This is a genomic window from Streptomyces sp. NPDC051105 (assembly GCF_040682795.1).
In the GTDB taxonomy this organism is placed as follows: Bacteria; Actinomycetota; Actinomycetes; order Streptomycetales; family Streptomycetaceae; genus Streptomyces.
The window spans coordinates 331090-387200 of record NZ_JBFBBR010000010.1 but is presented as its reverse complement, the minus strand read 5'-3'; the positions used below and the strand labels follow the sequence as shown (position 1 = coordinate 387200).

Here is a 56111-nt window from a genome sequence, read left to right as displayed (position 1 = left end):
CCGCCCGGGTCAAGCTCTACGACAACTGGAAGGGCTACAAGAAGATCGTCGGCACCGGTGACATCACCGGCGACGGCAAGGCCGACCTCCTGGCCCAGGACACGTCCAACAACGTCTACCGCTACAACGGCAAGGGGGACGGCACGTTCGCGGCCCGCGTCAAGGTGCTGTCGAACTGGGGCGGCTCGTACAACGCGGTCGTCGGGGTCGGCGACATCACGGACGACGGCAGGCCGGACCTGGTCTCCCGCGACACCAGTGGCAAGGTGTGGCGCAACAGCGGGGACGGAAAGGGTTCGTTCGGTCCGCGGGCGCAGCTCGCGAGCGGCTGGAGCGGCTACAAGGCCCTTTCTTAGACGGGGAGTTCGGCCCTCCAAAGGCGCCCGGAGACTTGATGTCTCCGGGCGCCACACGTCGGAGGTGGGAGGTCGTGGCCGGCGTCGGCAGGCCCTGGCCGTGTTCCGGGCCGCCCGCGCCTCGAAAAAGTAGCCCCCGCCTCCCGCAGGGGCGGGCCATCGTGGTCGACGGCGGGGGTGACTGCGGCGCACACGAGAAGGGCAGTCCGCGCGGCGGAGTACTCGGACCACCGTTCCCCACAGGCGCCGGACACCCACCCGCCACCACATCTCGGGAGGAGAAGGCCAAGCCGCCTACGGAGTGGATGCTTGGCTGCGGGACCTCCTGTCAAAGAGGGAGGTCATCAGGCAGGATCCGTTACGTCCTGTGGCGGCCCGAGCGACGTACGGGCCGCGGCAGGATCCGTTACGTCCTGTGGCGGCCCGAGCGACGTACGGGCCGCACGTCCCGTCGGCCGAGGGGGAGAAGACCACGTCGGTGTCCGTTCGCGAGGCGGTCCTGGTCGCCGCGACAGTCCTCATCCCGGCCGACGTCACCATGGCGCTCGCCCGCTTCCTGGAGATCGTGTACCCGTGACAGAACCCAGCAGCGCCCCGCGACCGACCGGACGCCGCCCCGCCTGGCTGACCCGCAACGTCAGGGTGCTGTGCGGGGTGTCCTTTCTCCAGGACGCGGCCAGCGAACTCCTCTATCCCATCCTGCCGATCTTCCTGACCGTGGTGCTCGGCGCCCCACCCGTCGCGGTCGGCGCCATCGAGGGAGCGGCCGAGGGGGCCGCCTCGATCACCAAGGTGGCCGCCGGGCGCCTGGCCGACCGGTTCTCCCGTCGTCCGCTGATCGGTGCGGGATACGGGCTGGCCGCGGTGGGCAAGCTGCTGATCGCGCTCGCGACCGCGTGGCCGCTGGTCCTCGTCGCCAGGGTCACCGACCGGCTCGGCAAGGGCATGCGCGGGGCGCCTCGCGACGCCTTGCTCGTCGAGGGCGTTCCGAACGGACAGCGCGGCAAGGTGTTCGGCCTGCACCGGGCCGCCGACACCGCAGGCGCGGTGGTCGGCCCGCTCGTCGGGCTGGTGCTCTACGAGGCGCTCGACCACCGGCTGCGCCCGCTGTTCTGGATCGCCGTGATCCCCGCCGTCGCGTCGGTCGCGTTGGTCACCGCCGTCCGCGACCCCCGAACCGAGACGGCGGGCGGCTCCTCGACACGGGCCGCCCGCACACCCTGGCGGTCCCTGCCCCGCCCCTACTGGCGGGTTCTCGGGGTGCTGCTCGCCTTCAACCTCGTCAACTTCCCCGACGCGCTGCTGTTGTTGCGTGCGCACGACCTGGGCCTCTCGACGGCCGGGGTGGTGGGCGCGTACGCGGTCTACAACCTCGTATACGCCGCCCTGTCCTACCCCGCGGGGGCGCTGTCCGACCGACTGCCGCGCCCGCTGGTCTTCGCCGCCGGTCTGGTCTTCTTCGCGATCGGCTACCTGGGCCTCGGCCTGATCCACAGCCCCTGGGCGGTGTTCGTGGTGCTGCCGCTCTACGGCGGTTTCGCGGCCTGCACCGACGGCGTCGGCAAGGCCTGGATCTCCACGCTCGTCCCCGACCACCAGCAGGGCACCGCGCAGGGCCTCTACCAGGGCGCCACCGGCGCCGCCGTCCTGCTCGCGGGCGTGTGGGCCGGGCTCGCCTGGGGCACCGACGGCCACCTCCCGCTGCTGGTCTCCGGCGGCATCGCGCTGGCCCTCGCCGGTGTGCTGCCGGTCGTCGCCCGCGGGCGGACCGCGGCCCTCTGACCCGGAGCGGCCGGCGAAGGCGCGGCAGGGCCGGCGAAGGCGCGGCGGCCGCCAAGGCGCGGCGGGCCGGTCGGCTTTCGGCCATCGACAGTGACAGGTTCTGGTCAAGGACTGTCCAAGTGCCGGACTCCTCCTCCCTCGGGTGATCGGGTCGTCCCCGACGGCTGTATCCGTGCCCGTTCGGGAGGACCTGGTGTCAGTACCGACCCGTAAGAGACGTTGGTTCACGATCTGTGCCATCACCGCATCCGCCGCACTCGTGGCGATACCCGCCGGCGCCGCGCCCGGCGGAGCCGGCAGCCCTTTCGGGGCCCGCGCGCTGGCTCAACTGGCCGCCGAACGCGCGCAGTCGGTGGGTACCGTCAGCCCAAAGGCGAAAGCCGGGGACGACGACGGCGGCGGTGACGACGGCAACGAGGCCGACGAGATAGCCGAAGGTGCCGACCAGTACGCCGAGGCCCGCACCTCACCCGGCATCGTCGCACCGGGCGCCTACGGCGCCGCCTGGACGAGTCTGACCAAGCTGCCGAGCACCGGGGGTGGTTGGCGCAACATCACGAACCTGCCGTACAACTCCGACGACCCCCGCTACCGCGACTACGACTCCAACTCCAGCGGCGGCTCGGGCAATGTGACCGGCCGGATGGCCGCGATGGCCGCCGACGACGACGGGTACGTGTACGCGGGCAGCGCGGGCGGCGGAGTGTGGCGGTCCCGGTCCGGGGGTGGGCACTGGAAGCCCATCAGTGACAGGTTGCCCTCCCAGTCCACCGGCGCGCTCGCGCTGGACGGCGCCGGGCGGTTGTGGCTGGGCACCGGCGAGGCGACGACCAACGCGGACGCCTACCTCGGCAGCGGCGTCTACGTCCTGTCGAACCCCCGCCACGGCACGTTCTCCTCCCGCAGCCGGGTCGGCGGCGACGAACTGGAGTCCACCACCATCCACGAGCTGCGCTTCGGCGGCGGCAAGGTGTGGGCGGCGACCAGCGAGGGCGTGTGGAGCCACTCCACGAAGAAGCTGAGCGGCTCCTGGAAGCTGGAGTTCGCACCCAACCCCGACTATCTGCCGGGCGGTTCGCTCGCGAACGACGACTCGGCCGCGTACAAGAACATCGCCAACGACATCGCGATCGACCCGAAGGACCCCTCCAAGGTGGTCCTCGCGGTCGGCTGGCGCAGCGGTGACGACTACAACGGCTTCTACACCAAGGTGAACGGCACCTGGACCCGGATCACCAGTGGCCTCGGCGACCTGCCCGCCGACCCGGACGACGTCGGCAACGTCACCTTCGCCCGCTCCGCCGACGGCTCCCGCTACTACGCCATCGACCAGTCCCCGGAGCAGCTGAACACCAACCCGGACAGCGGTCTGGAGGGCATCTACGTCTCCAGGTCCGGTTCCCCCACCGGCCCGTGGACGAAGATCGCCGACTACCAGGGCCTGGCCGCCGACGGCTCGGCGCTCACCTCCAGCGGTTACATGCCCGGCGTGCAGGCCTGGTACAACCAGTTCCTGACCGTCGACCCGGCGAACGCGGATCACGTCTACGCCGGCCTCGAAGAGGTCTACGAGACCAAGGACGGCGGCAGCACCTGGTCCACGGTCGGCCCGTACTGGAACTTCGGCTTCCCCTGCTGGAGCATCGACCCGGCCAAGCAGACGGGCGACTGCAGCCCGACCACCCACTCCGACCAGCACGGCGTCGCGATCGGCAGCTACCACGGCAAGAGCTTCGTCTACGTCGGCAACGACGGCGGCGTCTACAAGCGCCCACTCAACGGCTCCCAGGACGCCTCCGGGCACGCCACTGACTGGACCTCGCTCAACGACGGCACCATCGACACCCTCCAGTACTACTCGGTGGGCATCGGCAAGGACCTGGCCTACGGCGGGGTCTCCGTCACCGGCGGCCTCCAGGACAACGGCCAGTCCATCCTGCGCGGCAACGACACGGTGATGGGTTCCAACTTCGGCGGCGACGGCGGCGACACCCTCACCGACCCGGCCAACGGCTGCGACATTGCGGAGGAGTACGTCTACCTCGCCATCCAGGTGACGCAGAACTGTGCGGTGAACGACGGGGGTTGGGTCACCGACCCTAGCAAGATCACCTCGTACAACGTCGCCCCCGCCGACAACGCCACCGGCGAGGCCCGCTTCATCGCCCCGATCACGGCCGACGCGAAGAACCCGGCGACCTGGATCGCCGGCGGCCGGCACGTCTGGGTCCAGACCCACGGCTACGCCATCCGCAGCGGCGACGAGTGGACCAACGTGTACGACCTCGGCGCCGGGCGTACCGCCACCGCCGTCGCGGCCTCGGGCGGCAAGGTGTACGCGGCCTGGTGCGGGCCCTGCAACAACCAGGGTTTCGCCCGCGGCATCTCCGTCGGCAACGCGGACGGTACCGGCTGGCACGACATCACCCTCCCGGCCACCGGCGCGGACGGCACCGTACCCAACCGGTATCTCGCCGGCTTCGCCATCGACCCGAAGAACGCCGACCACGTCTACCTCGCGGTCAACGGCTTCTCCCGGCACTGGACCGAGGGTCCCGGCGCCGGTGTGGGCCACGTCTTCGAGTCCACCGACGGCGGCACCACCTGGAAGGACATCTCGAAGAACCTCCCCGACGTGCCGACGAACTCCGCGGTCGTCACACCGAACGGCGGTCTCGCCGTCGCCACCGACCTCGGCGTCGTCTACCGCGCGCCGGGCCGTACGACCTGGGAGCGCGTCGGCAGCCTCCCGGCCGTCGCCGTGCTCCAGCTCAAGCTGAGTCCGGACGGCAGGACGCTGTACGCGGCCACCCACGGACGCGGCATCTACACGATCGACGTGCGCGACTGCCACTGACGCAGCGGCAGTCGGAGGGGTGGTCCCGGGTCGCCGGGGTCACCCCTGCGTCGTGTACGGCACCACGCTCACGTGCAGCGTGAAGACGACCCGCGCCGCACCCGCCACGTCCGGCGCCTTCGCCGACGCGGTGACGTCCGCCGTACCGCCCCTTGCCCCCGCACACCGCAGCGAGGCGTGGGACGTACCGTCCGCGTCCACCCGCCATCCGGACGCCAGCACGAGAGCCGGCGCGGAACTCCGCACGGCCGTCCACCGTTTGTCGTCCGTGCGAGGCCGCAGGACGAGCGACACCACAGTCCCGGGCCGTGCACAGAGCCGCTGTTCGACCGCGTCACCGGGACTGACGGTGACCTCCGTATGCCCAGCGGCACAGCTCCCCGGCGCAGGGGAGGGACCGGTGGCCGACACCGACGGGCTTCCCCCGGTCCGGCTCGCAGACGGCGCTGCCGGTGCGGGCGCCGACGCACTGGCCGACGGCCCCGCCGAGTTGTCGTTCTCCGACGGTCCTGCCACCGATCCGCCGCCTCCCGACGCGTGGCACCCCGCCAGGACGACCACCACGGCGACCATCCATCCCCCGGCCCACCACCGCATCCCAGCACCTCCCGGCCCGCGCATACGCCCGAGATGTTCCGTCAGGCTCGTGTTGGAGCGGGTGTCGGTGCCCAGTCTGTCGTACTGCCGTCCGCTGAAGTGAACGGTCTTCGGATCGGTCGCGGCGAAGGCCGGGGTGGTGGCGGTTCCGGCCGTCTCGGCGGTTCCTTCGGGGTGCATTCCGCGTAGGTGCCGGCAAAGCGGAGAGCCGGCGCGGGGATGGCCTCGTCCTTCGGGGGCATCCGGTAGGGCATGGCTACTGGATCGGCAACGGCACGCGGACGCGGTGAGGCTCGACGTGCCGCGAACAGCAAAGCGGTCGCGGCAGCGGCCCGTGCGGGCTTTGTCGCCCGCGGGGTCATCTACGCGCTGATCGGCGTCCTGTCCCTGCGGATCGCCTTCTCCGGCGGGGGCAAGCAGGCCGACCGGGGCGGCGCGATCGCCGAGATCGCCCAAAAGCCCTTCGGCACCGTGCTGCTGTGGCTGCTCGGGATCGCCCTGGCCGGGATGGCCCTGTGGCGGCTGTCCGAGGCCGCCTTCGGGCAGGCGGGTCCCGACGGCACGAAGCCGAGCAAGAGGGCGATGGCCGCGGGCCGTTCCGTCTTCTACGGATTCGTCGCCTACTCCGTGCTTTCCTACGCGGCCGGGGACAAGAGCAGCGGCAGCGGCAGTTCTGACAAGAACTCCCAGGACGTCACGGCGAAGGCGTTGGAGTGGCCCGGCGGGCAGTGGATCGTCGGCGTCGCGGGTGCCGTGGTGACCGCTGCCGGCATATGGATCGCGGTCCGGGCCGTCAGGCGCAAGTTCGAGAAGCACCTCCGGATGTCGGAGATGTCGCTGAAGGTGCGTAAAGTCGTCGTGTTCTTGGGTGTGTTCGGCGGTACGGCCCGGGGCGTCGTCTTCGCCACCGCAGGCTGCTTCGCCATCGCGGCGGCCGTCCAGCACGAGCCCGGCAAGGCCAAGGGCATGGACGACACCCTGCGGACGTTCGCCGATACCCCGGCGGGCCCCTGGCTGTTGGCGTTGATAGCGGTCGGGCTCATGGCCTTCGGGGTCTTCTCCTGGGCCAACGCGCGCTGGCGCGACGTCTGACAGGCGGTCGCACGCGACACACGTCAAGGGAAGAGGGGGCGCGAGTCCGGTTCCCGTCCCCCGCCCCCGTCCCCCGTTCCAGGTTCCCGAGAGCAACCCCAGGCCGGTGACCTGGGGTTTGTTCGTTCGCGTGATTCCTTCGGGAGTGCCCGGCGCGTGAACTACCAGGAGAGGGCGTCCTCCCAGGCTCTTCTCCTTGGCCCCGCCTTCACCGTCGGGGGAGGACGTCGTGATCCCCGCGTACGCGGACTGGCCGTGCTCGAGTGTTATTACGGCCTGCGGCGTGGTCTGCTCGGCCCACGGCAGGGGGGCCTGGGCGTCGGCGCCGGCCCTCAGGTAGGGGGCGATGTAGGCGTAGCAGGGCTTGGTGCCGGTGTTGGTGGCCTTGAGCAGCAGGTGGTTGATCGGGCGGGACACCTCGGTGACGGTCAGCTTGGTGTTCGCCGTGGTGCAGGTGACGACGGAGGGGGCCTTCTTGGTGGCGGCGGAGGCGGTCTGCCCGGTGGCCTGGAAGCCGATGAGCGCGAGGGCGGCGGCGACGACCAGGGAGGAGGCGGCCGCGCGGGAGACGAGACGAGTGGCGATACGCATGACGCCGGCGTCGACAGCGAGGCCGGCGGCGACAGCGGCATCGGCTTGGGCGGTCAGGAGTTGAGGCCTCGTCCGGAACGGATGACCCGTCGCGCGGCTCAGGACACCGGGACACCGCCGAGGCACATGCGCGGCTCCGTTTCCGTGGCGGCAGGCCCTAGGCTGATCCCCGTGAGGCAGGCAGGCGCTGGGAAGGACGTTCGGCGATGACGCCCCTGAGCACCGGGGACCCGGAGTCCATAGGCGGGTACACCCTTCTCGGTCGGCTCGGGGCGGGCGGCATGGGAGTCGTCTACCTGGGAGTCTCCGCCTCGGGACGGCAGGTCGCGGTCAAGCTCGTACACGGGCCGTACGCTCAGGAAGAGGAGTTCCGCACCCGCTTCCGGCAGGAGATCGCGGCAGCGCGCAGAGTGAGCGGCGCGTTCACCGCGCCGGTCGTGGACGCCGACGCGGACGCCGACCGGCCGTGGATGGCGACGCTCTACGTGCCCGGGTTCAACCTTGCCGAGGTCGTCGAGAAGGACGGCCCGCTGAACCAACGGGAGCTGCGTGCGCTGGGGCTGGGGCTCACCGAGGCGCTGCGCGACATCCACCGGGCCGGCCTGGTGCACCGGGACCTCAAACCGCGCAACGTCCTGATGACCGAGGACGGGCCACGCGTCATCGACTTCGGCATATCGCGTGCTGCTGACAACCAGAACCTCACCACGACCGGGCGGATGATCGGCACTCCGCCCTTCATGTCGCCGGAACAACTGGCCGCTCCCCGAGACGTCACCCCGGCCTCGGACGTGTTCTCGCTGGGGTCGCTGCTCGTGTTCGCGGCCGTCGGCACGGGGCCGTTCGACGCCGACAGCCCGTACATAACCGGCTATCAGGTGGTGCACGGGACCCCGGACCTGGGTGGGGTGCCCGAGGCGCTTGTGGGCGTGGTCGAGCGCTGCCTGGACAAGGACCCGGGTGCCCGGCCGGAACTGACGGACCTGCACCGCATGCTCGAGGCGCTGCCGGAGTCCGACGTCACCGCGTCCCCGACGACGGGACAGCCCGCGAACCCCCGGCCCCGCCCCGCTTCCCGGAGCGCGGCCACCACCTTCGCGGGCGCCGCGACCAACACGGGCACCGGCACCGGAACCGGTGCCGGTGCCGGCCAGCGACGCCGAGTCCGGATGCTGCTCGCCGGCCTCGGCGCGGTGCTGGCCGTCACGGGGCTGTGTGTCGGGGTGGGTGCCTTCGTGTCCGATGCGGACCCCACCGCCACCGCCTCCGACGCCACCGCCACGCCCGCCGCCCGCGCCGCGTCCCTGCCCGACGGCTGGCGGCCGTGGCGCACAGAGCTGCGGGACGACGTGAAGGGTGTCCCTCTCGACTACGACAGCCCCGGATGCGTGGCGCAGGGAAGCGCCCTGTTCTGCGGCGGTACGGGCTTCACGGTCGCCAGGGTCGACGCGGCCTCCGGCCGCATCCTGTGGCGGACCGGCACCCGCCCTCAGGGGGCGCAGCCGATCGGCGTGCGCGACGGGCTGGTCTACGCGTACGAGGATCCGGACGACAGCACCCGGCAGGTGGTGGCCCTCGACGCCACGACCGGGCACCGGCGGTGGCAACGCGACATCAACAAGTCCGAGGCCGCGGTCCTGTATGACGGCGGGTTGCTGACCCTGTCCCCCGACTACTCGTCGTTCGTGGCGTACGGGCCTTCAGGCAAGGAACTGTGGCGGGCGCCCTCGCTGGACGAGTACTGCACTCCGTCGGTGCTGGGGGGCGTCCCCTACGCCCTGTGCTCGGAGGGCGCCGAGCCCGGCCAGGCCCCGGTCGACCTGATGAAGCTGGGGCCCGGCAGCATGACCGAGACCGCCACACTGCCCAAGAAGGCGGAAGCGCTCGGCACGGTCGGCGGGCAACCCCTGTTCCTCGCTCCGCAGACCGCGAAGGACGTGTACGAAGCCGGCTACGAGCGGCCGTACAACGCGCTGCTGCGGGTGTCCTCGGAAACCGGGCAGGTCAGACGGGTGCCGCTGGCTCGTCCGCTGACCGGCGCGGCCACCCTGGTGGACGGCGTCGTCTACTTCGTCCGGTCCGACGGGTCGGTCACCGCGGTGTCGGCGGACAGCGGCAGACGACTCTGGCAGAAGACGACGGACGTGGAGAGCCTGTCCGCGCCCGCGGTGTCGGCGACGTACAAGCGGGTCTACTTCTCCAACCGCTTCGGCCGTCTGCTGGCACTCGACAGTCGCACGGGAGCGGCGGTGTGGCGCACCTCCGCGCTGGACGACCCCGGGGACAAAGCGCAGGGGTACCCGCCGCGGGTGATGCTCGTCAAGGACGCGATCGTGGCGATGGCCGGCGACACGGCCTTCTCCCGGAGCCCGGACGGACCCACCTGACCGACCGGGGCAGTCGCCGCGCGCGGCGTACCCAGAGGCCGGAAGCCGTCCGGGTACCCAGAGGCCGGAAGCCGTCCGGGTACCCAGAGGCCGAGCCGTCCGGCTCCGCATCGCGCGGCCGGGTCCCAGGCTGAGAGAGCCTCAGCAGGGCCGTCCACGCGGCGGATACCTCGTGCCGGGTGAGTCAGGGCACGCGCAGGGGGGGCGAGCCCGGATCATCCGCAGTGTCTACATCGGGTCCATGGTTCCGCTGCCCCTGCCGTTTTCCTGCTCGCTCTTCTTCCGAATATGCAGGGCCTTGTCCGTCAGCCGCCGGCGTTCCGCGGGATCGGTGGCGTGCTGGGCAGCCTGCTCCAGCTCTTCGGCTTTGTCGCGCATGTGCCGGGCCCGCTCGCTCGGCTGGTTCTCGATGCTCATGATCACACCTCGGGTCGGGGGTGTGCGGGGTCCTTCCAAGCCAAGCAGCAGGCGGGGGCACTCGCCACCGAAGGGCGCGCGCCTGTGCCGGGCCGGGGGCGCCGCACCGCAGCCGCCCTGGGCGCTGAAGATGCGAGGGCCTGCGCGTACGCACACCATGGGCGTGACATCGCATGGCGGGTGAGGACGTCGGCCGTGCCCGGGTGTCGCCGCCTGGGCGAGCGCCGGTGCGGACACAGGCAGGCGCTGCCAGTGCCGCCTGACGCGGTTGTGCGACCCGTCGTCCGTCTCCCGTGGAAGGGGCTTTTCCGTGGCCGTCCACCATCAGCTGATCCGGCGTTCCCCGCAGGCGGTATGGGGGGTGCTGGCCGATCCGGCTCGTTACGGGGAGTGGGTGGTGGGGCCCTCCGGTTCGATGCCGCTCGACCAGGCGTGGCCCGCTGTCGGATCCAGGCTCCTCTACACCATGCGGCTGGGTCCCTGGTCGGCGGACGGGGTGACGACGGTCCGCCACCAGGAACCGGGAAGTGAGCTGGAACTGGAGGCTTCGTTCAAGCCGCTGGGCACGGCGAGGATCTTCCTCCAGCTCAGGCCGTGGGGAGAGGAGGAGACTCTCGTCATCTGCGACGAGCACCCCCTGCGCGGGCTGGGAGGCACCCTCCACAACGCGGCGACTGAGGCGCTGTTCCTGGTGCGGCACCGGGGCATGCTGGCCCGTCTGGCCAGGCTGGTGGAACAGGAGTCTGCCGAGCAGGGTCACACCGGGGCCGGTCGTGCCTGACGCGGTGGTGATCGGCGCCGGTCCCAACGGGCTGGTGGCGGCCAATGTGCTGGCCGATGCCGGGTGGAGCGTGGACGTCCTGGAGGCGCAGCAGGAGCCCGGAGGCGCCGTGCGCAGCGATCGCGGGGTCCACCCCGACTACGTCTCCGATGTCTTCAGCGCCTTCTACCCGCTGGCCGCCGTGTCCCCGGTCCTGGCCCGCCTGGACCTCGCCGCGGAGGGACTGCGTTGGAGCCACGCCCCGCGCGTGCTGGCCCACCCGCTGCCGGACGGGAGATGCGCCGTGCTGGAGCGCCGGGTGCAGGACACCGCGGCGGGGCTGGAGGAGTTCGCGTCGGGTGACGGCGACGCCTGGCGGGACCTGTACGAGGCGTGGAGGCGTGTCGGGCAGGACCTCGTGGGGGCCATGTTCACGCCGTTCCCTCCGGTGCGCTCCGGGCTCCGGCTGGCCGCGGGGTTCCGGGCCGCGGGCGGGCTGCGGCTGGCCCGGACCCTGGCCCTGCCGGTGCGCCGCCTGGGCGACGAGGAGTTCCGGGGCGAGGGGGGACGGCTGCTGCTGGCCGGGAACGCCTTGCACGCCGACCTGGCCCCCGAGGCGGTGGGCAGCGGCGGATTCGGCTGGCTGATGTCGATGCTCGGACAGAGCCACGGCTTCCCGGTCCCGGTCGGCGGGGCGGGGGCCCTGACCGCGGCGCTCGTGAGCCGGCTGCGGCACCGCGGCGGCGTGGTGCGGTGCGGGGAGCGGGTCGTGTCCGTCGTCGTACGGGGCGGCAGGGCGGTGGGCGTCAGGACGGCCGGCGGCGAGAGCGTCAGCGCGCGCCGCGCCGTGCTCGCGGACACGTCGGCGCCGGCCCTGTACCGGGAGCTCGTGGGGGAGGAACACCTTCCCTCCCGCCTCCTGCGGGACCTGGAACGCTTCCAGTGGGATTTCGCGACCTTCAAGGTCGACTGGGCGCTGACCGGCCCGGTGCCGTGGACGGCCCCCCAGGCCTCCGGCGCCGGAACGGTCCACGTGGCCGACAGCGTGGACAGCCTGACCCGGTTCGCCTCGCAGATCGCCATGGGACAGGTCCCCGACGAGCCGTTCGCCCTGGTCGGGCAGATGACCACGGCGGATCCCAGCCGCTCACCCGCCGGCACGGAATCGGCCTGGGCCTACACCCATGTCCCGCAGCACATCACCGCCGACGCCGGCCCCGACCGCATCACCGGCCGCTGGGACGCTCGTGAACAGGAAGCCATGGCGGACCGCATCGAGGCCCAGGTGGAACGGTTCGCGCCCGGCTTCCGTACCCGGATCCTCGCCCGCCGGATCCTGGCCCCCACCACCCTGCAGGCCATGAACGAGAACCTCCACAACGGCGCCATCAACAACGGCACCACCGCCCTGCACCAGCAGGCCGTCTTCCGCCCCGTCCCCGGCACCGGCCGACCCGAGACCCCCGTGAGGGGCCTTTACCTCGCCTCCGCGGCCGCCCACCCCGGCGGAGGAGTCCACGGGGCTCCCGGAGCGAACGCCGCCCGGGCCGCGCTACGGGCCCACGGACCGCACAGCCTCCTGCACCGTGCCCAACGGATCTGAACCACCAGGTCGGCCGCGTGTTTGTCCAGTCGCATGCACGGCAGACACGGCGCCTCGGCTCCCCGGACCCGCGTCGAGGCCACTGAAAAAAGGCGCACTCGCACGCGAAGGGCGGGTACCGGCAGAACGCCGGTACCCGCCCCTGTGGACCGCGGAGTGACGGTCAGGCTCGGTGGTCTCCGTAGTAGCCGCCTACCTGCTCGTGGTAGCCGGGGTCACCGACGTGCTTGTCCTTGTCGAACTCGGGGGAGTTCTTGATCTCGTCCTTGGTACGGCCGACGTGGATCGTCCGCTCCGCGACGTCGATGGACGAGATGACACCGGCAGGAAGCAGCACCTGCTTGCCGAAGATCCACACTCCGGTGTCGACGACGATGTACGCGGCTCCGACGTCCTCGGAGTGCTTGTCGACCTTGCCGATCGAGCCGTCGCTCGCCTCGACCTTGAATCCGGTCAGGTCCGTGCCCGTCTGGTAGCCCGACTGAGCCGGGTAACCCCACATGTCCGTCATACAAAACCTCCCCTTGTAGTGCGTGAATACCGAGGAATCCCGTCCGTCATTTCAGTGGGTGTCCCTCGGTGGGTCGAGTGCCCACCGTTTTCCGTCTCACACTGTTTGTTTTCGGTCGGCGAATCCCGGGAGTCATGGAACGGCCACGACGACGGCGTCAGCGGCGGCGCAGCATCATGACGACAGCGACGATGACAATGATGACGACGACGGTACCCAGACCTATGTACACGAGTTTCTCTTTCCTTCGGCAAGCGGCACCGATCCGTGCCGTAGAGAGCCAAGTGCCCCCGTAGAGGCCTTTCAGCCACTCGGTGAGCCTGTTGCCCCGCTCTGACATCGCGCGAGCGCGCGAAGACGCCGTCTGGGAGGGGTCAGCACGGGCAGGAGGCGGTCCTGGTGGCGTGGCCGCGGGTCTCGCGTCCGCCCTCGGAGTCCCAGACCGCCTCCTCGGCCCGGTCGCTCTCGGACACCGTCCGCAGACGTGCCGCCTCCTCCATCAGCCGGCTCGCGGTCGCCCTACCCTGTGGGTCGCTCGCGGCGGCCATCAGCCAGGCGGCCGAGACCGGGTCCGTCGCCGGCGGTATCACCAGCAGGTTCCACCGGCCCACGCGGTAGGAGAGCAGCAGCAGTTCGTGCGGGTCCTGCTCGGCCAGGAACCAGCCCACGTTCACCACATGTCCGGCGACGGGCACCTTGCGTGGAACGACCGGCCAGTGGGTGGGATTCACGGTGACCCGGGTGATCCGCCCCCACAGCGGATCCAGCACGGCGGTCAGTGCGGGGAGTTCCGCTCCGAGATCACGGGAGCGGGGCCACCACGCGCCGTCCAGGAGAGCCGGCACGGCGCCTGCGGGAGCCAGCGACAGGCGCAGTGCGGACGAAAAGCGAGCGGGCGACGGAGACGGAAGGGATGACGACAACCGGTCTTCGAATGTCGGCGAGAAGGAAATGGTCGCAGTCATGACGCGAACCCTGCCCCGGGCCGACCGTAGTCGGCCCGGCCTATTCGATCGCCGAAAACGACACGAGCGTGGAAGCCGGTGCGCGGAATATCCTCGGTGACTTCAGCCTACTCCTCGCCCGAGCCGCACGGACCCTCGTGCCGACGGATGAACCGTCCCCGCGCTTCTTTTCCGGACAGTTCTGATGCCCGAAACGCGTATGAGGCATAGGGTGAAAAGCGGGTCGGCACACTCTCACGTGCGACCGGCCTGGAAGGGCGACCCCGGTGTGTATACGCCGGGGTCGTTGGAGGAGCGCCGACGCGCCATGGCAACGAGCAGTTCGGTCCGGACCACTTCGTCACCGCGCGGATGATGGTTCTGAACATCGCCACAGGGCGGCTGCGTTGGGTCAACGCCGGCCACCCGGCACCGTTCCTGATCCGCAACCGCGCCGTGGTGGACCGGCTGGAGAGCCCGACCACGTTGCCAGTCGGCTTCGGCGGCGAGGAGCCGGTGGTCAGCGCGCGGATGCTGCGCCGCGGGGACCGGCTGCTGTGCTTCACCGACGGCCTGATCGAGGAACACCGGGCCGACGGGGAGCAGTTCGGCGAGGAGCAGCTCGTCGGGGAGCAGTTCGGCGAGGAGCAGCTCGTCGAGTGGACCAACCTGATCCTCCGCGACCGCACCGAGGTACGGGCGGTGGTGCGAGCCCTCTCCCACGCCCTGAAACAGGAACGCGGCGCCACCACGAGCGACGACGCGACCATCTTCCTCATCGAGTGGCGAGGCGGCGACGCCGACCATCTCACCGCCCTCGACTGAGCGGAGCGTGCGAAGAGCCCGCCTCGAACACGAGGCAGGCGCCCCGGACGAATCTGATGCGGCCGCTTCGGGATGACATGGCCACTTCGGGGAACCCGGCAACTACCAGCAGGATTCAGGGAATTCCAGGAGGTAGGAACATGATCGCCGTCGGTATCATTCTGCTCGTCGTCGGGTTCGTCACAGGCATATCGATCCTGTGGACCCTCGGCCTCATCCTGGCCGTGGTCGGTGCCGCCTTCTGGATCTTGGGATCCACGGGACACGCGGTGGCCGGCCGACGCCACTACTGGTAAGGGCCTCCGGCAGTGCCGCGCCCCTCGCGCGAAGACGACCCGCGTGTGGGGACGACCGTCAGGAGGTGAGGACGGAGATGCCGTCCCCGAGCAGTTTCAGCCCGAGGACGAAGAACAGGACCGCCATCACGGCGACGTTGTGCTGAGCCGCCCAGTCCTTCCAGTTGCCGAGCGTGGTCTTGGCGCGCTCTCCGCCGAGCAGAAAGACACCCAGTGGGGCCAGCAGGCCGAGGGTGGCGATCACGACGAAGATCGCCAGCGAGCCGATCTGCTGCCCCACCGGCAGGCCCGCCGAGCCGATCGCGGCCCCCGCGGCGATGGTCAGCGGGGCGTTCTTGGCGTTGAGCGCCGCCAGGGCCACTCCGAGCGCGAAGACCTTGACCGGCGTGAGGCGGTCGATCGCACTCATCCACTTCGGCAGCCTGGCCTGTGAGGGATCCTTCGGACGCCGGTGCCATTGCCGGGCGCCGAAGAGGACCAGGAACACACCGAGGGCGAGTTTGAGGGCGCCCACCCAGGTGGCCGGGTGGTTGTGGGTGGAGGCGCCGGCCGGGGAGGCGATCGCCAGCATCACCGCGCCCAGGGCCGCGAGCCCCAGGATCCAGCCGACGGTGAAGAGGATGCCGTTGAGACGTCCCCGAGGCGTGGCGAGGATGAGGATGACGGCGATGATGGGGAGCGGGCTGACCGCGACGGCGGCCGCGAATCCCAGTACGTCACCGAGAACTGCGCCCATGGTTGCCTCCGCGTGGGGTCAGGGGGGGCGATCCGGCCGAGCAGGGCCTGCTGCGAGAGGGTGCCCGGCCCGCCTCGGCGGGTCGGCGGGTCGGCGTGCGGTCGGCTGCGCCGCCGTCTTCACGGCCGTACGGAAGTGGCCGGCCGACCATGACGACGACGTACGACGTACTCGGCACGTACCACTGGTTCCATCTTCCTGCGCCCGGCCGGGTCTGTCCTCGGGAGCCGCTGGGAGCCGCTGGGAGCCTCTCGGGGCGGGAGGGGGTGGCCCAGGGTCCGCGAGGGGATGCCGGAGTTTCCCCGGAATGCGAGGCGGCGCATCCGTGGTGAGGATTGAGACGTGAGGGCGATGGTGCCTCGTGTTCGGGCACTTGGTGCCCCTCGCACCGATCCGTGGCAGGAGAGTTCCCCGATGACTGCGACGACAGGTGCAACCCAGACTCCGCACCCCGAGCGCCCGGGCAGGTCTGACGGGGTCTGCAGTGAGTTCACCGTCTTCACCGAGATCAAGCCGGGCCACGCGGATGCGCTGCGCAAGGATCTCGCCACGCTCGCCGACGCGGCGGATGACGAGAAGGTCCATGCGGCGGTGCGCCAGATCGGCACCCTGCACGACGCACGGCACGTGATCTTCGACAACGACACCCGGTTCATGTTCGCCAGCGTCTTCGACGGCTCCTGGGACAACTACATCGACGACTTCGCCAAGACGGTGGTCGGGGACCGCTTCGACAGGGTCTTCTCGCACAGCGAAGGTTTCCCCGGCGTCACCGATCCGGGGGTGAAGGACTGGTTCGTCGCTCACCAGGCACCCGCGGGGGTCTTCGTCAGCGCCTATCCCGACCTGACCGTTCAGCAGATCTTCAAGGACCACCGCGTGGACGACGCGTTCCAGGAGGTGCTGGACACCCCCCAGTTCCGGGCGGCGCTGGAGAACCCGGCCAACGCGGAGTTGGTGGCCACGCCGGCGTTCCAGAAGCTGCTGGAAGAAGCCTCGGCCTAGCACCCGGCCACGACCGGCTCTCGGCCAGGACCGGCTCTCGGCCACGACCGGCCCCCGCGCCCACCCGCCATCGGTGGACCAAGTGGGCTGGTGCGGGGCGGACGTTGCGCGGGTGTCCGGGCAGGGATCGATGTGGGAGGCACAAGCGACCATGAACCCAGTGGACAGCGGCAGCGTGCCAGGCGTGCGCGTCGACATCGACGACGTCCAGAGCGGAGCCCTGCGGCCACGGCCCGTGCCCTACGAGGGAAGGTTCGTCTTCCTGCGCGTGGACGAACCCCGGGCCGGCCGCGCGCTGTTGCGCCGACTGCTCCCGGTGACCTCGGGTGGCCTGCCGGACGCGGACCGGAGCCGGGATGCCTGGGTCGCCGTGGCGTTCACCTATCAGGGGCTGGAGGCCCTGGGGGTGCCCCAGGAGTCGCTGGACAGCTTCCCACGGGCGTTCCGCGAGGGCATGGCCGCGCGCGCGGAGCTGATCGGCGACGTCGGCGAGAGCGCCCCGGCCCACTGGGAGGCACCGTTCGGAACGGGCGACGTCCATATCGCGTTGAGCGCCCTCTCCTCCGACGCGGCGCAGCTGGACCAGGAGCTGGAGCGGGCCCGCGCCGCCTACGAGGGCACGCCCGGAGTGCAGGTGATCTGGCGGCAGGCGGTCCAGCAGCTCCCGACCGGACGCACCACCTTCGGCTTCCGCGACGGCATCAGCCATCCGAACATCGAGGGCGTCGGACTGCCCGGGTCCAACCCGCAGGAAGCCCCCATCAAGGCCGGGGAGTTCATCCTCGGCTACCCCGACGAGACCGGTAACCAGGCGCCCATGCCCAGCCCCGACGTGCTGGGGCGCAACGGGACCTATGTGGCCGTGCGGAAGATCCACACCGATGTGGCGGCCTGGCGCCGCTACCTGCGCGCGAACAGCGCCGGCGCCGAGGAGGAGGCACTGCTGGCGGCGAAGATGGTCGGGCGCTGGCCCAGCGGGGCGCCGCTGGCGCTGGCGCCGGAGCACGACGATCCGGAGCTGGCGGCCGATCCGCACCGCGTCAACGACTTCCTCTACCGGGAGAACGACGACCGGGGCTACCGGTGCCCCGCCGGTGCGCACATCCGGCGCACCAACCCCCGCGACGCCACCATCATCGGCGACGCGCGGATGCACCGCCTCATCCGTCGCGGCACCACCTACGGACCGCCGTTGCCCGAGGGCGTGCTGGAGGACGACGGCGCCGACCGGGGCCTGGTCGGCGTCTTCATCGGGGCCCACCTGGAACGGCAGTTCGAGTTCATCAAGGCCGAGTGGGTCAACGACGGCAACTTCATCGGCTACCCCGGCGAGAAGGACCCGGTGGCCGGGCATCACGGCGGGACCGGCAGCGTCACCATCCCGGAGAAGCCGGTCCGGCGTCGCCTGCGGAACCTGCCCAGCTTCGTGGTCACCCGCGGCGGCGAGTACTGCTTCCTGCCGGGGCTGCGTGCCCTGCGCTGGCTGGCCGAACTGGAGGGCTGACCGCGATTCCCGCTCCCTGAGGTCCATCACGCCCGCCGAGGAGAGGCCGCAGTCATGGCAGCACAGTTCGTCCGCTACACGCCCGACGTCAAAGACGACGCCCCGGACTTCGACCGCGACGTGCAGACGGTGATCGAGAAGACCGAGGGCTACATCGCCGGGTCCGTCGAGGCCGGGGGCGCCGGGCGGGCCCTTCGCGACGCCCATGCCAAGGGCTACGGGCTGGTCCGAGGGGAAGTGGAGATCCTGGACGGGCTGCCCCCGGAGTACGCCCAGGGCATCTACGCGACCCCGGGAACCCACGACGCGCTGATCCGCTTCTCCAACGGCTCGCCCCACGCCGGAGCCGACGCACGACTGGGCGCCGCCACCGGACTGGCGCTCAAGATGTTCGACATCCCCGGCCCGACCCTGCTGGAGGACGAACCGGACTCGGGCACCTTCGACTACGCCAACATCAACGGACCGGTCTTCTTCTGCAACACCGTCGAGCACTACCTGTTCATCCAGGAGCTGTTCCTGAACGCGCCGGCCTACTTCTCCCAGGGCCGGCCCGGTGCGCATCGTTTCTTCACCGAGTTCGTGACCGGGAAGGGAACGCTGGACCAGGACAACTGGGCGTGGGACGAGTTCCTGGCCTTCCTGCGCCTGTCGAAGACCCCGCCGACGAACCTGCTCCTGTCGAGCTACTGGACGATGGGCGCGGTCCGGCACGGGGACTACATCGCCAAGGTGCGGATCACCCCCGACCCCACGTCCGCCGCCGGGGTGGTCCGGCGCACCATCGACCCGGCCTCGGCGGTGGAGGTCTTCCGGCCGGCCCTGCAAGCCGAGTTGCAGGAGGGGCCCTACGTCTTCGACATCCAGGTCCAGCTCTGCACCGACCTGGAGCGCATGCCGGTGGAGGACACCACCGTCGAGTGGCCCGAGCAGCTGTCGCCGTCCTTCACGGTGGCGAAGCTGCGGCTCCCGCAGCAGGACATCTCCAGCCCCGAGAACCTGGAGAAGATGGACGCGCTGTCCTTCACGCCCTGGCGGGTCACCGCCGAGCACGCGCCCCTGGGCAACATCATGCGGGCCCGCAAGGAGGTCTACCGGCGATCCTCCATCGAGCGCCACAAGCTCAACCAGCAGCCCCGCACCGAGCCCCGAAGCGCCGACGACGTACTCGGCCGCACCACCTGAGCACCGGACCGGGAGAGGCACCGGACCGGGCCAGGAGGCGGACCGGGGCAGGAACCGGATCGGAACAGGCACCGGATCGGGGCAGGAAACGGACCGGAACAGGAACCGGATCGGAACAGGCACCGGACGGAACAGGCACCGGATCGAGCGGCCCGGCACCCTCCACGAGGGGCACCCCGACGAACCCGGCAGCGGAGATACGGTCGCCGTGCCGGCCGCGGGCGGCGGCCGCGGGCGGATGATGGCCGGTATGCGTATCCGTATCGACGCCGTCGACCTGCCCGGCCGTACCCGTCCGGCCCCCGCCGGCAGCGACGGCCCCGCGTACACCGGCATCCATGTCGCCGTGCAACGCCGTGACCGGCCGGGCGAACTCCTCGGACCACAGCCCGCCGACGCCGTGTCCGCGACATGGACCCTGGAGTGCACGGCGACCGTCACACCCGACGGCATCGAGGTGACGGGGCCGTATGTGCAGCACCGTCTGGGCCGCCGGTTCGTGTACCTGTCCTGGTGCACGGTCGACGACTCGGGCGTCTACAGCATGTTCCGCCGCGCCAAGCTCATGCTCGACGCCGTCCCCGCCGACTTACTCGCCGCCGCCGCGCACCGCGGTCTGCTGGTCGGCCGGCTCGGCCTGACCGACGCGGCCGGCGGACCCCTGTGCGCACGCGTCGAGCCCCCGCACGTCACCTGGACCGCAGGCGAAGGCCGATCGGCTCTCTGATCCTCAGCCCGGGGCGCCGTCACAGAGGTCGAGGATCCTGGTGAACGGTCTGCGGAGCAGTACGGCCACCGGGGCCGCGTCGTCCCTGGTGTACCGGGCGAGTGCGGCGCGGGCGGCGGCCGTGTCCTCGTGGGGGTCCCGCCCTTCGAGGAGGGCTTTCAGGGCGCGTCCGGTGGCCTCGGCGACCGGCAGAAGGGCTGTCCGGGCCCGGGAGAGGGCCGGGGTGGGGCCGTCGCGCGCGGTGAAGAAGTCGACCTCGGCGGCCAGGGCGAGGAGATGGGGTGCGGCCCGGGCGGCGCGGCCGATCCGATCGCTCAGTTCGGCCACCTCGGTCCGGTGGCGCCGGCGCAGCGGATTGAACCGCATGGCCTTCTCCGCTTCCCGGGCCTTCTCCCCGTAGCGGCGCAGCCGGTCCGCCTCGGCCTGCGTGTGCCTCCGGTTCGCGTACGCGGCGTCCGGTGAGCCGATCGCGCGTGTGCTGCGTACGAGGCCCTCCGTCAGATCGTCCGCGTACTCCCGTGCCAGCGTCGCCGCCTCCCGGCGCGGGTTCCGCGGCCACAGCAGCGGACCGAGGACGGCGGTGACCGCGCCGCCCAGCGCGTTCTCCCATAACCGGGCGAAGCCGTAGGACTCCGGTGACGGGTTGGCGAAGACCAGCAGGGAGGTCACCGCGACCTGCACGTTCAGCGTCGTGCCGGAACTGATGACGGTCCCGCACAGCAGGGCCAGGCCCATCACGACGGCGAGCACGGCCGTGCTCGGCCGGAAGAAGTGGACCACGGTGACGCCCAGGGCCACTCCGGCCATCACACCGAGGATCCTCAGCAGCAGTGCCGCCAGCGAGGAGGCCGCATCACCGCGCAGGCACAGCAGCGGAACGATGGCGGCGAACACCGGCGGTTGAACGGCACCGGCCCACAGCGCGGCCTGCCAGCAGAGCACCGCGATCACCAGGATCCGGGCCGCCGTCGGCCCCTGCGCCCGGAGCCTGGAGCGCACTCGCGGCCACGGCGAAACGCCCGTCACCTGGCCACCATAGGCACACACCGAGGCCCGCCGCCCGCGGTGTACGCCCCCGCGGTCCGGTGGCTCAGGCGGCTTCCCGCGCCGCCCGGGTGAGCTGGTCGACCTCTTCGGGGTCTAGGGCGAGCCGGGCGGCGTTGACGTTCTCGTCCAGGTGGGTCACACGGGAGGTGCCGGGGATCGGCAGCATGACCTCCGTGCGGGCCAGCAGCCACGCCAGCGCGACCTGACCGGGGGTGGCCTCGTGCCGTTTGGCGATCGTGTCGACGAGACGGCCCGGCTCGACCAGCTCGCCCGCGGCGACGGGCGCCCACGGGATGAAGCCGATGCCCTCGCGCGTGCAGTGGTCGACCACGTCCTCCGACGTGGGGTCGGTGAGGTTGTAGCGGTTCTGCACGGTGACGATCTCCGCGATCCGCCGGCACTGCTCGATCTCGTCCACCGTGACCTCGGAGAGCCCGATCGCCACGACCTTGCCCTCGTCCTGGAACTTCTTCAGCTCGCCGATCTGGTCCTCCAGCGGCACCTTCGCGTCGATGCGGTGGAGCTGGAACAGGTCGATATGGTCCAGGCCGAGCCGCCGCAGGCTCATCTCGAGCTCCTGCCGGAGGTACTCGGGCCGTCCGACCGGGGCCCACTCGTCCGGGCCCGAGCGGGTGAGGCCCGCCTTGGTGGCGATCAGGACGTCGTCGGGGTACGGGTGGATCGCCTCGCGGATGATCTCCTCGCTGACATAGGGCCCGTACGAGTCGGCCGTGTCGATCAGCTGGACGCCCAGTTCGACGGCACGGCGGACGACCCGCCGGCACTCCTCGCGGTCGGCCGGCTCGCCCCAGATGCCGGGGCCGGTCAGCCGCATCGCCCCGAAGCCCAGCCGGGCCACCCGCTTGCCGGCTATCTCGAAGGTCCCTGACTCGTGTGCGATCAGCGTGTCTTCGGTCATGAGTTCCACGCTACTCCCGCACCGGGAATCCGCCTGGGCGCAGCCGTACCGGCCCGCCGTGCATGCGCGGCGGGCCGCACCCGCCCGGTGTACGCACACCCGGTGTGCACACCGGGCGCGGCATGCCCGTCCCGCCCGGTGCCGGTCTACCGCATCGCCCCCGGCCGTACCGGCTGACGGGGCCTCAGGAGGACTTCTCCAGTGGGCCGGTGCTGTGTCCGTACGTAGCCGTAGACCACCGAGGCCATCGCCAGCAGGAGAAGCGGGCCGGACGCCCACGGGTGCCTGGCCATCTCCAACGGCAGCCAGCGGTAGGACACCAGGAGTGCGGCGAAGACCGTCGCGCCGTAGGCGGCGAGCCGGAGCCCCGACCGGTCCCAGCCGCGGTCGAACGAGCGCAGCGCCGCCTCGACCGTGAGCGTGAACACCACGCCGGCGACGAGGTCCACGCCGTAGTGGTAGCCGAATCCCAGCGTCGCGGTGAGGGTGGCGACCAGCCAGAACGCACCGGCGAAGCGCAGCACGCGCGGGCCGGTCCGGGAGTGGATGAAGATCGCGACGGCCCAGGCCGTGTGCAGGCTGGGCATGCAGTTCCGCGGGGTGAACCCGTCGAACGGCATGGGGCGCGGGCGATCGACCGGCGGCGTCGTCCGCGGCCACCAGTCGGCCACCGCCCAGTGGCCGTTGCCGGGGCCGAGGCCGTGGCCGTGGCCGTGGCCGTGGCCGTGGAAGTGACCGCCGGGCGGCGGGTCCGGCCACAGGCTGACCGAGGCCCAGTGCTCGGCACCGGTGCCGTAGGCGAAGACCGGCCCGACCACCGGGAAGATCATGTAGACGGCCGGCCCGAGGAGGCCGATCACCAGGAAGGTGCGGACCAGGTGATGGCGTGGGAAGCGGCGTTCGACCGCCACGTGGCGCAGTTGGTACAGCGCGACGACGACCGCGGCCACGGCGAGCTGGCCGTAGACGATGTCGAGGAGGTTGAAGCCGACCGGACCGGTGGCCGTCACGATCCGGCCGACCAGCCACGACGGTTCGCTCAGCGCGTGATCGGCGGTTGCCACGTACTGGTCGAGTACCGTCGGGCGGGTCTTCGAGGTGAGGAGCAGCCAGGTGTCGCCGGTCTTGCGGCCGGTCACCAGCAGCAGGCCCAGTCCGACGCCCTTGAGCAGCAGGACCTGTTCCCGGCCGGTGCGGCGGGTGACCGCTGTGACCGCGTGGGCCAGGATCACCCACAGGGCGCCGTTGCCGAAGGGATGGCCGTCGGTCACCGGGGCGTCAAGCGCCCAGCGGACCGCCGCGATGGCGATGTCGATGCCGATCGCGGCGGCGGCGGCGACGAACCGTTGCCGCCAGGTGAGGACCGTCATCATCAGCGCCAAGCCGGCGTACAGCAGGAAGCCTGACTTGGGGGCGAAGATCACCTCCCGCGCCTGCTCGGTGATCGGCCCCGGCAGGCCGTAGCGTCGTGCGGCGATCTCGAGTGCCAGGAGGAACCCGAGGGTCGCGACACCCGCCACGGCCCAGGGTCTCGCCCCCGGTCGACGCCACAGGGAGAGCGGTGTTCCGAAGCTTCTTCGCGAAGGAACCCGCGGTGGTATGGATTTCAATTTCCGGCCGATTTGTTAGACGACGACACCTGTCCGATGAGGGAAGACGGAAGGGTCACCTGCCGGGTTCCGGTCTCGTTCAGGAAAGACCCCCAGATTGTTCACCCGGGGGTCTCCCATGGCGAGACCGCGGACGAATCAGCCGGACTGGGACGGGGTCTGCTTGATGCCGTCGACGATGGCGCGGTTCATGACGGCGCTGGTGAACAGCACGGTGCCCGGCTTGATGAGGGCGTCGACGCCGGTGGCCCGCTTCACCTGGACCGTGCGCTCGCCCAGGAAGACATCGCTCTTCCTGTCGAAGATCCACTCCTCGCGCTCACCGCTGGTCTCGTCGAGCCGGGCCACCGCGACACCGTGCCGGCCGGCCGCGTCCACCGCGTCGTTCACCACGACGACGCCGGGGATCTTCGCGGCGGCCTTGAAGAGCGCCGGGTAGAGCTTCGCCGGTGGGTAGCTCTCGCCGAGCAGGTCGCCGATGGTGGTGAACGCCTCCTGGTCGGGGGAGTTCCCCTGCCCCTTCGTCTCCTTGTAGATCTTGGCCAGCAGGGCGTCGGGGTCGGTGGTCAGCTTGGCCAGGTAGTCGTACGACGGAGAGTTCAGGTTTGCCTTCGGGGTGTTGCCCTGCTCGTCGGGGAGGCTCAGGGTCTCGCCCTCGGGGCTGACGTTGACGGCCGGGTCGATCAGCCAGCCCTTCGTGCCGTCGGCGGACCTCCACACCTGGCGGGTGTGCAGCTCGTGGCCGGCCAGGCTGGTCCCGTCGTCGGTGGACTTCAGGAAGGTGTCGGCCGACTTGGACTCGATGTAGACGTACTGGCCGGGCTTGACGTCCGGATGGGACGTGTCGGCCGCCGCCAGCGCGATCCGGTCCAGAAGCTGAGGTACGCCCTTGCTGGTCGCGGCGCCGACGGTGGTGGTCAGGGCCGGTCCGGTGGCGACGCCTTCGTCCTGGACGCCGTTGCCGCCGCCGGAGACGACCACCCCCGCGACGACCACCCCGGCGAGGGCGGCGGCCAGTGCGGGGAGGGCGATCGCGGGGCGCGGCAGCCGCAGCCGCCGGGTCCGCGGCCGGTCCGCCGGCTGCTCGGCCGTGCGCTCCGCCGCCTGGGTCTGGTGAATCTGGGCCATCATGCGCTCCTTGTGGAACTGGTGACGGCCCGGCGGCAGGTCGCGCGTCGTCCGGTCGAAGAGCCGGTCGCCCTCGTCCCGCTCGGCAGCGTTCTGCCGGGACGTGTTCGCGTTCATCGGTTTCCTTCCTGTGCGGGCCGGATCGCGTGTGCGTGATCGCCTCTTGTCTGTCGGCCGGGGCCGCCGCCTTCCCGTTTCCCGGGACTTGTTCCGGGATTTCTCCGACGGCGTGCCGGTTCGGCGTCGGCGAGCTTGCGGAGCTTCTTTCGGGCGCGGGAGAGCCGGGAGGCGACCGTGCCGACCGGGATGCCGAGCGCCTCCGCCGCGGCCTCGTAGTCCAGGCCCTCCCCGAGGCAGAGCGCGATGACCTCGCGTTCGGGGCGCCGCAGCGTCGCGAGCGCGGTCAGCGCCGTCGCGAGGCGCTCCCGGTCGTCGAGCCGGTCCGCCACCTCCTCGGCGTGGTCGGGCACCGACAGCTCGGCCGCCGCGGCCGCCGTCGCCGCCGCCCGGTAGCGCCGGTTGCTCCGGTACTGGTTGCGGGCGGTGTTGGTGGCGATGCCCAGCAGCCATGGCCGCAGGGAACCACCCGTCGGATCGACCTTCTCGCGCAGCCGCCACGCCTCCATGAAGGTCGCGGCCATCACGTCCTCGGCGGTCGACCAGTCGGCGGTCAGCCGGAAGGCATGGTTGTAGACGGCGCGGGCGTAGGTGTCGAAGAGCTCGGCGAACGCGCTCGAGTCCCCGGCCCGTATCCGGGTTCGCATAGGAGTGCTCACCTCATTGAGCTGTGCGGCACCCGGCACCGACTTCCCGTGACCTGCGTCACATGCGCCTCTGGTGCGCCCTCCCGCGTGGCGGAGGCTCATCATGCACGAGGGGCAGCGGGATCGACAGGCCCGGTTCGCCGTGGACGGCGGTCCCCGGTATTGCCTCCCCGTACCGGCCCCCGTTACCTTGCGGCGGGGCTTGCGGCCAGGCACGCGGTGCGGTGCGCCCGGCGCATCGACGCGCGGCGTACGGAACGGACATCGGGTGACAGGTCGAGGCAAGGGCCGGCAGGAGGCGCAGCACGGCCTGCTCACGAACATCGCCGCCGAGGCGGGGGTCTCGCTCAGCACCGTCTCCAAGGTGGTGCACCGGCGCCGGGACGTCGGCGCGGCGACCCGGGACCGGGTCGAGGAACTGCTGGCACGGCACGGGTACGTCCGGCCGTGGGAGCGGGATCCCGAGACGCCCCGGCAGATCATCGTCGTCTTCCGCGACCTGTCCGGCCCGTACACCCTGGAGGTCGCCCGGGGGATCGTGGACGCGGCCGGTGAGCTGGGCATCGACGTGGTGACCGGGACGACGAGCCGGCGGTCGATCTCCGCGTGGCTGGAGGAGTGCGTGGCGCTCGGTGCGGCCGGGCTGGTGATCGTGATCTCGATGCTGGCCGAGGAGGACCAGCGCAGGATCGTCGAGCAGCGGCTGCCGGTCGTGCTGATCGACCCGCTCAGCGCCCCGTCCGAGGACATCCCGAGCATCGGCGTGACGAACTGGAGCGGCGCCCGGGACGCCGTCCAGCATCTGCTGGACCTGGGGCACACCCGGATCGGCATGGTCGCCGGCCGCTCGCACTCCCTGGCCGGGGCGGCCCGCGTGCACGGCTACCGGGCCGCGCTGGAGGAGGCCGGGGTCGCCTACGATCCGGCGATCGTCCGCTCCACCGACTTCGACTACGCCGAGGCGCTGACCGCCAGCCTGCAGATCCTGCGGGCCGACGACCCGCCCACGGCTGTCTTCGCGGCCAGCGACGCACAGGCGCTCGGCGTGCTGGAGGCGGCCCGGCAGCAGGGGCTCGCCGTACCGGGCGACCTGTCGGTGATGTCCTTCGACGACACCCTGGTGGCGGCCATGGCCTGCCCGCCGCTGAGCGCGGTGCGCCAGCCGTTCGAGGAGCTGGGACGCGAGGCGACCCGGGTGCTCATGGACCTCGCCCAGGGCCGGCCGCCCGCCTCCTCGCGGATCGAGCTGACCACGGAACTCGTGGTGCGGACCTCGACGTCCGTTCGCCACCCCGTCAATACCCCGTAACCCGCGACCGCGCGAAACCCTTTCGCAATGTGCCGGTGACAGTGCCGGGCCGCCTACGAATACTGGCTTCCTCCCCCGCACCCCCGTGGCAAAGGAACGCCGGTGAAAAGATCCTGGGCGCGAAAGGCCTTCGCTTCGGCGACGGCCCTCTGCATAGGCGTGGTGGTCGCCCTCGCCTCCGCTACGGCCGCGTCGGCGTATCAGCCGAGCCCCGCGAACCTGTATACGGCGGACAACACCGCCGCCTGCAACAAGAGCCCCTGTGTCCTCTACCCGAAGTCGGCCCAGCTGCCGGACGGCCGGCTCGTGGCCACCTTCGAGAACAGCCAGAGCGCTCCGGTGGGCCAGACCCTGCCCATCTACAAGAGCGACGACGCCGGCACGACCTGGGCGAAGCTGGCCGACGTCAAGGCCCCCGCCTACCTCTCCACCGACTCCGCGTACGCGAAGTACACGAGCAACTGGACCAACCCGTACCTGTACGTCCTCCCGCAGAGCGTCGGCTCCCTGAGCGCCGGCACGCTGCTGCTCGCGAGCATCGTCTCGGGCGACGACTACTACTTCGAGGAGCAGAAGGCCGCCAACTCCAGCTGGACGCCCACCAGTGACGGCGACCGCAAGGACGTGGCGCTCGCCCTGTACGCGAGTACGGATGACGGCGCGACCTGGAGCTTCCAGAACGTCATCGCCGCCGGTGGCTGGCAGGGCGGCAGCGCGGGCAGCGTCGGCCGGGTCTCGACCGCCAACACCCACGCCCAGGTCGACCCCGTCTGGGAGCCGCACCTGCTCGCCCACAACGGGCAGCTCATCGCCTACTACTCCGACGAGGACGACTACACCGGTTACAACACCACCACCGGCGCCCCGACCCTCGACCCGGCCAACGACACCGCGACCGACTCCGGCGGCCAGGTCCTCCTGCACCGCACCTGGGACGGCACCAGCGGCTCGGCCTGGAGCAGCCCGGTCGTCGACGTCCCCGGCTCCACGGTGAGCATGGGCAACGGAAAGACGGAGATCGGCGGGGGCCGTCCGGGCATGACGACCATCGCCCCGACGACCGACGGCAAGTGGCTGCTGACGTACGAGTACTGGGGCGGCGGGACGAACGTCCGCTACCGCGTCTCCGACAACCCGACGAAGTTCTTCTCCGCCACGGACGCCGCCATCACCTCGCTGCCCGTGCCCTCGGGCGGGGCCGCCATGTCCACCGGCGGCAGCCCGGTCCTGCTCCCGATGCCGGACGGCCGGATCGTCTACAACGCGGCAGGCAGCGGTGACGTCTGGGTCAACGAGTCCGGGCTGTCCACCGGCACCTGGAAGGAGTACAAGACGCCGATCGCCGCCGGATACAGCCGAAACCTGCAGTACGTCGACGGCACCGGACGCGTCCTGATCCTCCAGGCCTCCTGGAGCGGTACCAGCGTCGGCCCCGTGAAGTACGCCGAGGTCGACCTCGGCCGCTCCGACGGCGCCTACTACAGCCTCGTCAACCGGCTGACCGGCCAGGTCCTCACCACCGCGGCCGGCAAGACCCAGGACGCGAACCTCACCGGGAACACCCCCGACCTCGTCCTGGGCGCGGCCGACTCCACCGCCGCCACGCAACGCTGGCACCTGACCGCCAAGGGCGGCAACGTGACCCTGCTCAACAAGGCCGGGGGCCGCTCGGTCGCCATCTGGACCGGCACCGCGACGGCCGGGCAGAAGCTCGCCCAGTGGGTCGACGACGGAGCCACCGACAAACAGTGGACCCAGGTCGCGTCGTCGACCAGCGGCTACTACAAGCTCCGCTCGGTCCTCAACTCCAGCCTCTACATGACCGGTTCGACCGCGGGCGGCTCCGTCACCGTCGCGGCCGCGACCACCGACGGCTCCCAGGACTGGCAGCTGGTCCAGGACCCGCTCCCCACGGCCTCCACCTTCACCCTGAAGGGCGCCTACTCCGGCCGCTGCCTCGACGTCCCGAACGGCCAGACGGGCGTCCAGGTCCAGATCTACGACTGCTCGGGCAACGCCAACCAGACCATCACCCGGACCACGGCCGGCGAACTCCGCGTTCTGGGCAAGTGCCTGGCCGCGAACGGTGACGGTACGACCGCGGGCACCACGCTCATCCTCTGGGCCTGCAACGGCAAGTCCAGCCAGAAGTGGGCGTTCCGCGTGGACGGCACCATCGTCAACCGCTCCAACGGCCTGGTCATCGACGTGACCGACTGGGGGACGGCCAACGGCTCGAAGGTGGAGCTGTGGACGGGACTGGGCAACGCGACCCAGCAGTGGACCCGTAGTTAGGTGCCGAGGTTAGGTGCCGAGGTTAGGTGCCGAGGTTAGGTGCCGAGCCGGAGAAGCGGCGCCACCGCATCCAAGCGGTGGTGCCGCCTTCTCGTACCCGCCGCTACTCCCGCTCGACGGTCACCGGCACCCCGTGCTGCTGGATCACCGTCGCGTCCCGTTCCTCGCCCACCAGCCGGATGGCGGTCCGCACCGGGGTGTCCAGGCTGGAGGAGCCCGCCTCCAGCAGGATCTCGCCGGGCTCCACGAGGCGGTGGCCGGCCAGGCCGGTGAAGGCCAGGCGGTCGGTGTGGACGTGGAAGCGGACCGTCGCCTCCTCGCCGGGTTCGAGGGCCACCTTGGCGAAGGCCAGCAGCGCGCGCACCGGGCGGGTCACCTGGGCGACCGGGTCGACGGCGTACAGCTGGACGGTCTCGGCACCCGCGACCGCCCCCGTGTTCCGTACCCGCGCCCGCACCGTGAACTCCCCGTCCGTGGGCACCTGTTCACGGTCCACGGACAGCTGGTCGACCTCGAACGTCGTGTACGACAGCCCGTGCCCGAAGGGGAACGCCGGTGTCGGGTCGAGGTTGGACAGGAAGCTCTGCCGGTCGCCCAGCGGCGGGTGGAGATAGGTGTACGGCTGGCCGCCCGGCGAGGTGGGGATCTGCACGGGCAGCTTGCCGCTGAAGTTCGCCTTCCCGGACAGGAGTTCGGCCACCGCCCGGCCGCCCTCCTCGCCCGGCAGGAACACCTGCACCATGGCCGCCGCGGCCGACGCGAACCGGCCCACGGCATAGGGCCGGCCGCTGCTCACGACCAGCACGACTGGCTTCCCGGTCGCCAGGACCGCCTCGACCAGCTCCTCCTGGACGCCCGGCAGCCGGAGATCCTCCACGTCACAGCCTTCGCCGGAGGTGCCGATGCCGAACATGCCCGCCTTGTCGCCGACCACCAGGACGGTGAGATCGGCGGCGGCCGCGGCCGCCACGGCGCTGGGAATGCCGGAGCGCTCCTCGTCCCGGACCGGGCAGCCCTGGACGAACTCCCACTCCACGGACGGAAGTTCCTCGGCCAACGCGGTGCGGAGGGAGACGGCCTCGACACCGTCGCCGAGGTCGTCGCGTCCGGCGAGGACGTGGTTGGGGAAGCTGTAGCAGCCGAACATGGTGCGGACGTCGTCGGCGCACGGGCCGATCAGCGCGATCGTGCCGCCGGCTGGGAGGGGCAGGGTGCCGTCGTTCGAGAGCAGGACGGCACTCGACCGGGCCACGGCCAGGGCGAGCGCACGGCTGCCCGGCTTGTCCAGGTCGAGTGCGCCCGCGCGCAGGGCGGCGGACCGTGGGTCGAAGTCCGCGTCCAGCAAGCCGAGTTCGGCCTTCTGCCGCAGTACCCGGCGTACGGAGCGGTCGAGCAGGTCCTCGTCGACCGCGCCCTGTTCCACGGCGTGCACGAGCGCGTCGCCGAAGCCGCGCTGGTCGGGGAGTTCGACGTCCATCCCGGCGCGCAGGGCGAGCGCCCCGGCGTCGGGCAGATCGGCGGCGACCCGGTGGGCGTTCACCAGGAAGGGCAGCGACCAGTAGTCGGAGACGACGGTGCCCTCGAACCCCCAGGCGTCTCGCAGGATGTCGGTGAGCAGGCGGCGGCTGGCGGCGGGGGCCTCGCCGTCGATCTCGGCGTACGAGTTCATGACCGACCGCACACCGGCGGCGACCAGGCGCTCGAACGGCGGCAGGATGACGTCGTGGAGTTCGCGGGGGCCGGCGTGGATGGGGGCGTGGTTGCGGCCGCCCATGGACGCGGAGTACCCGGCGAAGTGCTTGAGGGTCGCGTACACACCGGCGCCCTGCAGGCCGGTGACATACGCCTCGCCCATCTCCCCGACCAGGTACGGGTCCTCGCCGTAGGTCTCCTCGCAGCGACCCCAGCGGTAGTCCCGGATCACGTCGACGACCGGGGCGAGCCCCTGGTGGACGCCCGCCTCGGCCATGTCGGCGCCGATGGCCGCGCCGACCCGCCGGACCAGCTCCGGGTCGAAGGTGGCCGCCATGCCGAGCGAGGTGGGGTAGATCGTCGCCCCGTAGGCGGTGAAACCGGTCAGGCACTCGTCGTGCGCCATGGCCGGGATGTTGAGTCTGCTCTGCGCCATGACCTGCCGCTGGCGGTCGGCCAGCGCCCGGGAGTGTTCCAGGGCGGGCCGGGGCAGGGTGCCGTACGGGCGGGTGAGCTGGCCCAGGCCGTGCCGGGCGGTCTCGGCGAGGTCGCCGACCCGGTCGAAGATGCTGGTGCCCGGTGCCACCTCGGGTCCGGCCGGTTCGACGTCCTCCCAGGCGCTGCTGAGCTGTGCGACCTTCTCGGCGAGGGTGAGCCGGGCGAGCAGTGCCTCGACCCGCTCGGCGACGGGGAGGGCGGGGTCGGTCCAGGGTCGGCCGTCCTCCTCCTGGGGGAGGCCGCCGTGGTCGGGCATGGTGGTCGTCATTCACGACTCCTCGGGGAGTTGCGCGGGCATGCCGACGGGGCCGGGCGCGGGGCCCGGCCGTCGTACGGGGTCGACTGCCCGGTGGTATGGGCTGCCTGGCTACGTGGTTATTTGGAGAAGCCGGCGGTGAGGCCGGCGACGAGCTGGCGCCGGGCGAGGATGAACAGCGCGAGCATCGGGAGGGTGGAGAGCACCACCGCGGCCATGGTGGACGGGACGTCGATGCCGAACTGGCCCTTGTAGAGGGTCAGTGCCAGCGGCAGGACGGCCTTGTCGCCGCTCTGGGTCAGGATGAGCGGGAAGAGGAAGCCGTTCCAGACCTGGAGTCCGTCGTACACGGCGACCGTCATCAGGGCCGGGCGGGCCAGCGGCGCCGCGAGCGACCAGAGCATGCGCCAGTCGCCGGCCCCGTCGACGATCATGGCCTCGAACAGCGAGCGGGGCACGTCACGCAGGAAGCTCACCAGGATCATCACGGTGATCGGCAGCGCGAACGCGGCCGAGGGAAGGACGATCGCGAGCAGGCTGTCGTACAGCCTCATCCTGATGATCAGCAGGTACACGGGGATGATCACGGCCTGCAGCGGGATCGCCAGACCCAGCAGGAACAGCCGGAACGACAGCCGGGACAGCCGGCTGCCGGCGCCCCGGACGATCGCGAACGCGGCCATGAGGGCGAAGGCGACCGCGAGCACCACGGTCCCGGCGGTGACGACCACGCTGTTGAGCAGGTAGGTGGTGAAGTCGCCGGCCAGCACGGTCCGGTAGTTGTCGAACGTCGGGTGGCCGGGCAGTGCCAGGGGGCTGTCGGTGGTGAAGTCGGTCCGGCTGCGCAGGCTGGTGACGACCAGCCAGTAGACGGGTACGACGACGATCGCCGTCCACATGAGCGTGGTGCTGCCGCTGAGGGCGCGGCGGAGGATGCCGGGTACGGGGTTGGACCGTACCGGGCCGGGGGTCGCCGTGCCCCGGGCGGGGACGGCGTCCGGTGCGGTCGCGGCGCGGGCCTTGGTCACGGTGGTGCTCACATGCCCTCCTGCCGGCTGTCCATCCGGGTGAAGCCGGACAGCCGGGTGGTCAGCAGCGACAGGCCGAGGCCGAAGGCCACCAGGAGGGTGGCGACGGCGCTGGCCCGGCCCATGTCGTGGGTCTGGAATCCGGTGATGTACATGGCCAGGGGGAGGACCCGGGTGGCGGTGCCGGGGCCGCCGGTTCCGCCGGACAACACGAAGATCAGGTCGAAGTAGGTCAGCGAGCCGACGAGCATCAGGGTGCTGGAGGTGACCATCGTGTACTTCAGCTGCGGCAGGGTGATGTGCCGGAAGCGGGCCGCCGGTCCCGCGCCGTCGAGGGCGGCGGCCTCGTACAGCGCGGTGGGGATCTGCCGTATCCCGGCCTGGTAGAGCAGCGCGTGGAACGGCACGAACTGCCAGGCGATCACGAAGATCACCGTGTACAGCGCCAGTTCGGGCGAGCCGAGCAGCGGCTTCGCCAGCCAGTGCAGGCCGGGCGTCGCGCCGAGGCCGAACGCCGGGTCGAGCAGCGCCTGCCAGGTCAGGCCGATCGCCACCGCGGACAGCAGCAGCGGCAGGAAGAACAGCACGGCGAACAGCGCCCGCACCTTCCCCTTCGGCGCCTGGAAGACGCCGAGGGCCAGCGCGACCGGCGTCTGGACCAGCCAGCTCACCGCCATCACCTTGACGGTGAGCCAGAGCGACTGCCAGGTCGCGCCGTCGGTCAGGACGTCGCCCCAGTTGGCGAAGCCGGCCCAGCCGATGGAGCCCAGGCCGTCCCAGTCGGCGAGGCTGAGCGCCAGCACGCCGACGAGGGGGACGAGTCCGAACAGGCTGAACAGAATCAGAGCGGGGGCGGCCATGAGGAGGCCGCTCGAACGGCGGCCTGCCTTACGGACGGCGGGAACAGCGGTGGTCACGACCCCGCCTTGCTCATGTTCGTACCGAACTCGGCGGGCGAGATCTGCCGCAGGAACGACTTGTCGGTGTTGGTCAGCAGCGGGTCCGCCTGGTCGGACGGCAGTGCCTGGTCCCAGGAGAGCTGGAAGCCCGGGGCGTTCTGCACCAGGTCGTAGACGAACGTCAGCCACTGCTTGTCGGACGACGACTTCACCGCCGCCAGCTTCGACTCCAGGCCCTTGACCGGCGGCACACTGCCGGCGGCGAGGTAGGCGTCGACCTGGGAGCCGTCCAGGACGTAGTCCTTGAGGTAGGTCAGGGCGGCCGACCTGTTCTTCGTCGAGGAGTTCAGGGACAGGAAGTTCGAGGGGTTGCCGACGATGCTCTTCGGGTCGCCGGCGCCGCCGGACAGCGACGGGAAGGCGGTGTAGCCGAGGTCGCCCTTCTTCAGGAAGTCCGGCGCGGCCTTGGCTATGTTGGCGTACTCCCAGGTACCCATCACCTCCATCGCCGCCTTGCCGGTGTAGAGGAGGGCCGTGGAGGCGCCCTGGTCGTAGGTGACGGAGGAGGCGTTGTCGCCGAAGGCACCGGCCTTCGCGAGGTCCTGGAGGTCCTGGTTGGCCTTGGTGACCGACGCGTCCTTCCACCCCGCGGCGTCACCGGAGGCGATCTTCGAGAAGACGTCGGAGCCGCCCTGCCGGTCGAGCAGGTACTCCAGGTACATCAGCGTCGGCCACTTGGAGTTCGCGGCGAGGGACAGCGGGGTCACGCCCTTGCCCTTGAGCGTCTTCACGGCCGCGAGCAGGTCGTCGTACGTCTTCGGCGGCTGGACGCCCGCGTCGGCCAGCACCTTCTTGTTGTAGTAGAGGACGACCGGGGCGAGGCCGTTGGCGGGGACGCCGTAGACCTTGCCGTCGAAGGTGGCGCTCTGCATCACGCTCGGGGTGTACCGGTCCGTGCCCGCCTCGGCCTGGGTCAGCGTGTCGACCTTGCCGGCCTTGACGTAGTCGTCGAGCGCCCCGCCGCCCCAGCTGAAGAAGATGTCCGGGGCCTGGTTCGCGCCGAAGGCCACGCGCAGCTTCTGCTTGTAGTCGTCGTTCGCGAAGAGCCGCAGGGTGATCTTCGCGTCCGGGTGGTCCTTGTTGTAGGCGTCGACGGACTCCTTGAGGATGGTCTGGTCGTTGAGCGCCCACATCGTCAGACCCTTCGCCGAGGAGCCCGCCGACGATCCGGACGGTCCCGAAGTCCCGCACGCGGCCAGGGCCATGGCCGCCGCGAGGGTGACGGCGGATGCCCCGACGCGACGAATGCGCGGGCTTTCGAGATGTCCGCTGACCGGTGTTCTCCGCATGGTCGTGCCTCTCTTGTATCCCCATACCGTCGGTGAGCGAGGCAGATCGGGGACTCGTGCGAAAGGCTTTCGTACGCGACGATGCCGACGGCCTGCCTGCTGGCCGGGACACTGACATGGGATTCACGGCAGGGACAAGCGAGGGAAATGCCTCGGTTACGAAACATTTTCGCGAACCGTGGCAAGTGACGGGAGATGTGGCGGCACGGCGCCCGGGTCAGCCTTGCCCGAGGTCATCCCCTCGGCCGTCCCGGAGGCCGTCCCCGAGGTCTCCCGCCGCGGCCGCCATGAGCGATTCCGCGGCGTCCTCGGCGGTGTCCGGAGGCACGACCACCAGGTCCCAGCGTCCGCGGCCGGGGGCGAGCAGCACGACGGTGTGCGGGGCGTTCGCCGTCAGGGCTCTGCGCAGTCGTACGACCTGGTTGGAGACGAGTATCCGGCCGGGCGCCGCGGACCACACCGCCCCGTTGACGGTGACGCTGGTGATATGGCCCCAGTCGCGCGGCAAGCCGGCCAGCAGTCTCGGGAGTTCCACCAGGAGGTCGTAGGAGCGCGGCCACCATGCTCCGTCGATGGACCGGGGCAGGTCGCCGTGGGGCGCCAGATGCAGGCGGAGGACGGGGTGGGAGGGAAGCGCGGGCTGCAGTGCGATGGTCATGAAGCTCCTGCCAACTGCCTCGGGTGGATGCGGGGTTGCCGTCAGGCGCGACGCGCGGCGACCCGGTCCGGCGTCGGCCGGCGCACGTCGTACACCCAGCCGAGGCGTTCCAGGAGACCGATGACGGCGGCCGACGGGTCGATCTGGCCGCGGTCGACGCCGTGCCGGGCGCTGGTCGGGTCGGCGTGGTGGAGGTTGTGCCAGCTCTCCCCGAAGGAGAGCAGGGCGAGCGGCCACAGGTTGGTGGCGCGGTCGTGGCGGCGGGTGCGGAAGGGGCGTTCCCCGATCATGTGGCACAGGGAGTTGACGCTCCAGGTGACGTGGTGGAGCAGCGCGATGCGGACAAGTCCCGCCCACAGCAGGGCGGTCAGGCCGTACACCCAGCTGCCGCCGATGGCCCAGCCCGCCCCGAACGGCAGGGCCAGGGTGAGGACGCACAGCAGCGGGAAGGCCCGCGAGACGGCACGGATGTCGGGGTCGGCGAGCAGGTCCGGGGCGTAAGTTTCGGCGGGCGTACGGTCGTTGCGGAACAGCCAGCCGATGTGGGCGTGCAGGAGTCCGCGCAACTGGCCACGCAGGTGTGTGCCGTAGCGGTACGGGGAGTGCGGGTCGCCGGGTCGGTCGGTGAAGGCGTGATGGCGGCGGTGGGTGGCGACCCAGCCGATGACGTCGCCCTGGAAGCTCATCGAACCGGCCACCGCGAGCGCGATGCGCACGGGACGTGTCGCACGGTAGCTGCCGTGGGTGAGACCGCGGTGGAAGCCGACCGTGACGCCCAGGCCGGTGACCGTGTAGAGGACGGCGGCGAGCAGGATGTCGACGGGGTGGACGAGACGGCCCCACAGCAGCCAGCCGACCAGGCCGAGAGCCACGAACGGGAGGACGACGATCACGGCCGTCACGGTCACGTACAGCCGCTCCCCGCCGTCGCGCGCGGGCGCCGGTCCGTCGGGCGGGAAGGGCGAGACGCCGTCGTAGTTTTGGGGCGGCGCGCCGGTGTCCGGCGGGCTCGGCGGGACGGGGGTGGCGGGGGTTACGGGGGCTATGGGGGTGGATGGCATGGTGGGGGCTCCTTGACCTGGGCGAAGGCCGCTGGGACGGAGGCGCGGCCGGGGTCACGAGCTGCCCCTGGGTGACGGGTGGTGTGCTGGAGACGACCTGTCGGTAGGCACGACGCACCCTCGCTCCCCCCAACGTACTCCCTCGCACTCCTCGTGCCCGGTCCCGCGCCGCGTTGACACCCGTCGTCGCCGGACATTGACTGGCAGGACGACCGGGGGCCGGGCCGTGAAGGGCAGGGTCGACCGGGTCCCCGGGAAGCCTGGAGCAGGCCGTCGAGAAGGTGCGCCAAGGGCGTCTTCAGGCGGTGCCCCCATCGCAACGGAAGCGGTACACACGACGATGTACGACCAGACACGCGCCCAGCAGCCCGCGGACCGGCCCCCGGGCTCCGGCGAACGCCGCACCCCGGGCCCGGAGCCGCTGCTCCCGCCGGCGGAACGGGACGAGATCGTGCGCCGCCTCGGACATGCCGTCAACACCTTCGCGGACACCCCGCGCGAGGCCCTGGAGGAGGCCGAGGGCGCCTTCGATGAAGCCGCCGCCCAGCTCACGAAGGCCCTTGCGGAGCTGCGGCAGGTCCTCCGCGCGGGCTGGCAGGACCGGGACCCCGGGACGGACTCCGCCGAACTCCGGCTCGCGCTGAGGCAGTACCGGGAGATCACCCAACGGCTGCTGCGCACCTAGGGTCCCGTCCGGCGGCGGCCGGGGACGCCGCCGGTCGTCCGTGGGGCAGTGGGACACGCCGGAGTAGAGTGGAAGATCCAGTCCGAGTCCGTCTCCTACCGGGACACCGAACTCCGAGGTCGCCGTGCAGTCCATGCAAACACCCTCGGACGGGCATGCCGCGGTCCGCATCGTCGCCGCCTCGCCCGAGGTCGCCCGTAGGGTGGCGGAGGTACTGCGCCACTGTTTCGCCGCCGCCGAGCAGCGCAGTTATCCCGCGGGCCCCGACGGAGGAACCCGCCTCGACCTCACGGTGGACACCACCCGCGCGGCAGAACCCGCACGGTCCTGGCTCGAAACCAGCCAGTCCGGGCGGCGGCCCGCCGACGGCGGAGGCGGGACGGCGTCCGGGAACGGCTCCTCCGGCGCCGCCGCGGAATAGCGTGGACTCACCGGGGGGCACTTCGCAGACTCCCTCCCCCCGGAGACCGGCGCCCTTTCGGCCGCCTGGCCGATGGCCGCCGCGAGTGCGGACACCGGCCCGCCGACGGGTGACCGTCCGGTTGGACACCGGCCCGCCGACGGGTGACCGTCCGGTGGGGCGGGCACTCGGGAGGTGCGGGAAGGGACCGTCGTGTCGGCCACGCGGGCGGGCTACGCCCGGGGGACCATCGGACACGGGTGTGTCGGTTTCCCTGACATGCCCGCGGTCTCCGGTGCGAGGCCGCGACGGCTGGAAGGTGCGTGGTGGCGGGTGCGTGGTGCGGGTGCGGTGCCTGGTGCGGGCGATGAGGGGCGAGGTGCGGTGCCCGGTGCGGGCGATGAGGGGCGGTCCCGGCCGGCGGCCGAGCCGGGTTTCTGGTGGCAGGTCGTCGCCCAGCTGAGCACGGCCCTGATGGTGGTGGACCCGGCCGGACGGATCGTCGCCCTCAACCCGGCCGCCGAGCGGCTGCTGGGCCGTGCCGTCGGCGAGCTGCGCGGACGGGACGCGCACGATCTGCTGCACCGGGACGCGGGCGGCGGCACCCTCCTCCGCGAGCGGTGCCCGCTGCTCCAGGCGCTGGCCGAGGAGACCGCCGCGCGCGGGGAGGGCGACAGTTATCTGCGCGGCGACGGCCACCTGATCACCATCTCCTGGTCCGCTTCTCCGCTGCGGGACGGCGGCTCCTTCAAGGGCGTTGCCCTGATGTTCACCGACGTCACGGGCGACCACGGGGCACGTCGTGAACGTGCGGCCTATGCGAGCGCCCTGGAGGACCTCAACGAGCGGCTGACGCTGGTCGCGGAGATCACCGACGTACTGGGCCAGACCCTGGAGACGGACGAGGCCCTCGCCCGGCTGGGCCGCCTGCTGGTGCCCCGCCTGGCCGACTGGGCGGCGACCGACCTCCTGACCCGTTCCGGGCAGGTCCGCCGCATGGCGGTGACCGGTCCCGCGGGCCGGGACGCCGCACTGGAGGGCGGGCGCGAGCGACTTCCCGATTCCGGGGAGGGGGACCGGTCACCTCTCGTCCGCGTACTGAACAGCGGTGAGCCCGTGCTTCAGGACGAGGCCCGCACGGCCCCGCCGCCCGACTCTCCGCTGGCCGCGGCGTACAGCGGGTTTCTGCGGCTGGTGGGCGCGCGGTCCGTCCTCACGGTGCCGCTGGGCTCCGGACGCCAGATCACCGGCGCCCTGACGCTGGTGCGCACCGACCCGGCGCACCCCTTCGACACCGCCGACCTGGGGGTGGTGAGCGACATCGGGCGGCGGGTCGGCCTGGTCGTCGACAACGCGCGGCGGTTCGGCCGCCAGCGCGCCGTCGCCGAGGCCATGCAGCGCAACCTGCTGGCACCCCTGCCCCAGCCCGGCCGTCTCCGGCTGGCCGCCCGCTACCAGCCCGCCCCGGCCGGCTCCCAGGTCGGCGGTGACTGGTACGACGCGTTCGAGTTGAAGGACGGCACGCTCGCGCTGGTCATCGGCGACGTCGTGGGCCATGACCTGACCGCCGCGGCCGGGATGGCCCAACTGCACGGCATCCTGCGCTCACTGGCCTGGGACCGTACCGGGCCGCCCGGCGCCGTCGTCGACCGTCTCGACGACGCCATGCCCGCCATCACTACCGTCTCCATGGCCACCCTCGTCCTCGCCCGGGTCGAAGGCCACCCGCACACCGGTCCGTGGACACTGCGCTGGACCAGCGCCGGGCATCCGCCGCCACTCCTCCTGACCCCGGACGGACAGGCGCGCTACCTCGAAGCCGGACAGGGAATCCTCCTCGGCGCCTCCCTGGGTACCGCGGCGAGCCGACCCGACGCCACGCATCCCCTGGCGCCCGGCTCCACCCTGCTGCTCTACACCGACGGGCTGATCGAGGTCCCCGGCAGCGACCTCGGCACCGGGTTGAGCGGTCTGCGCCGCCACGCCCTCGCGCTCGCCCACGCACCGCTGGACGTCCTGTGCGACCAACTGCTCGCCCGCATGCCGCCCGGCAGCACCGACGACGTGGCCCTCCTCGCGCTGCGCCTGCCGGATCTGTGACCGGGGACGGAAGGGGCCGCCCGGCCGCCGCCGCTCCCGGCCCGTAGGTCATGCGCACTCGGGTCGACGGTCGTCACGACGGCGGGGATGCCGGGCACCGACTCCGGGTGGCACCTGGCCCCGTACCGGGAAGGGGCCCTTGCCCGGTACTGGCCCCGGTGAGCCGACGACACGGCGCCGCCACGGGGGGATGATCTGTTCCGATGTGCCGGAACGGACAAGGAGTACGGTCAGTGAACAGCGACAACCGCATAGGACCGCCCGCCTTCGGAAGCGAACGCGACACGCTGCGGGCCTTTCTCGACTACCACCGGGCCACCCTCGCCATGAAGTGCGAAGGGCTCACCGACGAGGAGCTGCGGCGGCGGTCGATGCCGCCGTCCACGCTCTCGCTGCTCGGCCTGGTGCGGCACATGGCGGAGGTGGAACGGACCTGGTTCCGGCGGGTGTTCGAGGACAACGAAGCACCCATGGTCTGGTCCGACAAGGTCGACTTCCAGGCGGCGTACGACGCGAGCCGGTCGACCCGGGACGAGGCGTTCACGGCCTGGGAGGCCGAGGTGGAGACCTCGCGCCGGATCGAACGCGAGGCCACCTCCCTGGACCGGGCCGGATACCAGCCGAGGTGGCAGGAGGAGGTGTCGCTGCGGATGGTGATGACGCACGTCCTCCTGGAGTACGGCCGCCACAACGGACACGCCGACTTCCTGCGGGAGGGCATCGACGGCAGCGTGGGAGCCTGAGCGCCGGGGCCCGGACGACGGCGCCGTTTCCGCGTCCGGGCAATGTCACTCCTCGATGACCAGGCCCTTCGCTTCGAGGACCGCGGTGAGGTTGCTGACCTCGATGACGCTCTTTCCGGATCGGTAGGCGGCGATGTACCCGGTCTCGGCGTCCACGCGTTCCTGGGAGAGGCGGACCGCGTCGGCCAGGTCCTCGCGGCGGACCACCACGACACCGTCGGCGTCACCGCGCACCACGTCGCCCGGGCGGATCAGCTCGCCGCCGACCAGGACGGGCTCCGCCATGGGGCCGACGGTCTCCTTGACCGTGCCCTTGATGGAGACGCCGAGGGAGAACACCGGGAAGCCGAGGTCGCGCAGTTCCCGGGTGTCGCGGACGCCGGTGTCGGTGATCAGTCCGCCGAGGCCCTTGGCCACGCAGGCGTTGGCCAGGACGTCGCCGAAGGAGCCCGCCTCGGCGTACTCACCGGCGGACACGACGATGACGTCGCCGGGCCGGGCGTGGGCGATGGCCACCTGGAGCATGATGTTGTCCCGGGGCGCGCAGCGCACGGTGAAGGCGGGGCCGCACAGCGACATGGTGTCCGACACCGGCTTGATCGTCGAACTCAGGGCGCCGAGCCGGCCCTGCGCCTCGTGGATGGTGGCCGTGGAGTAGGCACCTAGTCGCTCGACCAGGTCCGGATCGGGGCGGTCGAACTTCGTGTTCACACGCAGCATGGGTCTCTCTCCGAGGAGCGGGTGAAGGGTCAGGTCAGGTCAGGGCGGCGCAGGCGGTGGAGAGGCGTTCGCAGGCCTCCGTCAGGACCGCGCTCGACGTCGCGAAGGAGATGCGGAAGTAGCCGGGGGCTCCGTAGGCCGCCCCGTGGATCACCGCCACCCGCTGCGACTCCAGGAGGTGGGCGGCGAACTCCTCGTCCGTGGCGATGCGTTCGCCGGCCGGGGTGTGCCGGCCCAGCAGTCCCGCGCAGTTCACCAGGACGTAGAAGCCGCCGCTCGGTGGCGTGCAGGTCAGGCCCGGGATGTCGGTCAGCATCTTCACCGTCTCGTCCCGGCGGGCCCGGTAGACGGCGACACAGTCGTCGATGAAGCCCTGGTCGCCGGTGAGCGCGGCCGTGGCGGCCGCCTGGCTGATCGACGAGGGGCAGGAGGAGATCTGGGACTGGAGCTTGTTGACGGCGCCGACCAGGCCGGCCGGGCCGGCGCCGTAGCCGATCCGCCAGCCCGTCATGGCGTACGTCTTGGAGACGCCGTTGGTGAGGAACACCCGCTCGGAGAGCCGGGGTTCGACCGCGGCGAGGGTGGTGGGGAGTCCGTCGGGGCCCTCGTCGCCGTACCAGATCTCGTCGTAGATCTCGTCGGTGAGGACGAGGACGTGCGGGTGGGCCAGCAACACGTCGGCCAGGGCGCGCAGTTCGTCCGGTGTGTAGGCCGCGCCCGTCGGGTTGTTCGGGGCGTTGAGGATCAGCCAGCGGGTGGCGTCCGTGATCGCGGACTCCAGACGGTCCGGCGTCAGCTTGAAGCCGTCGGACTCCGGGCAGGGGACGACGACCGGGGTGCCGTCGTTGGCGAGGACCATGTCCGGGTACGACACCCAGTACGGGCTGGGGACGATGACCTCGTCGCCCGCGTCGAGCGTGGCCATCAGGGCGAGGAAGATGATCTGCTTCGCCCCGCCGCCGACGGTGATCCGGTCGGGCGCGTAGGCCAGTCCGTGGCGCTGGGTGAGCTTGCCGGCTATGGCGGCGCGGAGTTGGGGGGTGCCGTTCACGGGCGTGTACTTGGTCTCGCCCCGGCCGATCGCCTCGATCGCCGCCGCCTTGACGTGGTCGGGGGTGTCGAAGTCCGGTTCGCCGACCGTGAGGTCGAGGATCCGGTGGCCCTGCGCCTTGAGTTCGCGGACGCGTTGGGCGGCCGCCGTGCTGGGGGAGGGCTTGATGCGGTCGACCCGCCGGGCCAGGGCCGTGACTGCCGTGTCCGCCATGTCAGTCCGCCCGCCGTTCGAAGTTGAGGCCGCCCGGCACCTGGAAGGTCGGCAGGATCTCCACGTGGCCGATGTTCACATGGCGCGGTGAGTCGATGGCGAAGTCGATGGCGTCGGCGATGTCCTCCGGCTTGAGGGACTCGTAGCCGTCGTAGTAGACGCGTTGCGCCTCCTCCATGTCGCCGAGCAGCCGGCCGAAGATCTCCGTCTCCACCCGGCCGGGGCAGATCTCGGTGACGCGGATGCGGTGGCCGTAGCCGTCGACGCGGAGCTGGCGGGAGAGGGTGTGTACGGCGGCCTTGGTGGCGTGGTAGATCGTGTTGCCGCCGAAGTTGTAGACGGCCGCGATCGAGCTGATGTTGACGATGTGCCCGAGGTCGCGTTCCACCATCCCCGGCATGAGCAGGCGGACCAGGTGCAGTATCGCCTGGATGTTGACCGCCACCTGCTCGTCGACGGCGAACTCGTCGGCGGTGAGGATGTTCCCGGAGCGGGAGACACCGGCGTTGTTGACGAGGACGTCGACCTCGATGCCCCGCAGGGCCTCGGTCAGGGCGGCGGTGTCGGTGATGTCGACGGCGTGCGGCACGCAGCCGGTGCGCCGGGCCAGGTCGGCGAGGCGGTCGGCGTTGCGGGCCACGGCGTGGACTTCGAGCCCCTGCTTCACCAGGCGCTCGACGACCACGGCCCCGATTCCGGTGGAGGCACCGGTCACGAGCGCGGTCTTGTAGTCGGAGAAGGGCATGTGAACTACTCCCAGAGGTGCGGGGTGGGGGGTGGAGTGGTCGGCGCGGTGGTGTGACTACGCGTCGCGCAGGGGCTGGTGCGCCCTGTCCTGGACCCTGGAGACGGCGGCGAGCGTGCCCAGCGCGGTCACGACGGCGTAGAAGGCGGGCATGTTGACGTTGCCGGTCTCGGCGATGAGCCACGTCATCAGCAGGGGTGCGGTGCCGCCGAAGAGGGCGGAGGAGATGTTGTAGCCGAGGCCGTAGGCGGAGTAGCGCACCCGGGTCGGGAAGAGCTCGACGAGCAGGATGTGGATGACGCCGGTGTGCCCCGCGAAGACGACGGCCATGACGCACGCGCCGAGGACGGCGAGGGGGACGTCGCCGGTGCCGATGAGCAGGTAACAGGGGATCGCGACGACCGCCATGGCGATCGCGGCGCCCGCGAGGACCTTCTTGCGCCCCACCCGGTCGGAGAGCCGGCCCATGTAGGGGATGGCGACCGAGATGGCGACCAGGCTGCTCGCGGTGACGAGCAGGCCCTGCACCTTGCTGAAGTGGAGTTCGCTGCTCATGAAGGTCGGCATGTAGCTGAACAGGACGTAGTAGCCGGAGCCGTTCATCAGCGGGATGAAGAGGGCGAGGAGCATCGCGCGGCGGTGCTCGGCGGAGGAGAACGCCTCCTTCAGCGGGTTCCTCGCCAGGCCGCCGCTCTCCTGGAGGCGGGTGAAGTTCGGGGTGTCGCTGATCCGCTTGCGGATGTGGATGCCGGTGACGCCGAGCGGGATGGCCAGCAGGAACGGGATCCGCCAGCCCCAGGACTCCATCCGGTCCGCGCCGAGGCCGCTGGTCAGCGCGGCGGCGATGAGCGTGCCGGTGAGCAGCGAGAGGAAGGAGGCGATCTGGGCGTAGCTGGTGTAGAGGCCGCGCCTGCCCTCCGGCGCGTGCTCGGCGAGGAAGCTCATCGCGCCGGACGCCTCGCCGCCGACCGAGAAGCCCTGGGCGACCCGGAGCAGGATCAGCAGGGCGGGTGCGGCGATGCCGATGGCCGCGTAGGTCGGCAGCAGGCCGATGGCCGCCGTCGCCGCGCTGATCAGCATGATCACGAAGACGAGCATCCGCTGCCGGCCGATGCGGTCGCCGAGGTGGCCGCAGATGACACCGCCGAGCGGGCGGAAGAAGAAGGAGACGGCGTAGCCGAGGAAGACCAGCTGGACGGCGTTGGCCGAGTCGGGGAAGAAGACGGCACCGAGGGTGCCCGCCATGAAGCCGAAGATGCCGTTGTCGTAGAGCTCGGCGAAGATGCCGACGCAGCCGGCGAGGGTGACTTTGCGAGCGGTTCTCGGATCGACCGTGTTGGGGGTCGGTTGGGCGGCCACGGTGGCCATGGCGGTCTCCTTCAATGACGTTCGTGCGCTTTCGGGGACGGGGTGTCACTGACGTGCGGGGACGTGCATGGGGAGTCAGGGGATGCGGTGGGCGTCGAACACCGTGCGGATGCGGGTCTTCAGGGCGTCGATGCCGGCGCGCTGTAAGCGGTACGCGGCCACCGCCTCGGCGACCGTGCAGCGCCGGAAGCGGACGGCCTGGCCGGGGCGGGCCTGGCCGAGCGCGTCCAGGCCGGTCGAGGTGACGACCGCGAGGACGGGGTAGCCGGCGGTGACACCGCGGCCCCGGTGCAGGACGAGGAGTTCGTCGCCCGCGGGCACCTCGATCGCGCCGACGGGGACGCCCCGGGAGAGCACCTCGCCGGTCGCGGTCCTGCGCGGCACGTCGCCATACATGCGCAGGCCGATGTGGTTGCTCCGCGGGGTGACGGTGAACTCCGAGCGGAACAGCCGGTCGGCCGAGTCGCCGAACTCCGCCAGGTCGGGACCGTCGGTGACGTCGATCGTCCATGCCGTCGCCCCGGCGAGACGCGGTACGGGCGCGTGCACACGGAACAGCGGGATGCCGTAGACCCGGTGGCCGATCGGGGCGCGGAGGGCCGTCCGTACGGCGATCTGGTCGCCGTCCCGCAAGGTGCGGCCGAAGCCGAGGATCGTGTCGGGAGCGCAACTGCCCAGCAGGTACGGCGCCTCCAGCGAACCGTGGACGGCGAGGTAGGCGCGGACGCCGACCCTGATGCCGGTGACGCGGATCGTCTCGCCCGCGCGGACGACGACGGGCTCCCAGCGGGGGCGCGGGACGTCGTCGACGGTGAGGTCGGCGGGGGCGCCGGTCACGGCGACGAGTACGTCCGCGGAGGGCGTGCAGCCGAAGTCCGCCGCGGTGATCTCCAGCAGCGGCGCGCTCTCGTCGTTGCCGGTGAGGACGTTGGCGACGCGGGCGGCGTACTGGTCGGGCGCGCCGTTGACGGGGAGGCCGTGGCGGGAGCGGCCGGGGCGGCCGAGGTCCTGGAGGGTCGTGAGTCCGGCGCGGTGGATGGTGAGGGTGTCAGCCACGGGTCACCGCCTCGGCCGAGAGCATCGCGCCGTCGTGGTCGCGCCACTGCTCCGCGGTGATCGGCACGAACCGGAAGGTGTCGCCCGGCCGGTACGGCGTCAGCGGCTCGGCGTCGAGGTCGAGGACGCGCAGCGGGGTACGGCCGAGGAGGGGCCAGCCGCCGGGAGACCGCATCGGGCAGATCACGGCCTGCCGGCCGGCCACCGCGACCGAGCCGGGCGGCACGCTGGTCCGTGGCGAGGCCAGCCTCGGCACCGGCGCCGGGAACGCGGGACCGTCCATCATCGGCGCCCCCACGGGTGCGCCCAGACAGCGCACGGTCAGGTCCTGGGCGGTGTGCAGCGCGACGACCTCCCGCTCGGTCAGGCCGAGCCGGTCCGCGACGACGGGGAGATCGGGACCGTGCTCGCCGCCGTAGACCACCGGGACGGTGAAGCGCCGGGGGGACGGCGACGGGGGTGTGCCGTCGGTGAGTCGGGCTGTCGCCCGCCGCAGGGCGCGGCGGACCGTGTCGTGGTCCGTGGTGGCGCAGTCGAACTCGACGAGGAGGGAGTCGTAGGCCGGGACGATGCCGTACACACCGGCCACCGCCGCCGCCTCGACCGCGTCGGCGAGGGCGTGGACGAGCCGCCAGGCCCCCGCGCCCTGGGCCTTCACCACGATGGCCGAGTCACCGCAGTCCGCGATGCGGATGTCGCCGTTCATCAGGTGCTCTTCCCGTCCAGTACGGCGGTCAGCGGGGCGATCCCGACATCCGCCGCCAGGAGTTCCTTGCGGATGCGGTGGGCGAGGGAGATGGCGCCGGGCGTGTCGCCGTGCAGCAGGACGGTGTCGCAGTCGACGGGGAGGTCACGGCCGCCGACGCTGCGGATGACGCCCTCGGTCACCATCCGGACGGTGCGTTCGGCGATCTCCCGCTCGTCGTGGATGACCGCTCCGGGTTCGCTCCGCGGCACGAGGGTGCCGTCGTCCTGGTAGGCGCGGTCGGCGATGCCGACGACGGCGACGCGCAGGCCGCGGGCGCGGGCGGCGTCGGCGAGTTCGCCGTCCTGCGCCAGGACGATCAGCGAGGGGTCGAGGGAGGCGATCGCCTCGGTCACGGCGACCGCGTAGTCCTGCCGGGTGGCGACGAGGTTGCCGAGCCGGCCGTGCGGGGCCACGTGCCCCACCCGGGTGCCGTGCGCGGCGGCGAACGCCTGGAGCGCGCCGACCTGGTAGAGGACGTCGGTGCGGACCTCGTCCGGGGTCAGGTCCATCGCGCGGCGGCCGAAGCCGACGCGGTCGGGAAAGCTGGGATGGGCGCCGACGGCGACTCCGCGGTCCACGCAGTGGCGGACGGTGGCGTCCATGATCCGTGGGTCGCCGGCGTGGAAGCCGCAGGCGATGTTGGCCGAGGTGAGGACGGAGAGGAGGGCCTCGTCGTCCCCCATGGTCCAGGGGCCGTACCCCTCGCCGAGGTCGGCCACGAGATCGACCGTGTGCGTCATGTCGTCCTCCGCCCAGAATCTGAAAATCGGGAAGCCGGGGAAATGAATCCGAAACGCGATTAACGTGGCCGTTGCAATTTCTTCGGCGGGTCGCCGTCGGCCGGGAATTCCGCGTTTCGGTGACCGTAGTACCGGCGGATCGGCGCTTCAAATACCCGTTGTGTGTGACGTGATAAGGGCGGGATATGACACCGCTCACTCTCGGGCCGCCCGGGCCGCCCGTACGATGAGCCCTCCTGTCAGGGCTGGAGGCCGCCGATGGACACCAGGCGTCTGTACTCGTTCGTGAAGATCGTCGACGCCGGGAGCATCACGCGCGCCGCCGACATCCTGCACATCGCGCAGCCCGCGCTGAGCCAGCAGGTCTCGATGCTGGAGACGCAGTTCAAGCAGCAGCTGCTGATCCGCAGCAAGCGCGGGGTGGCACCGACCGAGGCCGGGCGTGCCCTCTACCGCCACGCCCAGCTGATCCTGCGCCAGCTCGAACACGCGCAGGCGGCGGTCGACGTGTCCGGGCGGGCGCCGGCCGGGAGCGTCTCGGTGGGCCTGGCCCCGTACAGCACCGGCGCCGCGCTGGCCCTGCCGCTGCTGCGGGCCGTGCGCGAGCGCTACCCGGACATCCTGCTGCACATCAACGAGAACTTCGGCGGTGTCATCAGCGAGGCGATCATGACCGGCCGGATGGACATGGCGTTCATCTACGACGCAGGTCCGGTACGCGGTGTCCAGTTCGAGCCGATGCGGACCGAGGACCTGTACCTGGTCGCCGCGCCGGGCACCGGTTCGGCGACCGACCGGGACGAGGTCTCCATCGCCGAGCTGGCCGGTGTGGGCCTGCTGCTGCCCAGCCGTATCCACACCATCCGGCACGTCGTGGACGCCGCCTTCCGCCATGTCTCCCTGGAACCGAGGGTCGTCGGTGAGATCGAGTCGGTCCTGACCCTGACCAGTGCCGTCGGTGCCGGTCTCGGCGCCACCGTGTTGCCGTGGTCGGCGGCCCAGGTCATCCTCGACGTGCGGAGTCTGGTGGTGCGGCGGATCGTCGACCCCACGATCGAGGTCAAGCTCTCCCTGTGCACGTCCGATCACCAGCCGCTGTCGGAACCCGCCCTCGCCGTACACGATCTCTTTCATGAGCTGATCAATGAATTCGGCGGGAATCCCGACACCCGATGACGTCACACGAATCCGGTATTGGTCGCGTCGGCTGAGCGCTGACTAAAGTTTTCACCGGCGTAACGCAAAAGCAGCGTGGGAGTGGTGGATGAAAGAGCGCGTGCTCAGTACTCGTGGCACTCTGCCCGGCGGGGGGCTGCGCCGGCTGGCGTCCCGTCCGGAGACGGACGTCGTGCGCTGGACGGGCACGGGCAGACCGGAGCCGGCCGAACTGGCCTCGCTCGCCGCGGCCGAGGGCGGCGTGAGCGCCGTTCTGGCCCTGGGCAACGACCGTGTCGACGCCGAACTGCTGGACGCGGCCGGTCCTGCCCTGAAGGTGGTCAGCCTGGCCAGCATGGGGTTCGAGAGCGTGGACCAGCGGGCCGCGGCCGAGCGCGGGGTCGTGGTGACCCACACCCCGGGGGTGCTGGCGGAGACGACCGCAGACCTGGCGTTCGCGCTGATCCTGGCCGCCCGCCGCCGGCTGGGTGTGGCCCGTGACGCGCTGCACTCCGGGGCGTGGGACCTGTTCCGGATGGATGACTACCTCGGCCTGGACGTGCACGGTGCCACCCTGGGCCTGGTCGGCTACGGGCAGATCGGCCGGGCGGTGGCACGGCGCGCCGCCGGCTTCGGCATGCGCGTGCTGCACCACGACCGGTCCGGCTCGGCCGCCGACGGCCTCTCCACCCCGGCCGCGCTGCCGCAGCTCCTCGCCCAGTCCGACATCGTCTCGCTGCACGTCCCGCTCACCGACGCCACCCGCCACCTGATCGGCGCCGCGGAACTGCGGGTCATGAAGCCGACCGCCACGCTGGTCAACACCTCCCGGGGCGGCGTCGTGGACGAGGCCGCCCTGCTGCGCGCCCTCGACGAGGGCCGTCTGCACTCGGCCGGGCTCGACGTCTACGAGCGTGAGCCGCGCGGCGCGGACGTGGCCGACCTGACCGCCCGGCCGAACCTGTTCGCCCTGCCGCACATCGGCTCGGCCACCGAGGCGACCCGCGCGGCGATGGTGGACCTCGCCGTGGACAACATCCTGGACGTCCTCGACGGGCGCCCGGCCCGCACGCCGCTGCCGGGCACGAAGGCGGAGCCGGAATGACGACCAGCCCCCTGTTCGACATCGCCGGGCGCATCGCGCTGGTCACCGGCTCCAGCCGCGGCATCGGGCGGGCGCTGGCCCAGGGGCTGCTGGAGGCCGGCTGCACGGTCGTCCTCAACGGCCGTGACGAGACGGCCCTCGCCCGCACCCGCGACGAACTCGCCGGAAAATCCCCCGCGTTCGCCTCCGCGGTGTTCGCCTACCCCTTCGACGTGACCGACTCCGCCGCCGTGGCCGCGCACGTCGCCGCGATCGAGGACGAGGTGGGCCCGATCGACATCCTCGTCAACAACACCGGGGCCCAGCACCGCGCGCCGCTGCTCGACTTCACCGACGACGACTGGCACCGCCTGATCGGCACCAACCTCACCAGCGCCTTCCTGGTGGGCCGGGAGGTCGCCCGCCGGATGGTCCCGCGCGGACACGGGAAGATCGTCAACATCCTCTCGGTGCAGAGCGAGACGGTACGGCCCGGCATCGCCCCCTACTCCGCCACCAAGGGCGGCCTGAAGCTGCTGACCAAGGGCATGTGCGCGGACCTCGGCCCCTCGGGCATCCAGGTCAACGGCCTGGGGCCGGGCTACTTCGAGACCGAACTCACGGCGGCACTGGTCGTGGACGAGGAGTTCAGCGCATGGGTACGGGGGCGCACCCCGGCTGGCCGCTGGGGCCGCGTCTCCGACCTGATCGGCGCCCTCATCTTCCTGGCGTCCCCCGCGTCCGACTTCGTCAACGGGCAGGTGCTGTACGTCGACGGCGGCATGCTGTCGGTCCTGTGACCGGGCGGAAGGAGCATCACATGTACGCGTGCGTGGTCCACAAGGCGGGCGATCTCCGGGTCGAGGAGTGGGACCCCGGCCTGCCCGGCCCCGGACAGGTGCTCGTGGCCGCGTCCCTGGGCGGCGTCTGCGGCTCGGACCTGCACTACTACCACCGCGGTTCGGTCGGCGACTTCCGGGTCCGCGAACCGCTGGTGCTCGGCCACGAGGTCGTCGGCCGGGTCGCCGCCCTCGGCCCCGGTACCGAGGGCGGCCCCGCCGTCGGCACCCCGGTGGCGGTCCACCCGGCCACCCCGTGCGGGAACTGCCCGGAGTGCGCGCGTGACCGGCGGAACGTGTGCGGTCACGCCCGCTATCTCGGCAGCGCCGCCCGGATGCCGCACGTCCAGGGTGGTTTCGCCGAGCGGTTCGTCGTCCCCGCCGACCAGGTACGGGTGCTGCCGGCCGGGCTCGACCTTCGCCGCGCCGTACTCGCCGAGCCGCTCTCCGTCGCCCTGCACGCGGTGCGCCGCGCCGGGGAAGTGGCCGGCAAGCGGGTGCTGGTCACCGGGGCCGGTCCGATCGGTTCCCTGGTGGTCGCCGCGCTGCGGCACGCGGGAGCCGCCGAGGTGATCGTCAGCGACCTGCTGGACGCCCCGCTGGACATCGCCAGGAGCGTCGGCGCCACGGCCACCGTCCGGGCGGACCACCCCGACGACCCGGCCTGGCCGGACGAAGTCGAAGTGGCGGTGGAGGCGTCCGGCTCCGGGGCGGGGCTGGGCACCTGTGTCCAGCGGGTCCGCCGGGGCGGCACGGTCGTCCTCCTGGGACTGCTCCCGCCCGGCGAGACCGGCTTCCTCGGCAACGTCGTCGTCACCCGCGAGATCAGCCTCCGGGGCGCCTTCCGTTTCGACCACGAATTCGACGACGCGCTCGCACTCCTGGCCTCCGGCCTGGACGTCGGCCCGGTCATCAGCCACACCCTGCCCCTGGCCCGCGCGGTCGAGGCGTTCGACCTGGCCGGCGACCGCACGAGAGCCTCCAAGGTCCTGCTGGACCTGGGCGGCGAATAATCCCGGCACGGCCTCGTCAGCCCCACGAGCACCGCGATCACGGTGGCCGTCAGCGTGAGGTCGATGGTGGCGGGCAGCCGGTCCAGGACCGCGTCCATGGCGGGCCTGCCGAGCCGGTGCGACTCACCGAAGTCAAGGCGGCAGACGTCACCGAGGTAGCTGAGGTACTGCGCGCCGAGCGGCCGGTCCAGTCCGAGCGAGGCGCGCAGGCTGTCGATCTGGCTCTGGTCGGCGTCCGGGCCGAGCAGCACGGTCGCGGGGTCGCCGGGTGCGGCCCGGACGATGAGGAAGATCAGCTGGAACGGCTGCGCCTGGCACGGGCGGAGCCGCTGCTGTGGCTCAGCAACCTCTCGCTGCGCGCCATAGCGGTCCAGTGCGGCTTCGCCGACGCCTACCACTTCTCGCGCCGGTTCCGCGCGGTCTACGGCATGCCCCCGAGCGCCTTCCGTACGGTCCCGCCCGAGTCGGCGCCGCCGTCCCCGATCACGAACGGCGCGCTGTCCGCGCTCCAGGCCCTGGTGCCGCCCTCACACCCGGGACGGTGACCGTCCGACCGTCAACCGGGCCGGCTGGTACGGCACGTAGGCGGCCCCGTCCAGCCCGAGTGCGGTGGCCGACCGCTGGAGTGCGGCCGGGGTCGCGGCGTCGTCCCAGCGGCCGGTGCCGACGCGGTGTTCGAGGGCGTGCAGGGCGGCCACCGTCTCGGCGGTGGTGAACGCGCAGTGGCCCTGCCGCTCGACATAGGCCTGCCGCAGCAGCGCGCCGTCGCCGGCGGCGCGCACCCGGGCGGCGAAGCGGTTCTCCTGCTCGACGGGCACCAGGTTGTCCGCGGTGGTGTGTATGTCGAGCAACGGCACCTCGAGGCCCTGGCCCGCGGCGGAGGTCCGCTGCGCGGTGCGGACGGCGCCGGGATCGGCGGTGATCGTGGCGTGCTCGGTCAGCGTGCGCAGGTCGGCGTCCAGGTGAAGGCCGGCCGCCCGGTACAGGGCCTGGACCTGGGGCGCGTGTGCGGAACCGGCGAGCAGCCGGGCGTAGTCCACGCCCCGGTTCCAGGAGTTGCTGCCGCCGGCGGACTGCTCGACGGCGTACCGGCCGCCCTCGACGAACGACAGGATGCCCTGGGCGAACCAGTCGTACTGCTGTGCCTCCTGGCCCACCCAGTCGGTCGCGGCGGGCCGGTCCTTTCCGGGGGACCAGGCGGGCAGGTTGAGGAAGGCTGCGGCCAGCGCGATCCGGGCGCGGCCCTGCGCGGTGCCCTGGGCGTCGGTGACCGCCTTGGTGAGCAGGGCGGCGGTGGTGGCGGCGTCGGCGGCGGTGTCGAACCGTACGAGTTTCAGGTCCTGTCCGGGCAGGAGCAGGCGGGCGATCGTGTACTCGGCGTCGAGCTGGTAGTTGTCCAGGTCGGTGGCGCCCGCGACCAGGCCGCACTGGCCGAGCGCGCCGTCGATACGGCCGCCGCCGTCCCGGGCCAGCTGGGCGTTGACGAGCCCGCCCATGGACTGGCCGACGGCCAGGGTGCGGCGGGGCGTGCCGATCTCCGCCGTGACCGCGTCGAGGGCCGCGAACTGGTCGCGTTCGGCGCTGTTCAGGGCCCACATCGAGCCGTTCGGGTCGTACGACGACCCGGCCAGCGCATACCCCTCCGCGAGCAGTTCGGTGCGCACGTCGGCGGTGGGGGCGTCCTGGGCGACGGCGGGGCCGAAGCCGTGGCTGAACAGCAGCAGGGTGCCGTTCCAGCGCTCGGGCACGTCCGCGATCCAGGTGGCGCCGTCGGCGAGGGTGCCGGTGAGGTGGCCGGCGGCCGCGGTGTCCGCTTCGGCGGCGGGTGCGGGGAGGGCGGTGAGGACCGAGGACGCGAGCGTGGCCAGGGCGGCGAGGGCGATACGCAGCCGGGTGCGGGAGGCGCGGGAGCGGGTGACGGCAGACATGGGGGGCGGCTCCTTGTACGTGTACGTGGGGGAGTGCGCGCGCGGTACTCAGTGCACTGAACGAAGGCGTCCTGGAATGTAGGGCTGATTTCATGCTGCCGTCAATGGAATGCCCAACATTGCTGTCGCCGTGCCAGTCGCTGCCGGCCGTCGACCAGGGCGTCAGCGCAGGAGCCCGTCCGTCGTCTCCCGGTCCGGGTAGCCCCCTTGGGCTCCGAGGTGGCCGCAGGCGTACGTGGCCGAGGCCACCGCCGCCCGTAACGCCGTGTGCGGATCCTGGCCGGACAGGGAGCGGGCTATGTAGACCCCGGCCAGGCAGTCGCCCGCTCCGGTGGTGTCGACGATCCGGTCGGCGGGCGGCGGCGTGACGGCGACGTCCCCGGACCCGTCCGTCAGGACCGCCCCCCGCGACCCCTGGGTGCGCACGACCGACCCGAGCCGGTGCCGGGCGGCGAAACCGCGGACGTCGCCGACCTCGGCCGCGGCCCGGTCGTTGAGGAAGACCACCTCCGCCCCGTACAAGGCCGGCGCGAGGGCCGCCGCGCCGTGGCCGAGCGCATGGGGCTCAAGGTCGACGGAGAGCGGGATGCCGGCGGCCCGGGCCCGCTCGGCCAGGACCGCGGCGGCCTCGGGGTCCAGGCACGAGGTGTGGATCCAGTCCACACCGTCCAGGTCGGCCTCGCGCAGCCGCTCCGGCGGCGGATACTGCGACACCGACGAGGTGTAGACGAGCCGCTTCTCCCCGTCCTCGGCCAGGGTGCACACCGACACCGCCGTCCTGCCCGGTGTCGTGCTGACGCCGGTGACCCCGACGCCGCGCGCCGCCAGGTAGTCGGTGGCGTAGGCACCGAACACGTCGTCCCCGACGACGGCGAGCAGAGCCGCGCCGACCCCCTGCCGGGCGCAGGCGACCGCCGAGTTGGCGACGACTCCGCCGGCGCCGACCAGGTTCTCGAACGCGTGCGTCTTCTCGTCCGGTTCGGGAAAACGGGCGACGCGCAGCGCGACGTCGAACGCGATGTCTCCGCAGAACAAGGCCAACGCCATGATCGGACTCCCTCGCGACAACCCTTGCGATGCCTTCGCCATGTCTTCGCCGTGTCCTTGCCAGTGCACCACAACCGCACCGCCCGCACGGCGGACAAGGGGCAACGGTGCCAGTGGAGGGCGGCCGAGAACACCGTCATGGTGATAGCGCCCGCGAAGTGACCGGCGGGCTCTCGTGGTTTCGGCCGGACCCCCGGCCCGGCCCCGCGGGAATCCCACCAACCCGGCGATCCACACCGCACCTTCACCGGCGCCCTCTTGACCAGCGACAACCATCACCTCGCCGCCACGTCCCGCCGCGCTACGCCCCGCTCACCCCAACGGCCTTGTTGTCCTTACGTCTTGACGTGCCCGGCCGCTCCGCGTTTGCTTCCTTCACGTCATCGGTTGCGCATGATGCTCCCCCCACTCGGAAGGCGCCTGATGTGAGCGCTCCTGTCCTCTGCGGCACCCCCGTGCCCCGTATCGCCCTGACCGTGGCCGCCTCCACGTCCGCTCTCGCGCTCACCGCGTGCGGTGTCGTCGACAGCATCGGCGGGGGCGGTGACTCCCCGTCCGCGGCGAAGGGGGACGACATCACGGTGGGACTGCTCCTGCCCGACAAGGACACGGCCCGGTTCGAGACCTTCGACCACCCCATCTTCAGGAAGGAGGTCGCCTCCCTCACCCACGGCAAGGGCAAGGTCGTCTATGCCAACGCCGAGGCGAGCCCGGCCGCCCAGAGCCGGCAGTTCCGCCGGATGGTGGACCAGAAGGTCGACATCATCCTGGTGGACGCGGTCGACGCCAAGGCCATCGCACCGGACGTCCGGAAGGCGAAGGACGCCGGCATCCCCGTCATCGCCTACGACCGCCTCGCCCAGGGCCCGATCGACGCGTACGTCTCCCACGACAACGAACTCGTCGGCGAGGTGCAGGGCCGCGCCGTCATGGAAGCGCTCGGCAGCAAGGCGGCGACCAGCGAGATCGTCATGATGAACGGCGACCCCGCGGACCCGAACACCGCCAGTTTCAAGGAGGGTGCCCTCGACGAGTTCCGGAACAAGGTCCGGATCGTGAAGTCGTACGACACCGACAAGTGGTCGCCGGAGGTCGCCGGGGCGAACATGAAGAAGGCCATCCAGGCCGTCGGCCTCAAGAACATCGCCGCCGTCTACTCGGCCAACGACGGCATGGCCGGCGCCGTCATCGGCGCGATGAAGGAAGCGGGGGCCACCACGATCCCGCCGGTGACCGGGCAGGACGCGAACCTGGACGCGGTGCAGCGGGTCGTCTCGGGCGAGCAGTACATGACCGTCTACAAGTCGTTCCTGGACGAGGCCACCCAGGCCGCCAAGATGGCGGTGTACAGGACGCAGGGCCGTGACATCCAGTACGACGCGCTGACCCGAGACACGGTCGACAGCCCGACCCGGCGGAAGATCCCCGCGACGCTCGTGCCGGTGGTCTCCCTCACGAGGGACAACATCAAGGACACGGTGGTCGCGGACGGCGTCTACACCGTCGCCCAGATCTGCACCCCGACGTACGCGGCGGACTGCGCGGCGATCGGTCTGGAGTAGCGGACCGGCCCGCACACCCGCCATCGGCCCCGGACTCCCAGGCCGTGATCCGCGCTACGCGGCGATGACGGCGACCCCGGTCCTGCCCCCGTCGACATCCACCACGGTCCCGTGCACGAAGGCCGCCTCGTCGCCGGCCAGCCAGACCACGGCCTGGGCGATGGCGTCGGGGGTGCCGACCTGGCCGGCCGGGGTGCCCTTCATCATGACCTCGCCCGGATGGGGC

Annotated in this window: 53 protein-coding genes and 3 pseudogenes (2 of these 56 only partly in view); 28 read left to right on the top strand and 28 right to left on the bottom strand. The window is 71.5% G+C overall.

Going from position 1 to position 56111, the window contains the following annotated elements; translation table 11 throughout:
• From AB0N16_RS26140 to AB0N16_RS26125, 4 genes are all read left to right on the top strand, one after another.
• Positions 1-356: the final stretch of a VCBS repeat-containing protein gene (locus AB0N16_RS26140; RefSeq protein WP_365800610.1), read on the top strand. It extends 2776 nt beyond the left edge of the window; only the last 356 of its 3132 coding nucleotides appear in the window; its start codon lies beyond the left edge, outside the window; it ends in the stop codon at positions 354-356.
• A 415-nt stretch (positions 357-771) separates the two neighbouring features.
• Entirely contained in the window at positions 772-933 is a 162-nt protein-coding gene (locus AB0N16_RS26135) for a hypothetical protein (RefSeq protein WP_365800609.1), read from the top strand.
• On the top strand, positions 930-2138 hold the full coding sequence (locus AB0N16_RS26130; RefSeq protein ID WP_365800607.1) for an MFS transporter: 1209 nt from the start codon (positions 930-932) through the stop codon (positions 2136-2138). The genes AB0N16_RS26135 and AB0N16_RS26130 overlap by 4 nt, the downstream gene beginning before the upstream one ends.
• A 193-nt stretch (positions 2139-2331) precedes the next feature.
• A complete protein-coding gene (locus AB0N16_RS26125; protein ID WP_365800605.1) occupies positions 2332-4995 on the top strand; it encodes a glycosyl hydrolase in 2664 nt (887 codons plus the stop codon).
• A gap of 39 nt (positions 4996-5034) precedes the next feature.
• Here the strand turns inward: AB0N16_RS26125 and AB0N16_RS26120 are convergent, their stop codons facing one another.
• Positions 5035-5241: an acetyl-CoA synthetase gene (locus AB0N16_RS26120; protein WP_365800651.1), complete on the bottom strand. Its 207-nt coding sequence runs from the start codon at positions 5239-5241 to the stop codon at positions 5035-5037.
• A gap of 154 nt (positions 5242-5395) precedes the next feature.
• On the opposite strand from AB0N16_RS26120, the gene AB0N16_RS26115 reads away from it, so the two are divergent.
• Complete coding sequence (locus AB0N16_RS26115) at positions 5396-5695, top strand: hypothetical protein (RefSeq protein ID WP_365800603.1); 300 nt, start codon at positions 5396-5398, stop codon at positions 5693-5695.
• 149 nt (positions 5696-5844) lie between these two features.
• On the top strand, positions 5845-6684 hold the full coding sequence (locus tag AB0N16_RS26110; RefSeq protein WP_365800601.1) for a DUF1206 domain-containing protein: 840 nt from the start codon (positions 5845-5847) through the stop codon (positions 6682-6684).
• 195 nt (positions 6685-6879) lie between these two features.
• On the opposite strand, the pseudogene AB0N16_RS26105 reads toward AB0N16_RS26110, so the two are convergent.
• Positions 6880-7101 (bottom strand): annotated as a pseudogene (locus tag AB0N16_RS26105) (DUF4232 domain-containing protein); the annotation flags it as partial.
• Between AB0N16_RS26105 and AB0N16_RS26100 the strand changes: the two are divergent.
• A complete protein-coding gene (locus tag AB0N16_RS26100; protein WP_365800599.1) occupies positions 7052-7339 on the top strand; it encodes a hypothetical protein in 288 nt (95 codons plus the stop codon). The pseudogene AB0N16_RS26105 and the gene AB0N16_RS26100 sit on opposite strands and share 50 nt — an antisense overlap.
• A 142-nt stretch (positions 7340-7481) precedes the next feature.
• Positions 7482-9662, top strand: coding sequence for a PQQ-binding-like beta-propeller repeat protein (locus AB0N16_RS26095; RefSeq protein WP_365800597.1), 2181 nt, complete (start codon positions 7482-7484; stop codon positions 9660-9662).
• Positions 9663-9890: 228 nt separating this feature from the next.
• Here AB0N16_RS26095 and AB0N16_RS26090 read toward each other — a convergent pair whose 3' ends face one another.
• The gene (locus AB0N16_RS26090; protein ID WP_365800595.1) at positions 9891-10079 is read right to left on the bottom strand and encodes a DUF6381 family protein; all 189 of its coding nucleotides are present in this window, start codon (positions 10077-10079) and stop codon (positions 9891-9893) included.
• A 310-nt stretch (positions 10080-10389) separates the two neighbouring features.
• Here AB0N16_RS26090 and AB0N16_RS26085 point away from each other — a divergent pair, with 310 nt between their 5' ends.
• Both AB0N16_RS26085 and AB0N16_RS26080 read left to right on the top strand, forming a co-directional pair.
• Positions 10390-10860, top strand: a complete 471-nt coding sequence (locus AB0N16_RS26085; protein ID WP_365800593.1) for an SRPBCC family protein — start codon at positions 10390-10392, stop codon at positions 10858-10860.
• Positions 10853-12442 carry an NAD(P)/FAD-dependent oxidoreductase gene (locus AB0N16_RS26080; protein ID WP_365800591.1) on the top strand — a complete coding sequence of 530 codons (1590 nt, stop codon included), beginning with the start codon at positions 10853-10855 and terminating at the stop codon, positions 12440-12442. The genes AB0N16_RS26085 and AB0N16_RS26080 overlap by 8 nt, the downstream gene beginning before the upstream one ends.
• Positions 12443-12605: 163 nt before the next feature.
• On the opposite strand, the gene AB0N16_RS26075 is transcribed toward AB0N16_RS26080, so the two are convergent.
• Together AB0N16_RS26075 and AB0N16_RS26070 are read right to left on the bottom strand one after the other, a co-directional pair.
• The gene (locus AB0N16_RS26075; protein ID WP_365800589.1) at positions 12606-12953 is read right to left on the bottom strand and encodes a PRC-barrel domain containing protein; all 348 of its coding nucleotides are present in this window, start codon (positions 12951-12953) and stop codon (positions 12606-12608) included.
• 374 nt (positions 12954-13327) lie between these two features.
• Positions 13328-13918 carry a DUF5994 family protein gene (locus AB0N16_RS26070; protein ID WP_365800587.1) on the bottom strand — a complete coding sequence of 197 codons (591 nt, stop codon included), beginning with the start codon at positions 13916-13918 and terminating at the stop codon, positions 13328-13330.
• A gap of 315 nt (positions 13919-14233) precedes the next feature.
• On the opposite strand from AB0N16_RS26070, the pseudogene AB0N16_RS26065 reads away from it, so the two are divergent.
• A pseudogene (locus AB0N16_RS26065) lies at positions 14234-14722 on the top strand (PP2C family protein-serine/threonine phosphatase); the annotation flags it as partial.
• Positions 14723-14862: 140 nt separating this feature from the next.
• The gene (locus AB0N16_RS26060) at positions 14863-15018 is read left to right on the top strand and encodes a DUF6131 family protein (RefSeq protein ID WP_365800585.1); all 156 of its coding nucleotides are present in this window, start codon (positions 14863-14865) and stop codon (positions 15016-15018) included.
• A 58-nt stretch (positions 15019-15076) separates the two neighbouring features.
• Here the strand turns inward: AB0N16_RS26060 and AB0N16_RS26055 are convergent, their stop codons facing one another.
• A complete protein-coding gene (locus tag AB0N16_RS26055; protein WP_365800583.1) occupies positions 15077-15754 on the bottom strand; it encodes a GAP family protein in 678 nt (225 codons plus the stop codon).
• Between the two features lie 414 nt (positions 15755-16168).
• Between AB0N16_RS26055 and AB0N16_RS26050 the strand changes: the two genes are divergently transcribed.
• From AB0N16_RS26050 to AB0N16_RS26035, 4 genes are all read left to right on the top strand, one after another.
• A complete protein-coding gene (locus AB0N16_RS26050) occupies positions 16169-16759 on the top strand; it encodes a hypothetical protein (RefSeq protein ID WP_365800581.1) in 591 nt (196 codons plus the stop codon).
• 151 nt (positions 16760-16910) lie between these two features.
• The gene (locus tag AB0N16_RS26045; RefSeq protein WP_365800579.1) at positions 16911-18263 is read left to right on the top strand and encodes a Dyp-type peroxidase; all 1353 of its coding nucleotides are present in this window, start codon (positions 16911-16913) and stop codon (positions 18261-18263) included.
• A 54-nt stretch (positions 18264-18317) separates the two neighbouring features.
• Positions 18318-19448 (top strand): catalase family protein, encoded by a 1131-nt coding sequence (locus tag AB0N16_RS26040; protein WP_365800577.1) that lies wholly within the window; start codon positions 18318-18320, stop codon positions 19446-19448.
• A gap of 250 nt (positions 19449-19698) precedes the next feature.
• Positions 19699-20175, top strand: a complete 477-nt coding sequence (locus AB0N16_RS26035) for a DUF5990 family protein (protein WP_365800575.1) — start codon at positions 19699-19701, stop codon at positions 20173-20175.
• A 3-nt stretch (positions 20176-20178) separates the two neighbouring features.
• Here AB0N16_RS26035 and AB0N16_RS26030 read toward each other — a convergent pair whose 3' ends face one another.
• From AB0N16_RS26030 to AB0N16_RS26010, 5 genes are all read right to left on the bottom strand, one after another.
• On the bottom strand, positions 20179-21174 hold the full coding sequence (locus AB0N16_RS26030) for an FUSC family protein (RefSeq protein ID WP_365800573.1): 996 nt from the start codon (positions 21172-21174) through the stop codon (positions 20179-20181).
• A 91-nt stretch (positions 21175-21265) separates the two neighbouring features.
• On the bottom strand, positions 21266-22141 hold the full coding sequence (locus AB0N16_RS26025) for an aldo/keto reductase (RefSeq protein WP_365800571.1): 876 nt from the start codon (positions 22139-22141) through the stop codon (positions 21266-21268).
• Positions 22142-22287: 146 nt separating this feature from the next.
• Entirely contained in the window at positions 22288-23661 is a 1374-nt protein-coding gene (locus tag AB0N16_RS26020) for a DUF5933 domain-containing protein (protein ID WP_365800569.1), read from the bottom strand.
• Between the two features lie 228 nt (positions 23662-23889).
• A complete protein-coding gene (locus tag AB0N16_RS26015; RefSeq protein WP_365800567.1) occupies positions 23890-24996 on the bottom strand; it encodes a CU044_5270 family protein in 1107 nt (368 codons plus the stop codon).
• Entirely contained in the window at positions 24993-25643 is a 651-nt protein-coding gene (locus AB0N16_RS26010) for an RNA polymerase sigma factor (protein WP_365800565.1), read from the bottom strand. Before AB0N16_RS26010 ends, AB0N16_RS26015 begins: the two co-directional genes overlap by 4 nt.
• 268 nt (positions 25644-25911) lie before the next feature.
• Between AB0N16_RS26010 and AB0N16_RS26005 the strand changes: the two genes are divergently transcribed.
• The gene (locus AB0N16_RS26005; RefSeq protein WP_365800563.1) at positions 25912-26952 is read left to right on the top strand and encodes a LacI family DNA-binding transcriptional regulator; all 1041 of its coding nucleotides are present in this window, start codon (positions 25912-25914) and stop codon (positions 26950-26952) included.
• Positions 26953-27171: 219 nt separating this feature from the next.
• Positions 27172-29247 (top strand): RICIN domain-containing protein, encoded by a 2076-nt coding sequence (locus AB0N16_RS26000; protein ID WP_365800649.1) that lies wholly within the window; start codon positions 27172-27174, stop codon positions 29245-29247.
• 103 nt (positions 29248-29350) lie between these two features.
• Here the strand turns inward: AB0N16_RS26000 and AB0N16_RS25995 are convergent, their stop codons facing one another.
• The 6 genes from AB0N16_RS25995 to AB0N16_RS25970 all read right to left on the bottom strand — a co-directional run bounded on the left by AB0N16_RS25995 (position 29351) and on the right by AB0N16_RS25970 (position 36688).
• Positions 29351-31705 carry a glycoside hydrolase family 3 N-terminal domain-containing protein gene (locus AB0N16_RS25995; protein WP_365800562.1) on the bottom strand — a complete coding sequence of 785 codons (2355 nt, stop codon included), beginning with the start codon at positions 31703-31705 and terminating at the stop codon, positions 29351-29353.
• Positions 31706-31812: 107 nt separating this feature from the next.
• Positions 31813-32733 (bottom strand): carbohydrate ABC transporter permease, encoded by a 921-nt coding sequence (locus AB0N16_RS25990; RefSeq protein WP_365800560.1) that lies wholly within the window; start codon positions 32731-32733, stop codon positions 31813-31815.
• A complete protein-coding gene (locus AB0N16_RS25985) occupies positions 32730-33581 on the bottom strand; it encodes a sugar ABC transporter permease (protein WP_365800647.1) in 852 nt (283 codons plus the stop codon). The genes AB0N16_RS25990 and AB0N16_RS25985 overlap by 4 nt, the downstream gene beginning before the upstream one ends.
• A gap of 53 nt (positions 33582-33634) precedes the next feature.
• Entirely contained in the window at positions 33635-34969 is a 1335-nt protein-coding gene (locus AB0N16_RS25980) for an extracellular solute-binding protein (protein WP_365800558.1), read from the bottom strand.
• A gap of 217 nt (positions 34970-35186) precedes the next feature.
• Positions 35187-35627 (bottom strand): DUF5994 family protein, encoded by a 441-nt coding sequence (locus tag AB0N16_RS25975; protein ID WP_365800556.1) that lies wholly within the window; start codon positions 35625-35627, stop codon positions 35187-35189.
• Between the two features lie 41 nt (positions 35628-35668).
• Entirely contained in the window at positions 35669-36688 is a 1020-nt protein-coding gene (locus AB0N16_RS25970) for an acyl-CoA desaturase (RefSeq protein ID WP_365800554.1), read from the bottom strand.
• 340 nt (positions 36689-37028) lie between these two features.
• On the opposite strand from AB0N16_RS25970, the gene AB0N16_RS25965 reads away from it, so the two are divergent.
• From AB0N16_RS25965 to AB0N16_RS25950, 4 genes are all read left to right on the top strand, one after another.
• Positions 37029-37373 carry a hypothetical protein gene (locus AB0N16_RS25965; RefSeq protein ID WP_365800552.1) on the top strand — a complete coding sequence of 115 codons (345 nt, stop codon included), beginning with the start codon at positions 37029-37031 and terminating at the stop codon, positions 37371-37373.
• A 133-nt stretch (positions 37374-37506) separates the two neighbouring features.
• Positions 37507-37794: a hypothetical protein gene (locus AB0N16_RS25960; protein ID WP_365800550.1), complete on the top strand. Its 288-nt coding sequence runs from the start codon at positions 37507-37509 to the stop codon at positions 37792-37794.
• 363 nt (positions 37795-38157) lie between these two features.
• Positions 38158-39873 carry a SpoIIE family protein phosphatase gene (locus AB0N16_RS25955; RefSeq protein WP_365800548.1) on the top strand — a complete coding sequence of 572 codons (1716 nt, stop codon included), beginning with the start codon at positions 38158-38160 and terminating at the stop codon, positions 39871-39873.
• A 233-nt stretch (positions 39874-40106) separates the two neighbouring features.
• On the top strand, positions 40107-40616 hold the full coding sequence (locus tag AB0N16_RS25950; RefSeq protein ID WP_365800546.1) for a DinB family protein: 510 nt from the start codon (positions 40107-40109) through the stop codon (positions 40614-40616).
• A gap of 45 nt (positions 40617-40661) precedes the next feature.
• Here the strand turns inward: AB0N16_RS25950 and AB0N16_RS25945 are convergent, their stop codons facing one another.
• The 7 genes from AB0N16_RS25945 to AB0N16_RS25915 all read right to left on the bottom strand — a co-directional run bounded on the left by AB0N16_RS25945 (position 40662) and on the right by AB0N16_RS25915 (position 47257).
• Complete coding sequence (locus tag AB0N16_RS25945; RefSeq protein ID WP_365800544.1) at positions 40662-41336, bottom strand: 4-carboxy-4-hydroxy-2-oxoadipate aldolase/oxaloacetate decarboxylase; 675 nt, start codon at positions 41334-41336, stop codon at positions 40662-40664.
• A 34-nt stretch (positions 41337-41370) separates the two neighbouring features.
• Entirely contained in the window at positions 41371-42600 is a 1230-nt protein-coding gene (locus AB0N16_RS25940; protein ID WP_365800542.1) for an aspartate transaminase, read from the bottom strand.
• A 1-nt stretch (position 42601) separates the two neighbouring features.
• On the bottom strand, positions 42602-43345 hold the full coding sequence (locus AB0N16_RS25935) for an SDR family oxidoreductase (protein WP_351707965.1): 744 nt from the start codon (positions 43343-43345) through the stop codon (positions 42602-42604).
• A gap of 57 nt (positions 43346-43402) precedes the next feature.
• Entirely contained in the window at positions 43403-44713 is a 1311-nt protein-coding gene (locus AB0N16_RS25930) for an MFS transporter (protein ID WP_365800540.1), read from the bottom strand.
• A gap of 75 nt (positions 44714-44788) precedes the next feature.
• A complete protein-coding gene (locus AB0N16_RS25925; protein ID WP_365800538.1) occupies positions 44789-45769 on the bottom strand; it encodes a biotin-dependent carboxyltransferase family protein in 981 nt (326 codons plus the stop codon).
• On the bottom strand, positions 45762-46475 hold the full coding sequence (locus AB0N16_RS25920) for a carboxyltransferase domain-containing protein (RefSeq protein ID WP_365800536.1): 714 nt from the start codon (positions 46473-46475) through the stop codon (positions 45762-45764). The genes AB0N16_RS25925 and AB0N16_RS25920 overlap by 8 nt, the downstream gene beginning before the upstream one ends.
• Positions 46475-47257, bottom strand: a complete 783-nt coding sequence (locus AB0N16_RS25915; protein ID WP_365800534.1) for a 5-oxoprolinase subunit PxpA — start codon at positions 47255-47257, stop codon at positions 46475-46477. The genes AB0N16_RS25920 and AB0N16_RS25915 overlap by 1 nt, the downstream gene beginning before the upstream one ends.
• A 258-nt stretch (positions 47258-47515) precedes the next feature.
• Here AB0N16_RS25915 and nac point away from each other — a divergent pair, with 258 nt between their 5' ends.
• The 4 genes from nac to AB0N16_RS25895 all read left to right on the top strand — a co-directional run bounded on the left by nac (position 47516) and on the right by AB0N16_RS25895 (position 51348).
• Positions 47516-48433, top strand: coding sequence for a nitrogen assimilation transcriptional regulator NAC (gene nac / locus AB0N16_RS25910; RefSeq protein WP_365800532.1), 918 nt, complete (start codon positions 47516-47518; stop codon positions 48431-48433).
• 88 nt (positions 48434-48521) lie between these two features.
• Entirely contained in the window at positions 48522-49517 is a 996-nt protein-coding gene (locus AB0N16_RS25905) for a D-glycerate dehydrogenase (RefSeq protein WP_365800530.1), read from the top strand.
• Positions 49514-50296: an SDR family oxidoreductase gene (locus AB0N16_RS25900; protein WP_365800528.1), complete on the top strand. Its 783-nt coding sequence runs from the start codon at positions 49514-49516 to the stop codon at positions 50294-50296. The genes AB0N16_RS25905 and AB0N16_RS25900 overlap by 4 nt, the downstream gene beginning before the upstream one ends.
• A 20-nt stretch (positions 50297-50316) precedes the next feature.
• Positions 50317-51348 (top strand): L-idonate 5-dehydrogenase, encoded by a 1032-nt coding sequence (locus AB0N16_RS25895; RefSeq protein ID WP_365800526.1) that lies wholly within the window; start codon positions 50317-50319, stop codon positions 51346-51348.
• A 113-nt stretch (positions 51349-51461) separates the two neighbouring features.
• Here the strand turns inward: AB0N16_RS25895 and AB0N16_RS25890 are convergent.
• Positions 51462-51599 (bottom strand): annotated as a pseudogene (locus AB0N16_RS25890) (ABC transporter permease); the annotation flags it as partial.
• Between AB0N16_RS25890 and AB0N16_RS25885 the strand changes: the two are divergent.
• The gene (locus tag AB0N16_RS25885; protein WP_365800645.1) at positions 51567-51893 is read left to right on the top strand and encodes a helix-turn-helix domain-containing protein; all 327 of its coding nucleotides are present in this window, start codon (positions 51567-51569) and stop codon (positions 51891-51893) included. The pseudogene AB0N16_RS25890 and the gene AB0N16_RS25885 sit on opposite strands and share 33 nt — an antisense overlap.
• Here the strand turns inward: AB0N16_RS25885 and AB0N16_RS25880 are convergent.
• Entirely contained in the window at positions 51876-53276 is a 1401-nt protein-coding gene (locus AB0N16_RS25880; protein WP_365800525.1) for an alpha/beta hydrolase, read from the bottom strand. The genes AB0N16_RS25885 and AB0N16_RS25880 overlap by 18 nt on opposite strands.
• A gap of 162 nt (positions 53277-53438) precedes the next feature.
• A complete protein-coding gene (locus tag AB0N16_RS25875; protein ID WP_365800523.1) occupies positions 53439-54323 on the bottom strand; it encodes a carbohydrate kinase family protein in 885 nt (294 codons plus the stop codon).
• A gap of 455 nt (positions 54324-54778) precedes the next feature.
• On the opposite strand from AB0N16_RS25875, the gene AB0N16_RS25870 reads away from it, so the two are divergent.
• A complete protein-coding gene (locus AB0N16_RS25870; protein ID WP_365800643.1) occupies positions 54779-55885 on the top strand; it encodes a substrate-binding domain-containing protein in 1107 nt (368 codons plus the stop codon).
• 54 nt (positions 55886-55939) lie between these two features.
• Here AB0N16_RS25870 and AB0N16_RS25865 read toward each other — a convergent pair whose 3' ends face one another.
• Positions 55940-56111 carry the 3' portion of an SDR family oxidoreductase gene (locus tag AB0N16_RS25865; protein ID WP_351708045.1) on the bottom strand. It continues 599 nt past the right edge of the window, so the window shows 172 of its 771 coding nt (coding positions 600-771); its start codon lies off the right edge, out of view; the stop codon is at positions 55940-55942.

Bases quoted from the DNA above. Each gene is read 5' to 3' on its own strand.
- AB0N16_RS26110 (WP_365800601.1), top strand. From the start codon at position 5,845: ATGGCTACTGGATCGGCAACGGCACGCGGACGCGGTGAGGCTCGACGT.
- AB0N16_RS26095 (WP_365800597.1), top strand. From the start codon at position 7,482: ATGACGCCCCTGAGCACCGGGGACCCGGAGTCCATAGGCGGGTACACC.
- AB0N16_RS26090 (WP_365800595.1), bottom strand. From the start codon at position 10,079: ATGAGCATCGAGAACCAGCCGAGCGAGCGGGCCCGGCACATGCGCGAC.
- AB0N16_RS26075 (WP_365800589.1), bottom strand. From the start codon at position 12,953: ATGACGGACATGTGGGGTTACCCGGCTCAGTCGGGCTACCAGACGGGC.
- AB0N16_RS26070 (WP_365800587.1), bottom strand. From the start codon at position 13,918: ATGACTGCGACCATTTCCTTCTCGCCGACATTCGAAGACCGGTTGTCG.
- AB0N16_RS26060 (WP_365800585.1), top strand. From the start codon at position 14,863: ATGATCGCCGTCGGTATCATTCTGCTCGTCGTCGGGTTCGTCACAGGC.
- AB0N16_RS26055 (WP_365800583.1), bottom strand. From the start codon at position 15,754: ATGGGCGCAGTTCTCGGTGACGTACTGGGATTCGCGGCCGCCGTCGCG.
- AB0N16_RS26050 (WP_365800581.1), top strand. From the start codon at position 16,169: ATGACTGCGACGACAGGTGCAACCCAGACTCCGCACCCCGAGCGCCCG.
- AB0N16_RS26045 (WP_365800579.1), top strand. From the start codon at position 16,911: ATGAACCCAGTGGACAGCGGCAGCGTGCCAGGCGTGCGCGTCGACATC.
- AB0N16_RS26040 (WP_365800577.1), top strand. From the start codon at position 18,318: ATGGCAGCACAGTTCGTCCGCTACACGCCCGACGTCAAAGACGACGCC.
- AB0N16_RS26035 (WP_365800575.1), top strand. From the start codon at position 19,699: ATGCGTATCCGTATCGACGCCGTCGACCTGCCCGGCCGTACCCGTCCG.
- AB0N16_RS26025 (WP_365800571.1), bottom strand. From the start codon at position 22,141: ATGACCGAAGACACGCTGATCGCACACGAGTCAGGGACCTTCGAGATA.
- AB0N16_RS26015 (WP_365800567.1), bottom strand. From the start codon at position 24,996: ATGAACGCGAACACGTCCCGGCAGAACGCTGCCGAGCGGGACGAGGGC.
- AB0N16_RS26010 (WP_365800565.1), bottom strand. From the start codon at position 25,643: ATGCGAACCCGGATACGGGCCGGGGACTCGAGCGCGTTCGCCGAGCTC.
- AB0N16_RS25995 (WP_365800562.1), bottom strand. From the start codon at position 31,705: ATGACGACCACCATGCCCGACCACGGCGGCCTCCCCCAGGAGGAGGAC.
- AB0N16_RS25985 (WP_365800647.1), bottom strand. From the start codon at position 33,581: ATGGCCGCCCCCGCTCTGATTCTGTTCAGCCTGTTCGGACTCGTCCCC.
- AB0N16_RS25980 (WP_365800558.1), bottom strand. From the start codon at position 34,969: ATGCGGAGAACACCGGTCAGCGGACATCTCGAAAGCCCGCGCATTCGT.
- AB0N16_RS25975 (WP_365800556.1), bottom strand. From the start codon at position 35,627: ATGACCATCGCACTGCAGCCCGCGCTTCCCTCCCACCCCGTCCTCCGC.
- AB0N16_RS25970 (WP_365800554.1), bottom strand. From the start codon at position 36,688: ATGCCATCCACCCCCATAGCCCCCGTAACCCCCGCCACCCCCGTCCCG.
- AB0N16_RS25965 (WP_365800552.1), top strand. From the start codon at position 37,029: ATGTACGACCAGACACGCGCCCAGCAGCCCGCGGACCGGCCCCCGGGC.
- AB0N16_RS25960 (WP_365800550.1), top strand. From the start codon at position 37,507: ATGCAAACACCCTCGGACGGGCATGCCGCGGTCCGCATCGTCGCCGCC.
- AB0N16_RS25945 (WP_365800544.1), bottom strand. From the start codon at position 41,336: ATGCTGCGTGTGAACACGAAGTTCGACCGCCCCGATCCGGACCTGGTC.
- AB0N16_RS25940 (WP_365800542.1), bottom strand. From the start codon at position 42,600: ATGGCGGACACGGCAGTCACGGCCCTGGCCCGGCGGGTCGACCGCATC.
- AB0N16_RS25935 (WP_351707965.1), bottom strand. From the start codon at position 43,345: ATGCCCTTCTCCGACTACAAGACCGCGCTCGTGACCGGTGCCTCCACC.
- AB0N16_RS25930 (WP_365800540.1), bottom strand. From the start codon at position 44,713: ATGGCCACCGTGGCCGCCCAACCGACCCCCAACACGGTCGATCCGAGA.
- AB0N16_RS25920 (WP_365800536.1), bottom strand. From the start codon at position 46,475: ATGAACGGCGACATCCGCATCGCGGACTGCGGTGACTCGGCCATCGTG.
- AB0N16_RS25915 (WP_365800534.1), bottom strand. From the start codon at position 47,257: ATGACGCACACGGTCGATCTCGTGGCCGACCTCGGCGAGGGGTACGGC.
- nac (WP_365800532.1), top strand. From the start codon at position 47,516: ATGGACACCAGGCGTCTGTACTCGTTCGTGAAGATCGTCGACGCCGGG.
- AB0N16_RS25905 (WP_365800530.1), top strand. From the start codon at position 48,522: ATGAAAGAGCGCGTGCTCAGTACTCGTGGCACTCTGCCCGGCGGGGGG.
- AB0N16_RS25900 (WP_365800528.1), top strand. From the start codon at position 49,514: ATGACGACCAGCCCCCTGTTCGACATCGCCGGGCGCATCGCGCTGGTC.
- AB0N16_RS25895 (WP_365800526.1), top strand. From the start codon at position 50,317: ATGTACGCGTGCGTGGTCCACAAGGCGGGCGATCTCCGGGTCGAGGAG.
- AB0N16_RS25880 (WP_365800525.1), bottom strand. From the start codon at position 53,276: ATGTCTGCCGTCACCCGCTCCCGCGCCTCCCGCACCCGGCTGCGTATC.
- AB0N16_RS25875 (WP_365800523.1), bottom strand. From the start codon at position 54,323: ATGGCGTTGGCCTTGTTCTGCGGAGACATCGCGTTCGACGTCGCGCTG.